General features: G+C 63.5%; 51 protein-coding genes and 1 tRNA gene (2 of these 52 only partly in view). 23 read left to right on the plus strand and 29 right to left on the minus strand.

Annotation, left to right across the window (positions count from 1 at the left end; translation table 11 throughout):
* From ACVIIW_RS00295 to ACVIIW_RS00315, 5 genes are all read left to right on the plus strand, one after another.
* Window positions 1-640 carry the 3' portion of a HesA/MoeB/ThiF family protein gene (locus tag ACVIIW_RS00295; protein ID WP_456698904.1) on the plus strand. Its footprint begins 218 nt before the window's first position, so the window shows 640 of its 858 coding nt (coding positions 219-858); its start codon lies beyond the left edge, outside the window; the stop codon is at window positions 638-640.
* Between the two features lie 117 nt (window positions 641-757).
* Complete coding sequence (locus ACVIIW_RS00300; protein WP_456698905.1) at window positions 758-1990, plus strand: AAA family ATPase; 1233 nt, start codon at window positions 758-760, stop codon at window positions 1988-1990.
* A complete protein-coding gene (locus tag ACVIIW_RS00305) occupies window positions 1987-4209 on the plus strand; it encodes a S8 family peptidase (protein WP_456698906.1) in 2223 nt (740 codons plus the stop codon). The genes ACVIIW_RS00300 and ACVIIW_RS00305 overlap by 4 nt, the downstream gene beginning before the upstream one ends.
* A gap of 41 nt (window positions 4210-4250) precedes the next feature.
* Complete coding sequence (locus ACVIIW_RS00310; RefSeq protein WP_456698907.1) at window positions 4251-5207, plus strand: nucleotidyl transferase AbiEii/AbiGii toxin family protein; 957 nt, start codon at window positions 4251-4253, stop codon at window positions 5205-5207.
* Between the two features lie 9 nt (window positions 5208-5216).
* Window positions 5217-5441: a hypothetical protein gene (locus tag ACVIIW_RS00315; RefSeq protein ID WP_456698908.1), complete on the plus strand. Its 225-nt coding sequence runs from the start codon at window positions 5217-5219 to the stop codon at window positions 5439-5441.
* Window positions 5442-5625: 184 nt separating this feature from the next.
* Here the strand turns inward: ACVIIW_RS00315 and ACVIIW_RS00320 are convergent.
* The 5 genes from ACVIIW_RS00320 to ACVIIW_RS00340 form a co-directional block, all read right to left on the minus strand.
* Window positions 5626-5701, minus strand: a tRNA-Lys gene (locus tag ACVIIW_RS00320).
* A 168-nt stretch (window positions 5702-5869) separates the two neighbouring features.
* Window positions 5870-6475, minus strand: a complete 606-nt coding sequence (locus ACVIIW_RS00325) for a Spy/CpxP family protein refolding chaperone (RefSeq protein ID WP_456698909.1) — start codon at window positions 6473-6475, stop codon at window positions 5870-5872.
* A 192-nt stretch (window positions 6476-6667) separates the two neighbouring features.
* The gene (locus ACVIIW_RS00330) at window positions 6668-7669 is read right to left on the minus strand and encodes a TRAP transporter substrate-binding protein (RefSeq protein ID WP_456698910.1); all 1002 of its coding nucleotides are present in this window, start codon (window positions 7667-7669) and stop codon (window positions 6668-6670) included.
* A 182-nt stretch (window positions 7670-7851) separates the two neighbouring features.
* Entirely contained in the window at window positions 7852-9414 is a 1563-nt protein-coding gene (locus tag ACVIIW_RS00335) for a 2-isopropylmalate synthase (protein ID WP_456698911.1), read from the minus strand.
* 1114 nt (window positions 9415-10528) lie between these two features.
* Complete coding sequence (locus ACVIIW_RS00340; RefSeq protein ID WP_456698912.1) at window positions 10529-10777, minus strand: hypothetical protein; 249 nt, start codon at window positions 10775-10777, stop codon at window positions 10529-10531.
* Between the two features lie 245 nt (window positions 10778-11022).
* Here ACVIIW_RS00340 and ACVIIW_RS00345 point away from each other — a divergent pair, with 245 nt between their 5' ends.
* The 7 genes from ACVIIW_RS00345 to ACVIIW_RS00375 all read left to right on the plus strand — a co-directional run bounded on the left by ACVIIW_RS00345 (window position 11023) and on the right by ACVIIW_RS00375 (window position 19356).
* On the plus strand, window positions 11023-12126 hold the full coding sequence (locus ACVIIW_RS00345; protein ID WP_456698913.1) for an NAD(P)/FAD-dependent oxidoreductase: 1104 nt from the start codon (window positions 11023-11025) through the stop codon (window positions 12124-12126).
* A gap of 226 nt (window positions 12127-12352) precedes the next feature.
* Complete coding sequence (locus tag ACVIIW_RS00350; protein WP_456698914.1) at window positions 12353-13597, plus strand: ABC transporter substrate-binding protein; 1245 nt, start codon at window positions 12353-12355, stop codon at window positions 13595-13597.
* Window positions 13598-13701: 104 nt separating this feature from the next.
* Window positions 13702-14577 carry a branched-chain amino acid ABC transporter permease gene (locus ACVIIW_RS00355; RefSeq protein ID WP_456698915.1) on the plus strand — a complete coding sequence of 292 codons (876 nt, stop codon included), beginning with the start codon at window positions 13702-13704 and terminating at the stop codon, window positions 14575-14577.
* Window position 14578: 1 nt separating this feature from the next.
* Entirely contained in the window at window positions 14579-15505 is a 927-nt protein-coding gene (locus ACVIIW_RS00360) for a branched-chain amino acid ABC transporter permease (RefSeq protein ID WP_456698916.1), read from the plus strand.
* The gene (locus ACVIIW_RS00365) at window positions 15505-16986 is read left to right on the plus strand and encodes an ATP-binding cassette domain-containing protein (protein ID WP_456698917.1); all 1482 of its coding nucleotides are present in this window, start codon (window positions 15505-15507) and stop codon (window positions 16984-16986) included. The genes ACVIIW_RS00360 and ACVIIW_RS00365 overlap by 1 nt, the downstream gene beginning before the upstream one ends.
* Window positions 16987-17056: 70 nt before the next feature.
* Window positions 17057-18295: an ABC transporter substrate-binding protein gene (locus ACVIIW_RS00370; RefSeq protein ID WP_456698918.1), complete on the plus strand. Its 1239-nt coding sequence runs from the start codon at window positions 17057-17059 to the stop codon at window positions 18293-18295.
* A gap of 161 nt (window positions 18296-18456) precedes the next feature.
* The gene (locus ACVIIW_RS00375; protein WP_456698919.1) at window positions 18457-19356 is read left to right on the plus strand and encodes an SMP-30/gluconolactonase/LRE family protein; all 900 of its coding nucleotides are present in this window, start codon (window positions 18457-18459) and stop codon (window positions 19354-19356) included.
* A gap of 21 nt (window positions 19357-19377) precedes the next feature.
* Here ACVIIW_RS00375 and ACVIIW_RS00380 read toward each other — a convergent pair whose 3' ends face one another.
* The 4 genes from ACVIIW_RS00380 to ACVIIW_RS00395 form a co-directional block, all read right to left on the minus strand.
* Complete coding sequence (locus tag ACVIIW_RS00380; RefSeq protein ID WP_456698920.1) at window positions 19378-20337, minus strand: ABC transporter permease; 960 nt, start codon at window positions 20335-20337, stop codon at window positions 19378-19380.
* Window positions 20334-21446, minus strand: coding sequence for an ABC transporter permease (locus ACVIIW_RS00385; RefSeq protein WP_456698921.1), 1113 nt, complete (start codon window positions 21444-21446; stop codon window positions 20334-20336). The genes ACVIIW_RS00380 and ACVIIW_RS00385 overlap by 4 nt, the downstream gene beginning before the upstream one ends.
* A complete protein-coding gene (locus ACVIIW_RS00390; RefSeq protein ID WP_456698922.1) occupies window positions 21439-22986 on the minus strand; it encodes a sugar ABC transporter ATP-binding protein in 1548 nt (515 codons plus the stop codon). The genes ACVIIW_RS00385 and ACVIIW_RS00390 overlap by 8 nt, the downstream gene beginning before the upstream one ends.
* Window positions 22987-23050: 64 nt before the next feature.
* Window positions 23051-24181: a sugar ABC transporter substrate-binding protein gene (locus ACVIIW_RS00395; protein ID WP_456698923.1), complete on the minus strand. Its 1131-nt coding sequence runs from the start codon at window positions 24179-24181 to the stop codon at window positions 23051-23053.
* A 443-nt stretch (window positions 24182-24624) separates the two neighbouring features.
* Here ACVIIW_RS00395 and ACVIIW_RS00400 point away from each other — a divergent pair, with 443 nt between their 5' ends.
* On the plus strand, window positions 24625-25935 hold the full coding sequence (locus ACVIIW_RS00400) for an ABC transporter substrate-binding protein (RefSeq protein WP_456698924.1): 1311 nt from the start codon (window positions 24625-24627) through the stop codon (window positions 25933-25935).
* A 907-nt stretch (window positions 25936-26842) separates the two neighbouring features.
* Here the strand turns inward: ACVIIW_RS00400 and ACVIIW_RS00405 are convergent.
* The 4 genes from ACVIIW_RS00405 to ACVIIW_RS00420 all read right to left on the minus strand — a co-directional run bounded on the left by ACVIIW_RS00405 (window position 26843) and on the right by ACVIIW_RS00420 (window position 29935).
* Complete coding sequence (locus ACVIIW_RS00405; protein ID WP_456698925.1) at window positions 26843-28012, minus strand: Gfo/Idh/MocA family protein; 1170 nt, start codon at window positions 28010-28012, stop codon at window positions 26843-26845.
* Window positions 28013-28055: 43 nt separating this feature from the next.
* Entirely contained in the window at window positions 28056-28370 is a 315-nt protein-coding gene (locus ACVIIW_RS00410; protein ID WP_456705049.1) for a septal ring lytic transglycosylase RlpA family protein, read from the minus strand.
* A gap of 103 nt (window positions 28371-28473) precedes the next feature.
* Window positions 28474-29319, minus strand: a complete 846-nt coding sequence (locus ACVIIW_RS00415) for a CmcJ/NvfI family oxidoreductase (protein WP_456698926.1) — start codon at window positions 29317-29319, stop codon at window positions 28474-28476.
* Between the two features lie 217 nt (window positions 29320-29536).
* Window positions 29537-29935: a hypothetical protein gene (locus tag ACVIIW_RS00420; RefSeq protein ID WP_456698927.1), complete on the minus strand. Its 399-nt coding sequence runs from the start codon at window positions 29933-29935 to the stop codon at window positions 29537-29539.
* Window positions 29936-30273: 338 nt separating this feature from the next.
* Here ACVIIW_RS00420 and glgC point away from each other — a divergent pair, with 338 nt between their 5' ends.
* A complete protein-coding gene (gene glgC / locus ACVIIW_RS00425) occupies window positions 30274-31536 on the plus strand; it encodes a glucose-1-phosphate adenylyltransferase (protein WP_456698928.1) in 1263 nt (420 codons plus the stop codon).
* Window positions 31533-32984, plus strand: coding sequence for a glycogen synthase GlgA (gene glgA / locus ACVIIW_RS00430; protein ID WP_456698929.1), 1452 nt, complete (start codon window positions 31533-31535; stop codon window positions 32982-32984). Before glgC ends, glgA begins: the two co-directional genes overlap by 4 nt.
* Window positions 32985-33079: 95 nt before the next feature.
* Here glgA and ACVIIW_RS00435 read toward each other — a convergent pair whose 3' ends face one another.
* Window positions 33080-33874 carry a DODA-type extradiol aromatic ring-opening family dioxygenase gene (locus tag ACVIIW_RS00435; RefSeq protein WP_456698930.1) on the minus strand — a complete coding sequence of 265 codons (795 nt, stop codon included), beginning with the start codon at window positions 33872-33874 and terminating at the stop codon, window positions 33080-33082.
* A 161-nt stretch (window positions 33875-34035) separates the two neighbouring features.
* Between ACVIIW_RS00435 and ACVIIW_RS00440 the strand changes: the two genes are divergently transcribed.
* Window positions 34036-34215, plus strand: coding sequence for a hypothetical protein (locus tag ACVIIW_RS00440; RefSeq protein WP_456698931.1), 180 nt, complete (start codon window positions 34036-34038; stop codon window positions 34213-34215).
* A gap of 7 nt (window positions 34216-34222) precedes the next feature.
* On the opposite strand, the gene ACVIIW_RS00445 is transcribed toward ACVIIW_RS00440, so the two are convergent.
* Together ACVIIW_RS00445 and ACVIIW_RS00450 are read right to left on the minus strand one after the other, a co-directional pair.
* Window positions 34223-35692 (minus strand): carboxylesterase/lipase family protein, encoded by a 1470-nt coding sequence (locus tag ACVIIW_RS00445; RefSeq protein ID WP_456698932.1) that lies wholly within the window; start codon window positions 35690-35692, stop codon window positions 34223-34225.
* A gap of 83 nt (window positions 35693-35775) precedes the next feature.
* A complete protein-coding gene (locus ACVIIW_RS00450; protein ID WP_456698933.1) occupies window positions 35776-35985 on the minus strand; it encodes a hypothetical protein in 210 nt (69 codons plus the stop codon).
* 229 nt (window positions 35986-36214) lie between these two features.
* Between ACVIIW_RS00450 and ACVIIW_RS00455 the strand changes: the two genes are divergently transcribed.
* The 3 genes from ACVIIW_RS00455 to ACVIIW_RS00465 all read left to right on the plus strand — a co-directional run bounded on the left by ACVIIW_RS00455 (window position 36215) and on the right by ACVIIW_RS00465 (window position 39748).
* On the plus strand, window positions 36215-38905 hold the full coding sequence (locus ACVIIW_RS00455) for a flavin-containing monooxygenase (protein WP_456698934.1): 2691 nt from the start codon (window positions 36215-36217) through the stop codon (window positions 38903-38905).
* Between the two features lie 92 nt (window positions 38906-38997).
* Window positions 38998-39306: a hypothetical protein gene (locus ACVIIW_RS00460; RefSeq protein ID WP_456698935.1), complete on the plus strand. Its 309-nt coding sequence runs from the start codon at window positions 38998-39000 to the stop codon at window positions 39304-39306.
* Between the two features lie 136 nt (window positions 39307-39442).
* Window positions 39443-39748: a hypothetical protein gene (locus ACVIIW_RS00465; RefSeq protein WP_456698936.1), complete on the plus strand. Its 306-nt coding sequence runs from the start codon at window positions 39443-39445 to the stop codon at window positions 39746-39748.
* A gap of 279 nt (window positions 39749-40027) precedes the next feature.
* Here ACVIIW_RS00465 and ACVIIW_RS00470 read toward each other — a convergent pair whose 3' ends face one another.
* The 4 genes from ACVIIW_RS00470 to ACVIIW_RS00485 form a co-directional block, all read right to left on the minus strand.
* Window positions 40028-40180, minus strand: a complete 153-nt coding sequence (locus ACVIIW_RS00470) for a hypothetical protein (RefSeq protein WP_456698937.1) — start codon at window positions 40178-40180, stop codon at window positions 40028-40030.
* A gap of 90 nt (window positions 40181-40270) precedes the next feature.
* On the minus strand, window positions 40271-40795 hold the full coding sequence (locus tag ACVIIW_RS00475) for a septal ring lytic transglycosylase RlpA family protein (RefSeq protein WP_456698938.1): 525 nt from the start codon (window positions 40793-40795) through the stop codon (window positions 40271-40273).
* Between the two features lie 308 nt (window positions 40796-41103).
* The gene (locus ACVIIW_RS00480; protein WP_456698939.1) at window positions 41104-42756 is read right to left on the minus strand and encodes an NAD-dependent malic enzyme; all 1653 of its coding nucleotides are present in this window, start codon (window positions 42754-42756) and stop codon (window positions 41104-41106) included.
* Window positions 42757-43013: 257 nt separating this feature from the next.
* Window positions 43014-45347 (minus strand): mechanosensitive ion channel domain-containing protein, encoded by a 2334-nt coding sequence (locus tag ACVIIW_RS00485; protein ID WP_456698940.1) that lies wholly within the window; start codon window positions 45345-45347, stop codon window positions 43014-43016.
* A gap of 543 nt (window positions 45348-45890) precedes the next feature.
* On the opposite strand from ACVIIW_RS00485, the gene ACVIIW_RS00490 reads away from it, so the two are divergent.
* Window positions 45891-46775, plus strand: a complete 885-nt coding sequence (locus tag ACVIIW_RS00490; protein ID WP_456698941.1) for an MBL fold metallo-hydrolase — start codon at window positions 45891-45893, stop codon at window positions 46773-46775.
* A 48-nt stretch (window positions 46776-46823) separates the two neighbouring features.
* Here the strand turns inward: ACVIIW_RS00490 and ACVIIW_RS00495 are convergent, their stop codons facing one another.
* The 7 genes from ACVIIW_RS00495 to ACVIIW_RS00525 form a co-directional block, all read right to left on the minus strand.
* On the minus strand, window positions 46824-47783 hold the full coding sequence (locus ACVIIW_RS00495) for a polyphosphate kinase 2 family protein (RefSeq protein WP_456698942.1): 960 nt from the start codon (window positions 47781-47783) through the stop codon (window positions 46824-46826).
* Window positions 47743-48756 carry a branched-chain amino acid ABC transporter permease gene (locus ACVIIW_RS00500; RefSeq protein WP_456698943.1) on the minus strand — a complete coding sequence of 338 codons (1014 nt, stop codon included), beginning with the start codon at window positions 48754-48756 and terminating at the stop codon, window positions 47743-47745. The genes ACVIIW_RS00495 and ACVIIW_RS00500 overlap by 41 nt, the downstream gene beginning before the upstream one ends.
* Window positions 48753-49634, minus strand: a complete 882-nt coding sequence (locus ACVIIW_RS00505; protein ID WP_456698944.1) for a branched-chain amino acid ABC transporter permease — start codon at window positions 49632-49634, stop codon at window positions 48753-48755. Before ACVIIW_RS00505 ends, ACVIIW_RS00500 begins: the two co-directional genes overlap by 4 nt.
* A gap of 7 nt (window positions 49635-49641) precedes the next feature.
* Complete coding sequence (locus tag ACVIIW_RS00510) at window positions 49642-50346, minus strand: ABC transporter ATP-binding protein (RefSeq protein WP_456698945.1); 705 nt, start codon at window positions 50344-50346, stop codon at window positions 49642-49644.
* Window positions 50346-51116, minus strand: coding sequence for an ABC transporter ATP-binding protein (locus ACVIIW_RS00515; protein ID WP_456698946.1), 771 nt, complete (start codon window positions 51114-51116; stop codon window positions 50346-50348). The genes ACVIIW_RS00510 and ACVIIW_RS00515 overlap by 1 nt, the downstream gene beginning before the upstream one ends.
* Window positions 51117-51207: 91 nt before the next feature.
* On the minus strand, window positions 51208-51912 hold the full coding sequence (locus ACVIIW_RS00520) for an NUDIX hydrolase (protein ID WP_456698947.1): 705 nt from the start codon (window positions 51910-51912) through the stop codon (window positions 51208-51210).
* 28 nt (window positions 51913-51940) lie between these two features.
* Window positions 51941-52966, minus strand: a complete 1026-nt coding sequence (locus ACVIIW_RS00525; RefSeq protein WP_456698948.1) for an ABC transporter substrate-binding protein — start codon at window positions 52964-52966, stop codon at window positions 51941-51943.
* A 137-nt stretch (window positions 52967-53103) separates the two neighbouring features.
* On the opposite strand from ACVIIW_RS00525, the gene ACVIIW_RS00530 reads away from it, so the two are divergent.
* Window positions 53104-53553 (plus strand): cupin domain-containing protein, encoded by a 450-nt coding sequence (locus tag ACVIIW_RS00530; RefSeq protein WP_456698949.1) that lies wholly within the window; start codon window positions 53104-53106, stop codon window positions 53551-53553.
* A gap of 46 nt (window positions 53554-53599) precedes the next feature.
* On the opposite strand, the gene ACVIIW_RS00535 is transcribed toward ACVIIW_RS00530, so the two are convergent.
* Together ACVIIW_RS00535 and ACVIIW_RS00540 are read right to left on the minus strand one after the other, a co-directional pair.
* Entirely contained in the window at window positions 53600-54385 is a 786-nt protein-coding gene (locus tag ACVIIW_RS00535; RefSeq protein WP_456698950.1) for an ABC transporter permease, read from the minus strand.
* Window positions 54385-55203 (minus strand): ABC transporter ATP-binding protein, encoded by an 819-nt coding sequence (locus ACVIIW_RS00540; protein ID WP_456698951.1) that lies wholly within the window; start codon window positions 55201-55203, stop codon window positions 54385-54387. The genes ACVIIW_RS00535 and ACVIIW_RS00540 overlap by 1 nt, the downstream gene beginning before the upstream one ends.
* A 131-nt stretch (window positions 55204-55334) precedes the next feature.
* On the opposite strand from ACVIIW_RS00540, the gene ACVIIW_RS00545 reads away from it, so the two are divergent.
* Together ACVIIW_RS00545 and ACVIIW_RS00550 are read left to right on the plus strand one after the other, a co-directional pair.
* Complete coding sequence (locus tag ACVIIW_RS00545; RefSeq protein ID WP_456698952.1) at window positions 55335-56117, plus strand: ATP-binding cassette domain-containing protein; 783 nt, start codon at window positions 55335-55337, stop codon at window positions 56115-56117.
* Window positions 56114-56778: the 5' end (the start) of an ABC transporter permease/substrate-binding protein gene (locus tag ACVIIW_RS00550; protein ID WP_456698953.1), read on the plus strand. 895 nt of this gene lie beyond the right edge of the window; 665 of the gene's 1560 nt are visible here — the first part of the coding sequence; the start codon lies at window positions 56114-56116; its stop codon lies off the right edge, out of view. Before ACVIIW_RS00545 ends, ACVIIW_RS00550 begins: the two co-directional genes overlap by 4 nt.

A 56778-nucleotide genomic window follows, 5' to 3' on the forward strand; every position in this document is an offset into this window, starting at 1 on the left:
GAACCGGTCCAAGGTCGAGATCGCCGCGCGCCTGATCCGCGGCCTGAACCCCAACGCCAGAATCGTCCCCGTGCAGGATGACTGGCTCTCGGCGGTGGATGATTTGAGGCTGTGCGATGTCATCATCGGCGCGGTTGACGGCATGCGCGAGCGCGAGCAGCTCGAACGCTTCGCGCGCCGTCACCTTATCCCCTACATCGATATTGGGATGGACGTTCACGATCTCGGCGAGCAGGGGTTTCTTGTCAGTGGCCAAGTGATCCTGTCGATGCCGGGATGTCCCTGCATGAGGTGCTGCGGCTTCATCACTGACGAGCGGTTGGCACAAGAGGCCGCGCGCTATGGCGCCGCCGGCTCGCGGCCCCAGGTCGTATGGTCAAACGGCGTGCTGGCGTCGACCGCGGTCGGCTTGCTCACCCAGCTTCTCACGCCCTGGTACCCTCACCCGCCGCGCTTCGTCTATCTCGACTATGACGGCAACAAGGGCACCGTTACCCCGAACAAGCGCATGGAATTGCTGAAGGACCATGTGTGCCCGCATCACCCCGCGAACGAGACCGGCGATCCGCTGTTCGATGTGCGCAAGCAGACGTTCGCGCCGAGAGCCGCGCCGGCTGTTCCGGCTTCCACCGCGCCGTGATTGCGCGGGGCCTAGAATCGATTGGTAGCAAGGGGTGGATCGGCCGCCTCAGCCTGCGCAGTTGGCGTCCAATTCGCGTCCACATACAAGTGATGGAATTTATTAGATAAAATAGTCATGCGGACGACTTTTGAAACAGTCTTTGAAAAATCGTCCGCCCGGCTCTACGTTGGTCCACCCGCCTTTATTGCAATGATCGTGGACATGACCGAGCCCAAGAAAAAGACTGAAATCGAGACTGACCTTCTCCAACTCGCACGCATCGCGCTCTCGGGCCGCACGCAGGACGTCCAGGTTATCCTGCGGCGGTTTGCAAAACGTTATTCCTCCTCGCTCCCGCAGATATCGGACAAATTGACGTCGCTGTTGCAAGAACTGCCGACCCAGGCTTCACCGCTTCGGCAGGCGGACATTCCTGTGCCAGTCGATCTGGATTCGCGTCTTCACCTCCTGCGTGTTGAATTCGAGCCGCAGCCCGATCACGAGCCCATCTTCGCGCCAAACGTCACCGAGGCGCTAGGGCAGATCATCGCGGAACGTCGCCATCCACAGAAGCTGATGCGGGCCGGGTTGGATCCGACGCGCGCCGCCCTCTTTCTCGGCCCGCCCGGTGTCGGAAAGACCATGGCGGCCCGCTGGCTGGCGCGCGAGCTCGGGCGCCCGCTGCTCATCCTTGACCTCGCCGCCGTCATGAGCAGCTTGCTCGGCCGCACCGGCGGCAATCTGCGGCAGGTTCTCGAATACGCCAAGACCATGGATTGCGTTCTGCTTCTGGACGAACTCGATGCCATTGCAAAGCGCCGTGACGATCACGGCGAGATCGGCGAGCTCAAGCGCCTCGTCACGGTTCTCATTCAGCAGATCGACGATTGGCCGGCCTCCGGCGTCTTGCTGGCGGCGACGAACCATCCCGGCTTGCTCGATCCGGCCATCTGGCGGCGCTTTGAATTGCATATTGAATTTCCGTTGCCTGATCGCGCGGCCATCAGCCGTTTCATCGACGGCATGCTCGCGCCTCACTTCCCGGCTGTCGGCGAATGGAGCCAACTGCTTGGCGTCGCCTTCGCCGGCCGCTCGTTCAGCGACATCGAACGCGACCTCTCGGTAACGCGCCGGACGGCGGTGCTGGAGGACATCCCGCTGGATGAGCAGTTCGGCCGACTGTTGGCGAATGGCTCGATCGCCAAAAGAAAGCGCATCCAGGTAGCCGCGGCAATGGTTGAGCAGGGCCTGACCTCGCAGCGTAAGGCAAGGGAGTTGACCGGCGTCTCGCGTGACGCGATCCGGCGCCAGACAAAGCCCAGTAAGAAAAAGTTGGCGCGGCGACCGAGCAGAAAGGACAGCTCATGACCAAGCGGAATTTCCTGATCGGCAAGGGCGAGCGCCTCGTCGGCGACGTTCTGGGTGTCCGCGGAGGCGGACCAAAGAGCCATCCCTACACCTTCACGCAAGCGCGAGAGCGTATTACGCCCATGCTCGCCCGCGCGGTGCGCGGTATCGATCATTTGCCGGACAACGCCTGCCCAGGCGACCGCGCCGTTGCAACGATCACCCTCAATCCCGAGTACATTGCGAAATCATATTTCCCCGAGAAGTTACTCGATACGCTGGGTCTTGAAGCTGTCGGCAGCCGCCCTCGGCGCATCACGCCCGAACGGCGCTCGAAGGGCCGCGACCCGGAAGAAGCGATCACCACCGAGTTGTTCGTCATGGGGCCGCGGTCGGCATTCCGCGCATGGCGTGCGTCGCTGCCGAAATGGGATGAAGAGCGCAGCGGCGCCGACGAACTCGCGACCATCGAGCAGGTCGCCGCGCCATCGGCTCACGACAAGATCAAGGGCCGCTTGCCCAAGGCGGGAAAGGTCGTGTTCGAAGCCGTGCTCCACGGTGATGCGGGAAGCATGTCGAACGGCGTGGTGCCGATGTTCCGCGCGTATTTGGAAGAAATCGGCATCGACCAGGACCTCGAACGCAAGTTCTCGGCCGGCGGGCTTTGCTTCGTCGAGCTGGAAGCCCCAGCCGAGCTTGCCGATGATATTGCAACCTTTTCGCCGCTTCGCGCTCTTCGCCAGATGCCGACCCTGCGGATGCTACGGCCGACGTTCAGATCGTCACGGGTATCCATGGACGACATCGTCTTGCCAACGAAGGCTCCAATTGATCCCAAAATCCGTGTCGCGATCTTCGACGGCGGGATTCCGAAAGGTCATCCGCTGACGCGCTGGGTGAAGATCATCGAGCCATCGGGCATTGGTAAGACGATGCCTGACTTTCAGAAGCATGGCGTCGGCGTGACCTCTGCGTTCCTGTTCGGCCACATTGATCCTGCCAAGGCGCTCGGCAAACCTTACGCCGGCGTCGATCACTATCGCGTTCTGGACACGGCGCCGGGTCAGAATCCGCATGAATTGTATGAGGTCCTTGGTCGGATCGACCAGGTGCTGGTCGAGAAGCATTATGACCTCGTGAATCTCAGTATTGGGCCTCGACTGCCGATCGAGGATGATGACGTGCACGCCTGGACGGCTGTGCTCGATGATCGCTTGTCCAAAGGCAAGACACTGGCGACGATCGCGGTTGGCAATGACGGCGACAGTTCTGCCAAGGACAAACTCAACCGCATTCAGGTGCCGGCCGACTGCGTCAACGCGCTCGCGGTAGGTGCATGCGATAACCCCGAAACGCCATGGCAGCGGTGCACTTATAGCTCAGTTGGGCCGGGCCGTAGCCCCGGTCTCGTAAAGCCGGACTTCTTGGAATTCGGCGGCTGCCTGAAGCGGCCTTTTATCGTGGTCAGTGACGTTGCGGCCGGCGGCCTCGAGGCGACCGAGGGCACATCCTTCGCCTCACCGTCAGCGTTGCGCCTCGCCGCCGGTGTCCGGGCTCACTTTGGCGACAGCTTGAGCATGCTCGCCATCCGCGCGCTCTTAATCCATACGGCGGAGGGCAGCGACTTCGCTTGCGAAGATGTCGGGCGTGGCCGGGTGGCGAGGTCCGTGCAGGACATCGTGATATGTGATGACGACACTATCCGCGTTGTTTACCAGGGTGACATCGCGCCCACGCGCTATATCCGCGCGCCCATTCCGGTGCCATCGGTCCCAATCCCCGGTAAAGTCACGATAACCGCAACCCTGTGTTACCCGACCGGCGTTGATCCGCATCATCCCGGCAACTACACGCGGGCCGGTCTTGAACCAACCTTTCGGCCACACGATCAGAAGCGGAAAAAGCCTGAGCAGGTGCATGCCGACAGCAAGACTTTCTTCGGTAAGACCCAAAGCGGCTTGATGGAAGATGAGCTGCGGCGCGATGCGTGGAAGTGGGAAAACTGTCTGCACACCAGCATCGGCATTATGGGCAAGAATATGCGGAATCCCGTACTCGACATTCACTACAACGCGCGTCTCGGCGGGAAGAATTTCGCACCGGAAGAAAAATTGCCGTATGCCTTGATCGTCAGCGTCCATGCGAAGCAGCTTGGCGACCTGTACGACCGCATCATCCGCAAATACGCCGGACAGCTTGAAGCACTCCGGCCGGTGATTGAGGTTCCGGTCAAAGTGTGAGCGTTTGTGACGCACGCCACTTCAGGACAAACGGCAGCGCCATGATTACCGATACGGAAATCGAGCAAAAAGCTGACGAACTCGACATCTCTCCGCAGAACGTTGAGCGGGATTACGTCCACGGATGGCTCTTGCGCGAGATCTTCGCGCATCGGCGTCTTTCGAATCTCTTGGTCCTGAAAGGCGGCAACGGCATACGCAAAGGATACCTTCCGGGCACACGATATTCCAAAGACCTGGATTTCTCCTGCGAGAATGCGCTCAATGAGAACCAGTTGTATGCCGATCTGAGCGAAATCCTCGAAGCCGCTAAGGCCGGAAGCGGCGTTCAGTTCGCGATGGACCGGACACGCGTCGCCGAGAAGAATCTGAAGATCCCCGGCGTCCAGGCCTTGGAAGTGCGTATCTATTTCAAAGGCTTCTATGCGGAAGAGAGCGTAACCCTGCGCTCGCATCTAGATATTAGCGAATTCGAAAAGCCTTACCTGCCGATCCAGACACGGCCGCTGTTACACCCCTATTCCGACCAAGCGGCGTGCTCGAGCCCGATCCGCTGCCAAAAACTCGAAGAGCTTCTGGCAGCGAAACTGACCACGCTTCTTTTTCGACGCAAAGCCCAGGACTTGTTCGATCTGTTTTACTCGATCGTATTCAGCGGAGACTTTCCGGTCAGCCGCGCCGAGGTCGTGCGCACCTTTCTCAAAAAGTCCATCTACGACGCCGAAGCGCAACAAGCGCGAATGCAATTGCTTGCCGTCCCGCTTCAGCTCTTCCGCGGCCTTTGGGATGATCTTGTGACGCCAAAAGCCAGCCGCATCACGTTTGACATGATACAAGGGCGCTTCGGTTCTCTTATCGAAGAACTCTTCGGGTTACTCGAGCCGGTAGTAGCTCCCCGCATTATCGGCGGCGGTGTCCGGCCCTCCTTGGTACGCGCCTTCGGCTACGGCGGGAGCTTTATTCCCGCCGCGAGGCAAGTCATCATTGAAGCAGGGTGATCACTTACAATGATCGAAGCCGATTATCACGGCGTCCGGAGGCTCATGGAACCCTATAAGCTCGAATACAAGGTGCGTAAAAAGGACAACCGGGGCTTCGAATATTTCTGGGCCTATGATCGTACCGGTGGCCGCACGAGTGGACCTGGCATCCAAAGCTTCTTCTCTGACGAACTCAGAAACATCACTGCGACCAACCGATCATTCTTACCGCGGGATCAGGTTATGTTTTGAGGTCACGCGGCGCGATGAGGCCATCAAGCGCTTCGGGAGGACAAATGAACGACAAGCGCAAGCCGCTTCCGCCGATCACATTGTCGGGAATAGACGTCCGGAAGGATCGAGAAAAGCACCGTTTGAAAAACCGTTTTAGTTCGGTCGTCTCAAACGGTTCGCGAGGGTAAGTCCTTGAAAGACTTGGTGGGCGCACCAGGGCTCGAACCTGGGACCCGCTGATTAAGAGTCAGCTGCTCTACCAACTGAGCTATGCGCCCGAAAGGCGGTCAATGCCTTGCGAGGCCGGTCGTTTAGCAAAGCGATCCGGATATGGCAAGCGATGCGACGCATGTTTTCCAAGCTTCTTCCACAGCCCCGGAAACGCGAAAAGCCGCTGGATTTCCAGCGGCTTCTCCAGGGTTAATTCCCGCGGAATCCCGTTACGCTCAAAGACGCCCCTCCCGATCCGGGCCGTTATCGCGGTCGAAATGATCGCCGCCACGGAAGTGGTCCATGCCACGTTCCATCATGCGGCCCATGCCGCGCTCCATGAAGTGGTGCCGCGGGCCGTCCTCACCGTCGCCGAAGGGGCCGCGGTGGCGGGTCAGCAGGGCAAGACGCCGCTTCTGGCCGTCGTCGAGGGTCTTGTAGAGCGGATCGGCGGCGTCGGCGATCTTCTTCAGGGCTGCGGAGGTCGCGCCCATGTCGTCGGCGCGCTGGCGCAAGCGGGCGACCGGGTCATCCGGCTTGTCGCCATCCCTGTCCGCGTCCCCTGGACCGGCGTTCATCCGCGCATTGGCGCGGTCGAGCCGCAGCTTGGCGAAGTCGCGCACGGCGGCCTCGACCGGCGGCCACAGCTTCTCCTGGTCGGCATTGAGCTTGAGCCCGGCATGGACGGCGGCGATCCGCGCGTCGACCATGGCAGCGCGGTCTTCCGGGTTCATGCGGATGTGGCGGAAGTGCTCCATCCACGGGCGATGAAACTGGGCATAGACCGCTCCCGAGCCGGCGATGCTGAGCACGGCGATGGCGGCGATGGTGAACTTCCTCATACGAACCTCCTTTGGAAGGGTGCCCTGAAGATGAGGTGCCCGGGGCCAAGGCGCAACTTACAACTTGGACAGAGAGGGCGTTCTAACGAAGATGTAACGGCCGTGAATTTTGGTTCAGCCAGAACCGGAAATCATTCGCAACAAGCGGCTTCCGTGCAAACCGCACGGAAGCCTCATCGTCGTAGGTCGAGACTAGTTCGTCGTGCTCTTGGCTTCCTTCTGGAATTCGTCGATCAACGGCTGGCCGACGCGGCTTGCCGCGTCCTTGTAGACGGGCTCCATCGCCTTTCGCATCGCCTCGTCCTGCTCCGGCGTGAGCTTGATGATCTCGCTCTTGCCGCTCTTCTTGATCTCGGCGAGCGCGTCGTCGTTCTCCTTCTGCGACTGCGCGTTGTTGAAGTCGGTCGCTTCCTTCATTGCTTTCGACAGCTGGTCGCGGACGTCGGCCGGAAGATCGTCCCAGAACTTCTTGTTCACGATCACGACGTAGCCGATGTAACCGTGGTTGGTCTCGGTGATGTACTTCTGCACCTCGTGCATCTTCTGGGTATAGATGTTCGACCAGGTGTTCTCCTGCCCGTCGACCACGCCGGTCTGCAGCGCCTGATAGACCTCCGAGAACGCCATCACCTGCGGCAGCGAGCCGAGCGCCTTGAACTGCGCCTGCAGCACGCGCGAGGACTGGATGCGGAATTTGACGCCCTGATAATCGCTCGGCGCCACCAGCTTCTTGTTGGCGCTCATCTCCTTGAAGCCGTTGTCCCAATAGGCAAGACCGGTGATGCCCTTCGGCTCGAGCAGCTTGAGCAGCTTTGCCCCTAACGGGCCTTCCGTCACCTTGCGCAGCGTCTTCAGGTCAGGGAGGATATAGGGCAGATCGAACACCTCGAACTCGCGGATGCCGAGCGGTCCGAACTTGGAATTGGACGGCGCCAGCATCTGCACGCTGCCGAGTTGCAGCGCCTCGAGCTCTTCCTTGTCCTTGTAGAGCGACGAGTTCGGATAGACCTCAATCTTCACCTTGCCGCCGGTGTATTTCTCGGCGAGTTCCTTGAATTTCTCGGCTGCCTTGCCCTTCGGCGTATCGGTCGCGACGACGTGGCTGAACTTGATGATGATCGGGTCGGCGCTGGCGGGGCCGGCAAGACTCAAAGTCAATGCCGCAATGGACGCCGCGATCGCGAAGGTGCGCATGATCTCTCCCTGTTATTCTCTTGTTGTTCTCTCGGGCCGCCCAACGCGGGCGTCTATCCCCAAGCCGGGAGCATCAATAGCGACTCGCGCATTGAGCCGCTATCGGTCGTTCGCAGGGCTGCCATTCATGATGAACGACAAAGCCGCCTCTCCCGCAAACGGAAGAGGCGAAGCAAGCCGCGTCAGCTCGCCGCAGCCGTCGTCACGGTGTCGCGCTGGCGCTTCATGACGATCTTGTTGAGCGCGCCGAGATAGGCTTTCGCCGAGGCCACCAGCGTATCCGGATCCGCGGCGCGCGCCGTCATCGAACGTCCGTCGTGCGACAGCCGCACCGAGACTTCCGCCTGCGCGTCGGTGCCTTCGGTGACCGCGTGGACCTGATACAGCTCGAGCTTGGCCTCGTGCGGAACGAGACGCTTGATGCAGTTGAACACCGCGTCGACAGGACCGTTGCCTTCGGCCTCCTCGATCTTGATCTGGCCCTCGACGTCGAGCTTCATGGTCGCACGCTGCGGGCCATGGGTCCCGGCGATCACGGTCAGCGAGGTCAGCTTGATGCGGTCGTGCGAGGCCGCCATCTCCTCGTCGACCAGCGCCTCGATGTCCTCGTCATAGATGTCCTTCTTGCGGTCGGCGAGCGCCTTCATCCGCGTGAACGCATCTTCCAGCTGGTTGGGGCCGAGCTTGTAGCCCATCTCTTCCAGCTTGTGCACGAAGGCATGGCGGCCGGAGTGCTTGCCGAGCACCAGCGAGGACTGCTTCAGGCCGACCATCTCGGGCCGCATGATCTCGTAGGTGGAGGCATCCTTCAGCACGCCGTCCTGGTGGATGCCACTCTCGTGCGCGAACGCGTTCCGGCCGACGATCGCCTTGTTGTACTGGACGGGAAACGAGGTCGCCGCCGACACCAGCTTCGAGGCGCGGGTGAGCTGCGTGGTGTCGATCTTGTTCCAGTACGGGAATTTGTCGTTGCGCACGTTGATCGCCATCACGATCTCTTCGAGCGCGGCGTTACCGGCGCGCTCGCCGATCCCGTTGACGGTGCACTCGACCTGACGCGCGCCGCCGACGACGCCGGCCAGCGAGTTCGCAACCGCCATGCCGAGATCGTTATGGCAGTGCACGGAGAACACGGCCTTGTCGGAGTTCGGCACGCGCTCGATCAGCGTCTTCATGAAGTGGGTGTATTCCTCCGGCACCGTGTAACCGACGGTATCGGGGATGTTCACCGTGGTCGCACCGGCCTTGATGACGGCCTCGACGATGCGGCACAGATAGTCCATTTCGCTGCGGGTGCCGTCCTCGGCCGACCATTCGACGTCGTCGATCTGGTTGCGGGCGCGCGCGACCATCGCAACCGAGGTCTCGATCACCTCCTCCGGGGTCTTGTTCAGCTTCACCCGCATGTGCAGCGGCGAGGTCGCGATCACGGTGTGGACGCGGCCGCGCTTGGCGAATTTCACCGCCTCGGCGCAGCGGTCGATGTCGGCCGGATGGGCGCGCGACAGTCCGGCGATGATCGAATTCTTGGAGCGGCGGGCGATCTCGCTGACCGCCTGGAAGTCGCCTTCGGAGGTGATGGGGAAGCCGGCTTCGATGACATCGACGCCCATGTCATCCAGCAGCTCGGCGACCTCGAGCTTCTCCTCGAAGGTCATGGTAGCGCCGGGGCACTGCTCGCCGTCGCGCAACGTGGTGTCGAAAATGATGACGCGGTCCTTATCGGACTTGTTCGCGGGGGCCATTGCAAAATTCCTTTTGAGCTTTCGCGCCAGTCTGCCGGGCGCCTGAGGTATCCGGTGATCTCGACCAACCCCTGAGCGCCCAGGCGCGTTGCGCCCAGCCGGCCCTCAGGGGCAAGTAAGAAGAAGCCCGCCAAGAAGGAGGGTGGGCAGCAGCACGGCCGGGATCGTGGCGGCGGCCAGTGCCGCCTCCCCCGAAATCCCATCAATTTGGCCGCGAATCAGCATTGCCAGACCCTTTGAGCCCCGATCCTCGATCAAAACCGTTGACGGCTGGTTGCCGGGAGGCCCAGTGAGGTCGTTCTAGACGAGAAATGGCAGCAACTGCAACGCCAAAAGATGGTCAGGGGAACTGACCTGGTTGCCTCGGTGTCCAGGACGCGCTGCAACGCGGAAGCGCTGCGTTGCGACCCGGGGCACGAGAATGCTCCCCCTGAGATGAACTCTGAAACATCAGACACACCTACGCCTTCCCGCGGCGCGTTGCGCCCGAGTTTTGCTCGTCTCGTCACGCCCTCGACAGAAGGGCGCAGGGAAGGCCGGGTGCCGACCTCGCACCCACGGTCTGCTGCGCGAAAGCGTAGCGCAAGGAGACCGCACAGCAGCATACAGGTGCGGCCGAACACACGGCCTTCCCTGCGCGGTGGTCGGACGGCTTATGCCGTGCTCTCCCGGGAGCCGAATTCCTTCTGGCCTCCCTCGCCTTACGGAAGTTACCGGCACCGCGCCGGTTGGCGCCGAAGCCGCATCCGCAAGACTTGACCGTAGCGACGACGGCCAGGACCACACGGTTTTGCCGTACGCAGGCAGATCCCGCTTCGCCCAAGGGCTTGGCCGGACAGGCGCCGTTCGTCCGACGCGGCTTGCGAGGTGCTCACGAGGCTCGGCTCAATCCACTGCCCCGCCCTGCCACTCACATCCGCGACGGCGCCGCCCACGTCCACCGCAGCCCGATCCGCGGCTCGTGACGACGTACGACCGCCCCTTTTCGCCGGATCAGGATCGGCGACACATACGACAAATCCGAATTTCGGTAAAGCGGAATATTTTGGTGCGAGGTGGTTGACCAAGGCTTGGCTGTTTGCCAGTCCGCCCGTGCAATTCCTGGTAGGTCGGGTTATCCCACGCGGCGGGTGCGGGCCCTGGTCTCCCAGCGATCCAGCATCTGGCCGAGTTCACCGAGGGCGGGGAGCGGAGTGTCGTTGGTGTTCGCGGGCACGGTCGGGCTCAGCCAGTCCGACTGCGTGTAGCCGCCCGAGCGGCGAGCCGCGGCACGCCGTTTGCGGGACTTGAAATCGCGCGTGACATAGCCGGCCGCATACGCGGTCCCGAGCAACACGATCAGTGTGATGACACCTTGCACCATTGGCTGCGACCTTTCGTCCAAAAACTTCTGCGCAGCAATAGGGGCGAGGTCAAGGCTTGACGGGGCCCAAACTGGGGCCCGGTCGAGCACGACACGAATGGGTCGCCTCCTGCACGAGCGGAACAGCCATGCGCGAATGGTGCGGCATCGTCCGTGACAACAGTCAGCGGCGCCGCCGGACCTCGCCGGCGCCGTATTGTCCGGATAGCATCGTCGTTGAGAGAGGAACCATCGATGTCGAATCCATGCGCGTTGTGATTTGCGGCGGCGGCGTGATCGGGGCTTGCACGGCCTACTTCCTGCGTCGTCGCGGGGTCGACGTCATCGTGGTTGAGCGAACCGACATCGCAGCCGCGGCATCTGGCAAGGCTGGCGGCTTCCTCGCGCGGGACTGGTGCGCCGGCACGCCGCTCGATGCGCTGGCACGTCGCAGCTTCGCGCTTCACGCGCAATTGCCGGAAGAGATTGCAGGCGATTGGGGCCATCGGCCGATGAGCACGTACAGCGGCTATGTTGCGCCCGATCGCGACCCGCGCCGGAATGCGCCGTCCGTGCTCGACTGGCTGAGCGAGGGCATCGTCATCGCACAGCGCATCGGAACGACCGAGACGACCGCGATCGTTCATCCCAGGAAATTCACCTTGGCGATGATGAATGCGGCGATCGCAGATGGCGCCGAGCTTCGCCATGACCGCGTCATCGGCATCGTCCGCGATGCGGATGGGAGGCGCGCGAAGGGTGTCGAGATCGACGGCGGCATCATCGAAGCCGATGCCGTTGTGATCGCGATGGGACCGTGGTCGCTGCTCGCGGCGCAATGGATGAGCCTGCCCGCTGTCTATGGACAGCGCAGCCCGAGCATCGTGTACGACCTCGGCCCCAACGCACCCGCCGATGCGTTGTTCCTGGAAACCGAGATCGATGGCGACGCGGCGTCGATCGAGGTGTTTCCACGCGCCGATGGAAGCGCGCATATCACCGCGCTCTCCGACATCGCGCCGCTGCCCCTCGATCCGGCGACCGTGACGCCTGACAGCAATGCGATCGTGCGCCTGCAAGCCATGTCCGAACGGCTGTCGCCGCTGTTTCGCCCGGAGATGATCATGGCGCAGCAGGCCTGCTTCCGCCCCGTGACCGAAGACGGCCTGCCGCTGATCGGCCGGATACCGGAAAGCGAAGGGCTCTATGTCGCCACCGGGCATAATGTGTGGGGCATCCTGAATGCGCCCGCCACCGGCGAAGCCTTGGCGCAGCTGATCATGGATGGCGTGACACGAGACGTGAGCCTCGCGCCATTCGACCCGGGCCGGCTTCAACCGCTCGACCCATCGTTGCTGCAAGCGCGCTGAGCCTGCGTGACGGCTGCCTTGCACACCCGCGATACACTCGCATGCCCGCCGACGAAATCTGCATGCCTGGGTGCGGAATACCGGGTCTGCCGTGCCCGATATTTGCGCAGCTAGACTTTAGTCCCCATCGTACAATCCTGAATACAGTTTTACTTGCCGAGGATGCTCTCGCCGTTATAGTCCGCCCCAATTGCTCAAAGAAGCTTGAGTGAAGGGAGATAACAACATGAATAAAGCACTCTCTGGTGCATTGCGAAGTGCGTTTGGTGCGGCCGCGGCGGGCGCATTGTTGGCGGCCTCAGGTGCGGCCTTTGCGGCCGATCCGATCAAGATCGGCGTGATCGCGGAAGCGCAGGCGATTGCCGGCGCATCGATCCCGCAGGCGGCGCAGCTCGCCGCCGAAGAGATCAACGCCGCGGGCGGCGTGGACGGCCGCAAGATCGAGATCATCGGCTACGACAATCACTCCTCCTCGGCAGATTCCGTTCGCGCGTTTCAGCGCGCGGTGAACGAGGACAAGGTCAATGCCGTCATCGCCAGCTATATCAGCGAAGTGGTGCTGGCGCTGGAACCGTGGGCGGCGCGGCTGAAGACGCCGTTCGTCACGCCGGGTGCGGCCTCCAACGAGATCAGCAAGAGCGTCCACGCCGATTACGAGAAGAACAAGTACACCTTCCACGGCTATCTGACCTCGGCGGCGCTGGCGCTCTCGGTCTGCGACGGCGCCAAGGATCTGCTCGTCGACAAGCTGCACATGAAGACCGCCGTCATCATGAGCGAGGACGCCGCCTGGACCAAGCCGCTCGATATCGGCTACGAGGAGTGCCTGCCCAAGATCGGGCTGAAGGTGCTCGACCACATCCGCTTCTCGCCTGACACCACCGACTTCACCCCGATCTTCAACAAGATCGAAGGCTCGAAGCCGGATGTGATCATCACCGGCATCTCCCATGTCGGCGTGCAGCCGACGGTGCAGTGGAAGAACCAGCAGGTGCCGATCCCGATGTTCGGCATCTCGTCGCAGGCGACCAACGAGACCTTCGCCAAGGACACCAACCAGGCGGCCGAAGGCGTGCTCTACCAGGGCGTCTCCGGGCCCGGCGTGGCCGTGACGCCGAAGTCGGTGCCGTTCGCGGAAAACTTCAAGAAGAAGTTCGGCAACTATCCCTCCTATGCCGGCTACACCGCCTACGACGAGGTCTATTACCTCGCCGATGCCGTGAAGCGCGCCGGCTCGACCGACGCCGACAAGCTGGTCGATGCGCTGGAGAAGACCGACTGGGAAGGCACGATCGGCCGCGTCCAATTCTACGGCAAGGACGATCCGTTCACTCACTCGATCAAATACGGCAAGGGCCTGATCACCGGGTTGATGCTGCAATGGCAGGACGGCAAGCAGATCGCGGTCTGGCCCAAGGACGTCGCCAAGACCGAGATCAAGTTCCCGAGCTTCATCAAGCTCAGCAACTGATCGGAGACGCTCCCGGGACGACCTCCCGGGAGCTTCCACTTGCGGCCCCTCCCGCAGCACCTTTCCTCAAAGCGGCAGCCAGGCTGCCACCCGGCCAATCATAGATGCGAGCTTTCCAGATCCTGATCGATGGCTTTGCCATCAGCGCTCTCTACGCTCTCGGTGCCACCGGCTTCACGCTGATCTTCGGCGTCTCAGGCGTGCTCAACCTCTCCCACGGCGCGATCATGGTGGCGGCAGCGGTGGCGGCCTGGGCCGCCGCCAGCATCCTCGGCGTCGGCACCTATGCCGGCGCGCTGATCGGGGTCGGTGTCGCGCTCCTCACGGCGTTCGCCACTTACTTCGCGGTGGTGAAGCCCATTCAGGACTCCCGGCGCATTCCGAATGAGGAAAAGGAGATCTTCGTCCTCACGGGCACCCTGCTCTGGGGCATCATGATCCAGGAGCTGATCGCCTATTTCTTCACCAACAACGCCAAGACGGTGCTGCCGATCGTCGAAGGCGTCGTCGACATCCTCGGCGTCCGCACGCCGACAAACGAGATCTTCACCGCGATCGTGTGCTGCCTCGTGATCGGACTGCTGTGGCTGCTGGTGAACCGCACCCGCACCGGCAAGGCCGTGCTGGCGGCCTCCATGAATCCCCGCGGCGTGACGCTGCTGGGCCTCGAGCTCACCAACATCTACATCGTGGTCTGGACGATCTACGGCATCCTCGCCGGCATTGCCGGCGTGCTGCTCGGCATGTTCTTGGGGGTCAGCTCCTACAGCGTGGGGCCATTGACCGCGAGCGCGTTCTCGATCGTCGTGCTCGGCGGCCTCGGCAGCGTCTCCGGCTCGCTGATCGCAGCCTTCGTTGTCGGCTATCTCGAAACGTTGACCGCTTATCTGGTCTCGCCCGCCTACCGCACCATTCCGGCGCTGCTGCTGCTCGTGTTCGTGATGTACATCCGGCCCCAGGGCCTTCTGGGGAGGCGCTGAGATGGCTGGCTTCTTTACCTCGCGCCTGTTCTTCGTCTCGCTGGCGCTCGTCATCGTCGCGGCGACGCTGCCGCTTTATGTCTCCGGCTATGTGCTCGGCCTCCTCACCGTCGCGTTCTATTTCGGCGTGTTCGCGATGGCCTGGGACCTGCTGTTCGGCTTCGCGGGCGAAGTCAATTTCGGCCCGACGTTCCTGATCGGCGTCGGCGCGTACACCGCCGGCATCCTGAATGCCCAGTTCGGCTGGTCGGTGTACGCCTGCATCGTGCTCGGCGCGCTCGCTTCCGTCATCGCCGGTCTCGTGCTGGCGCTGCCGGCCTTGCGCGTGCGCGGGCCGTATTTCGGCCTGACCACGCTGGTCGCGGTCCTGATGCTGCAGAACTTCGTCGTCGTGTTCGCCGATCTCACCGGCGGCGAGATCGGGCTCACCATCCCCGACGTCATCACCATCAATGCCGGCGCCAACTACTGGATCGCGCTCGGCTTCATGACGATCTCGGCGGCGATCCTGTACGGGCTGTCGCAATCGCCTGTCGGCCTCGTGCTGCAAGCCAGCGGCCAGGATCCGGTGCAAGCAGGCGCGCTCGGCTTCAACATCGTCAAGCACAAGCTCGCCGCCTTCGTCGTCAGCGCGTTCTTCTCTGGATTGTCGGGCGCGCTGCTGGTGTTCTATTTCGGCACCGCCTCGGTCGGCACCGTGGTTGACGTCGCGGTCGGCGTCAACGTGATCGTCTCCGCCGTGCTCGGCGGCCGACGCACCGTGCTGGGCGCTGCGCTCGGCGCGATCTTCCTGATCGTGGCCGGCGAATTTCTGCGGCCGACCGGCGAGCTCGCGACCTTCATCGTCTCGGCGGTCGCCTTGCTCGTCGTCCTGTTCTTCCCCGGCGGCTTTCTCGGAGCGGCCCTCTCGCGCGAGGCTCGCTCGTAATGGATCAGAGGCTTTCCAACCGGCCCGTGCTCGAAGTCCGCGGCCTGACCAAACGCTTCGGTGGATTGACCGCGGTGAAGAATCTCGGCTTCGACGTCAATGCGGGCGAGATCTTTGGCCTGATCGGGCCGAACGGCTCGGGCAAGTCCACCGCGATGAAGAGCGTGATGGGCATCGAGCGCCCGACATCAGGTGACGTGATCTTCGAAGGGGAGAATGTCGCCGGCCTGCCCGCGCACAAGATCGCGCGCAAAGGCTTCGGCATGGTGTTCCAGCACTCGCGGCCGCTGAACCGGCAGACGGTGCTGGAGAACATCATGGTGGCGCTGCTGCCGGACAGCCTGTTCATGCTGTTCCCGGACAAGGCGCTGGTCGAGCGCGCCAAATGGATCGCCGACCGGGTTGGCCTGGGAGCCGTGATGAATCGCCGCCCGCCGACGCTGCCCTTTGCCGATTTGCGAAGACTCGAGCTCGCGAAAGCCATCGCGCGCGATCCGAAGGTGGTATTGGTCGACGAGCCCTTCGCCGGCCTGACCCGTGCCGAGGTCGACGTGTTCTCCGACCTGATCCGCAGTTTTCGCGACGAGGGCCGTGCGGTGATGCTGGTCGATCACAACGTCAAGAGCGTCGCGGCACTCGTTGATCGCGTGCTGGCGATGTATCTCGGCGAGGAGATCGTCACCGGCAGGGCCGACGAGGTCATGAAGAACGAGACGGTGCGGCGGGTCTATCTCGGCGGCGCCATCGAGACCCATGCCCGGCCGGAGACCAGCTTCAAGGACAAGGTGCCGCTGCTGCAGGTCGAGAATGTCAGCGTCCATTACGGCAAGGCGCAGGCGCTGGAGAATGTCTCGATCCATATTCACGAGGGCGAGTTCGTCTCCATCGTCGGCCTCAACGGCGCCGGCAAGACCACGCTGTTCAACACCATCTCCGGGTTCCTGCCCTACACCGGTGAAATCGTGCGCGGCGGCGAGAAGCTGCGCGGCACGAGCCCCGCCAGGATCGCGCGCAGCGGCCTCGTGCAGTGCCCCGAATCGCGAGAGCTGTTCGGCGAGATGAGCGTGCGCGAAAATCTCGATCTCGGCGGCCAGCATCTCGATGACGACGCAAGGGCGAAGCAGCTCGCCTGGTTGTTCGAGCTGTTCCCGATCCTCAGAGAACGCCAGGGCCAGATGGCGCAGACACTGTCCGGCGGCGAGCAGCAGATGCTTGCAATCGGCCGCGCCTTGATGATGCAGCCCCAGATCCTGATCCTGGACGAGCCGACGCTGGGCCTCGCGCCCGTCATCCTCGAGCTGCTCTCCAAGGCGCTCACGAGGCTGCGGCAGACCACGTCGATCACCGTGCTGCTCGGCGAGCAAAACGTCACCTTCGCGCTGCCGCACGCCGACCGCGTCTATGTGCTGGAGCACGCACGGATCGTCTGGGAGGGCGATCCCGGCCGCTTCGCCGCGGAGGCCGGCGCCGATTTTCTCTAATCACGTATCAACAACCGAAAAACTATCAACAACGGAAAAACGCAGGAAAACAAAAGAAAGGGAAACGACCATGGGATCATCGACGGCTCTGGGTTCTGCCCTCCTCACCTCGGCGCTGGCGCTGTGCCTCGCCGCCCCCGCCTACGCGCAGGCGAACGATCCGATCAAGATCGGCGTCATCGCCGAGGTGCAGTCGATCGCGGGGGCTGCGACGCCGGGCGGCGCACAGATCGCCGCCGACGAGATCAACGCCAAGGGCGGCATCCTCGGCCGCAAGGTCGAGATCGTCACCTATGACAACAAGAGCTCCTCGGCCGACTCGGTCCGCGCGTTCCAGCGCGCGGTGAGCGAGGACAAGGTCTCGGCGGTGATCGCGAGCTACATTTCCGAAGTCGTGCTGGCCCTGGAGCCCTGGGCGGCGCGGCTGAAGATGCCGCTGATCACGCCGGGCGCCGCCTCGAACGAGATCACCAAGGCTGTTCACAGCGACTACGAGAAGAACAAGTACACCTTCCACGGCTATCTGACCTCGGCCGCGCAAGCGCAGCTCGTTTGCGACGCGGCGAAGGACCTGCTCGTCGACAAGATGCACATGAAGACGGTCGCGATCATGAGCGAGGACGCCGCCTGGACCAAGCCGCTCGATATCGGCTACGAGGCCTGCCTGCCCAAGGCGGGCTTGAAGGTTGTCGAGCACGTGCGCTTCTCGCCCGACACCACCGACTTCACGCCGATCTTCAACAACATGGAGGCCAAGAAGCCCGACGTGATCGTGACAGGCATCTCGCATGTCGGCGTGCAGCCGACGGTGCAGTGGAAGAACCAGCAGGTGCCGATCCCGATGTTCGGCATCAGCGCGCAGGCGCTGAGCCCGACCTTCTGGAAGGACACCAATGGCGCGGCCGACGGCGTGCCGTCGCTCGCAGTCGCGACGCCCGATGTTGCCGTCACCTCCAAGACAAAACCGTTCGCCGCCGCCTTCAAGGCCAAGTTCGGCACGCCGCCGGCCTATACCGGCTATACCGCCTATGACGACGTCTACATCATCACCGACGCCATCAAGCGCGCCGGCTCGACCGATCCGGACAAGATGGTCGCGGAGATGGAGAAGACCAATTTCGAGGGCACGATCGGCCAGATCCAGTTCTACGGCAAGGACGACGAGTTCACCCATGGCATCAAGTCCGGTCCGGGCGCGGTGACCGGCCTGGTCTTCCAATGGCAGGACGAGAAGCAGGTCGTGGTCTGGCCCGAGAAGATCGCGGATGGCAAGCTGAAGTTTCCGAACTTCGTGAAGCTGTCGCAGTAAGCGGAAGGGCGGCTCCGCAAGCGCGCGATGCCCGGGCCGAGCCCGGGCATTTCGTTTTTGCCCTTGCTGCCAGGCACTCTTGCAAATTCGGCAAGGTCGATCAAAGTAAGGACCGGCACGCAGGCAGCTTTCAAGAATCTGCGGCTCACCAAGGAGGACGCATGCTCCCCTATGTCGCCCACGATCCTCGCTTCGAGCGGCTGGTCATCGGCCATGTCAATCTCGAAAAGCTTTTCACCGGTTGCCGCTGGGCCGAGGGCCCCGCCTACTTTCCGGCCGGGCGCTACCTGATCTGGTCCGACATTCCGAACAACCGGATGATGCGCTTCGACGAAACCGACGGCTCCGTGTCGGTGTTCCGCGCGCCGAGCTTCAACTCCAACGGCAACACCACCGATCGACAAGGACGGCTGGTCAGTTGCGAGCACTTCATGCGGCGCGTCAGCCGGACCGAGCACGACGGCTCGATCACCGTGCTGGCCGACGCCTTCGAGGGCCGCCGGCTGAATTCGCCCAATGATGCCGTTGTCAAATCGGACAATTCGATCTGGTTCTCCGATCCGACCTACGGCATCGACAGCGACTATGAAGGGCAGCAAAGCCCGTCCGAGATCGGCGCCTCCAACGTCTACCGGATCGATGCCAGCTCCGGCGCCATCACGCGCGTCGTGCCCGACCGAGTGCAGCCGAATGGACTCGCTTTCTCGCCCGATGAAACCAGGCTCTACGTCGCCGACACCGGCGCCACGCATGTGCGCGGGCTGCCGCCGACGATCTGGTCTTATGAGGTGAAAGGACAGACCGTCGGGGAAGCCTCGCTGTTCGCCACCTGCCCGGACGGGCTCTATGACGGCTTTCGCGTCGACATCCACGGCAATATCTGGACCTCCGCGGGCCGCAGCGTGTTCTGCTATGCGCCCGACGGCACCCATCTCGGCACGGTCCCGATCGGCGAGATCGTCGCCAACGTCTGCTTCGGCGGCCCGCGCCGCAACCGCCTCTACATCTGCGGACAGACCTCGCTGTATTCGATCTATCTCAACACGCGCGCGGCGGTTTAAGGACGTGCTCGCGGCGTCGCGTCAACTCGTGACGCGTTCGCCGCGGCCGTAGACCAGCAGCATGAAGATGATCACGAGGCCGTAAATGACCTGGCGGCCGGCCTCGGGCATGTCCATGATCGACAGCACGCTGTTGAGCAGCACGATCAGCACGACGCCGATCAGCGTGCCCAGATAGCGGCCGCGGCCGCCGAGGATGTTCGTGCCGCCGATCACGACCGCCGCGATCGATGGCAGCAGATAGGCATCTCCCATGCCCTGATAGGCCTTGGTGGAGTAGCCGGCGAGTAGCACGCCGGCGAGCGCGGCGGCGAGGCCGCAAAGCACGAAGCAGATCACGGTGATGCGCCGGGTATCGACGCCAGCGAGATACGCGGCTGCCTCCTTGTTGCCGATGGCGTACACGTAACGTCCGAGCGCTGTGCGCTGCAGGATGACGGCAACGATGACAGACACTCCGGCCCAGACGAACAAGGCATTGGGGATGCCGAACGTGCGGTCGCCGGCGAGCATCCGCATCAGATCGGTGGCGGCGGTCTGCGGCGCATAACCGCCCGTATGGGCCACCATCAGGCCGCGCATCACCGCGTTGACGCCGAGGGTGAAGATCATCGAGGGCACGCGCAGATACGCAACACCGATGCCGTTGATGAGGCCGACCAAAAGCCCGATGCCGAGCCCGACCGGAATGGCGAGCGGTCCGCCGATCGACGTCGCCATCATGGCGGCGGCGGCGAGCGTCCAGGGCACCGACAGATCGATCTGGGCGATCAGGATCACCATCATCATCCCGGCGGCGACGATGCCGAGGAAGGCGCCGATCTGAAGCTGTTGCAGCAAATAGGTCGGCGACAGCAACGGTGCGCTGCCGAAGCGGGCAAAGGTATAGACCGTGCCGGCCACCAGGATGACGAGGATGAACAGGGCCGCGATCAGGATCGGGCGGTCGTCGCGCGAGAGACTGAGAGAGGCCGAACTCATCGAAACAGCTCCAGCGTATTCTTGACGCGCAGGACCCCCAGCGCGCCGATGCTGACCGCCGCCAGCAGGATCAGGCCCTCGAACAGCGGCTGCAGCAGCGGCGCGATGTCGAAGATCCGGAAGAAGAACGAAATGACGCGCAGCACCATGGCGCCGAAGATCGAGCCGATCGCGCTGCCGGTCCCGCCCAGCAGCGACGTGCCGCCGATCACGACGGAGGCGATCGAGTTGAGCGTGTAGGCGCCGGCCTGCGGGATGTCGGCATTGCCCGAGGAGGTCTGGATGGCGAGGAACAGGCCGCCGCAGCCGGCGAAGAAGCCGGCGAGCGTGAAGGCCGCGATCTTGGCGCGGTCGATCGGCAGGCCCGACATGTAGGCGGCGCCTTCGGCCGAGCCGACAGCATAGACGGCGCGGCCAAGCACGGAGCGGCGGAACGGCACCCAGACCAGCAGCGCGATCAGGATCAGCAGCACGAAGGGCACCGGAATCCAGGCGACCGGCGCAAACCAGCTTGCCGCGCCGTCATCGAAGATGTGAACCGTCGCCGCGAAATCTCCGAGCGAATTGGTCAGCGCCCAGTTGAGATCCTCGTCGATCTTGCCGCCCGGCGTCGGCCGCAGGAACAGCGCGATGCCGATATAAACAGCGCCGGTCGCGAGCGTCGCGATGATCGGCTGGATGCGTCCATAGACGACGATGCAGCCATTGATGAAACCGGCCAGCGCGCCGGTGGCAAGACACACAACGATGCCGAGCAGGATACCGCTGACGCCACCGGGAAACGTCCCAAGACCGAGATGCAGGCCGAAGATCTCGAGATGCAGCGGGGTGCCGTCCGCCACGCCCGTGAGCAGATAGCTCGCGAAACAGCCCACCATGGTCATGACGGCGCCCACGGAAAGGTCCAGCCCCGATGCCAGCACCGGCACGGTCTGCGCCATCGCCAGCATGGCAAGCGCAAAGATCTCGTCGCCGTTCTGCACCAGAACCGCCGAGGAGAAGCCCTTGGGGTGAGCGAAATTGTAGAGCAGATAGAGGACCGCGAACAACAGGACGGCGGTGACGATGCCGATGTTCTGGCGAATCCGGATGGCGACATCGTCAAGCATGGGCGGCTCCGGAACTCTCCGGCGTCGCGCCGTCGATGTTCAGCGCGCTCGCGATGATATTAGTCTCGGTGAGGTCGTCGCCTTCGAGCTCGCGCACGATGCGGCCGTCATACATGATCGCCACCCGGTTGCAGCAGCCAATGAGTTCATCGTAGTCGGTCGAGTAGAACAGGATGGCGGCGCCCTGGTCGGCGAGCTCGCGCATCAGCCGGTAAAGCTCCTGCTTGGTGCCGACGTCGATGCCGCGGGTGGGGTCGTTGAGCAGGATGATCTTGGGGTCGGTCATCAGCCATTTGGCGAGAACGACCTTCTGCTGGTTGCCGCCTGACAGCGTGGATACCGCATCGCCCGGCGCGCCGATCTTGATTTGCAGCCGTGCGATGGCGCGCTTGATCGCCTCGTTCTCGCGGGCGCGGTCGACCAGAGGTCCCTTCGAGATCGCGTCGAGCGAGGCGATCACCAGATTGTCGGCGATCGACATCGGCAGCATCAGGCCTTCGGTCTTGCGATCCTCCGGCACCAGCGCGATGCCGACCGATTTCGCCGCGGCCGGGGACGCTGGACGCACCTCGCGGCCTTCGACGGTGATCTGCCCGGAGACGCCGCGCAGCACGCCGAACAGCGCCAGCAGCAGCGATTTCTGTCCCTGGCCATCGAGCCCGCCGAGACCGACGATCTCGCCGGCGCCGACGCGAAGCGAGATATGGTCGAGGTGCCGGTCCCAGCTCAGATTCTCGACATCAAGCACCGGCTTCGGCGCTTCCCGCGCAGGCTTGGGCGGATATTGGGCCGCGATGTCGCGCCCGATCATGAGCTGAACGATATCGGCGGTCGAGCGCTTGCCCTTGTCGAAGGTCTCGATATGGCGTCCGTTGCGGAACACGGAGGCGCGGTCGGCAAGCGCCTCGACCTCGTGCATCCGGTGCGAGATGTAGAGGATGGCAACGCCCTCGGCCTTGAGCCGCGCCAGCATGGCGTACACCTTCTCGACATCCGCGCTGGTGAGGGCCGAGGTGGCTTCGTCGAGGATCAAAAGCTGCGGCTTCTTGCCGAGGGCCTTGGCGATCTCCACCACCTGGCGCCGCGACAGCGGCAGGTCGCGCACGCGCATCAGCGGGTTGACGTCCTCGCAACCGATCTCGGCCAGCAGCTGCTCGGCGCGTCGGCGCTGCGCCCGTGCGTCGATGAGACCGAAGCGGCGCGGCGGCGACGCGATCGAGATGTTGTCCGCGACCGAGAGGTCGGGCATCAGCGACAATTCCTGAAAAATGCAGACGACGCCGGCTGCATTGGCCGCCGACGGCGTCGCGAAGCTGACATCACGACCATCCAGCCGCATGGTGCCGCTATCGGGCTGGACCACGCCGGCGATGATCTTGATCAGCGTCGACTTGCCGGCGCCATTCTCGCCCAGCACCGCGTGGATCTTGCCGCGCTCGCAGGCGAAGTCGACGCCTTCGAGCGCGCGCACGCCGGCGTAACGCTTGGAAATTCCGGACAAGGTGAGGAAGGCAGATTGACTCAGGATGGCGTCTGGCATGACGGGGCTCACGCAGCGGCGGCCCGGCAAAGGCCGGGCCGCGACCGTGACATCAGAAGTCGGCTCACTGGGTGTTCTTTTCGCTCTGCGACATGATCTCCGGCGCCGTGAAGTTGACGCCACAGGGCGTGAACTGGTTCGGCGCGAAGAAGTTGGCGTTGAGGTCCGGCCAGTAATTGACCCCGGGCTTCAGGTCCTTGTAGGTCGCGACCGGGATCGGGATCGAGATCAGCTGCGGCATGACATTGCCTTGCAATGCGGAGATCGCCGCCTTGGTGGCGATGGCGACCAGCGCCGGGGACTGTCCGTAGGACATGCCCTTGAGCCCGTCCTTGGCGTGATCGGCGATCTGCTTGCGGTACTCGTTCTCGCCCTCACCCGACATCGGAACGAAGGGGTGCTTGGCCGCCATCATCGCCTGGACCGTGCCATCGGAGCCGCCTTGCGTGAACACGCCGTCGAAATGGCCATGAACCGCGAGCGCGTCCGCCGTCACTTTCTGGGACGTGCCGGTGTCCCAATTGCCGACCACTTCCGTGATCTTGAAGCTGTTGCCCGGCGCTTCCATGACTTCGCGGAAGCCGAGATGGCGATCACGGTCGACCGAGTTGCCCGGCAGGCCGCGGACCTCGAGGATGTCGCCGCTCTTCTTGCCGCTCTCATCCATCAGCCACTTCGCCGACATGCGGCCCATCTCCTTCTGGTCCTCGTTGACCATCATCACCTTGTCGGTGTCGAGGACGTTGTCGAAGGGCACCACGACGACATTGTTCTTGTCGGCGAGGCGGATGATGCGGTCGAAGCCGTCAGGCGCCACCGCGATGGTGACGATGGCGTCAAAGCCCTGATTGATGAAGTCCTCCATCGCGCCGAGTTGCGCTGCAACATCGGTGCCGGTCGAGACGACCTTGAACTCCTTGATGTTCTCCTTGATGCCCGGCTGCTCGGCAAAGGCCTTTGCAGTCTTCACCATCTGGATGCGCCAGGTGTTGCCGACGAAGCCGTTGACGAGCGCGATCTTGTAGGGACCGGGCTTCTTGTCCCACTGGAAGAACTTGGTTTGGGACGACCAGGGCTTGAAGCACGCGGGATCGGCACCCGGACCGGAAACGACCTTGGGCCCTGCGAGGGCGCTGACCGAGGACAGCAACAGGCCAACGCAAGCGAGCCCCGTCAAACGAAGCGTCCATACCATATCACTTCTCCTGAGCTTTTGTTTTCCACCCTTAACGTGGCACGATGGCCAAGCCGGGAATTGGGCTTCCCGTGCGATTTACCGCACTAGGATGGCACGCCACGTCGGATGCGCACAAGCCGGATGCCGGCCATGGGTCCTGTCCCGCCGCGAATGCGTGAAGCAGGATCATCACAATTGCGGGAGACGATATGTCGCCGCGGCGAGGCCGAAATATACGCGCGACAAGCAGATGCTCGCGTCCGGCTCGATGCAGCGCAATCGAATGATTGCGAACCAAAGGCTGGCGCAGTGCAAAAAGAATGATACTCAGGGAAAAATGCCGACGCGATCGTGGTCGGCCGCGCGTCCGAATTGCCTGGTGCGGCGCATGTTGACTTTCATGCACGCCCTTCAAATACTCACAAAAACAGTCGCAAACGACTGACCGAGGGAGGGATGGGATGCCGACTTCACGCAGGCAGCTGCTGAAGGGTACGGCGGCTGCCGCCGCCACACTCAGCATCGATTGGACCCGGGCCCAGGCGCAGGCCGAGAATTTGCGCATCGGACTGATCTACGACCTCACCGGACCATTCGCCGCGGGCGGCTCGGTCGCCTCCTCGGTCGGCGCGCAGATCGCCATCGATCTCGTCAACGAGAAGGGCGGCATTGGCGGCAAGACCAAGATCGTGCCCGTTCCCGCCGACTCCCAGAGCAAGGCCGACGTCGCCATCAACGAGGCCGAGCGCCTGATCAGCCAGGAGAAGATCGACATCATCAACGGCGTCTATTCCAGCGCGCATGCCGTGCCGATGGCGGCGAAGGTCGAGCAGCAGAAGAAGATCCTCTGGATCACCACCGCCGTGTCGACCGCCGTGTTCAAGGACAAGAACCTGCAATATGTCTTTCGCGCGCAGATCCACTCCGACCAGTACGGCCAGGCGTTTGCAGGCTTTCTTGCCGAGCACGCCAAGGGCAAGCTCGGCATGGAGCCGAAGGACGTCAAGGTCGCACTGATCCATGAGGACGGCCCCTATGGAGTCGGTGTCGCCGCCGCCGACGAGGCCTATGCCAAGGAGGCCGGCATCCAGGTTGTGCTGCGCGAGGGCTATTCGGCCTCAGCGCCCGATCTTTCGGTGCTCGTGACCAAGCTCAAGCGCGCCAAGGTCGACGTGATCTCGCACGCCGGCTACAACCCGGACATCACGCTTTTCCTGCGCCAGGCGCGCGAAAGCGGGCTTCGGTTCAAGATGCTGTTCGGCGCCGGCGCCGGCTACAGCCAGCTCGACAAGCTGCGCGCGACCTTTGGTCCCGACATCGATAATTTCTGCAATATCGATCCGGTACCGGCACAGCTGCTGGATCCCTCGAAGCTTGCGCCGGGCATGGGCGAGCTGATCAAGACCATGGTGACGCGCTACCAGGCCAAGACCGGCGCGACCGACGTCCCGCCGCACTGTTCGATGGGTTTCAACCAGACCTGGGTGCTGCTGAACAACGTGCTGCCTGTCGCCAAGGAGAAGTATGGCAGCTTCGAGCCGGAAGCCATTCGCAAGGCAGCGCTTGACGTCGACATCCCGCCCGGCGGAACCATCCAGGGCTACGGTGTGAAATTCTTTCCGCCGGGGACGCCGCTCTCTGGCCAGAACGAACGCTCGACGCCGGTGGTGATGCAGAATGCCGGCGAGCACATCTCCGTGGTGTGGCCGACCAACATCCGCACGCAAGACCCGGTGTTTCCGCTGCCGAAGGGATCGACCTACGGGGCGTAGAGCACGCGGCGCGGCACTTCCCGCTCTTTCCGCCGTGGCGAAGGATGGCTTCGCGAAGCGACGCCCGGTGCGGGGTCGCTCTCCGCGCGTGGATCTCTCGTGATTCGAATTCGCGGCAACGTACCGCTCATCCGGCGCTTCGCGCCACCTTCTCCCGCAAGGGGAACGGAAAGCAGCGCCTGTCTCGCCGGCAACGTGGCGCCCCCAAACTATCCGCCGCCCCTCCGCTATTCGCCATTGCACACCGCGACACTTGCATCCAGGGGTCATTCTTTTCGCGCTGGAGCGGGATCTTCGACCATCTGGCAACTCACGCTCGGTGCGACAAAAAGTCTTTTTCAAACAAATGCTTCCCAGAGTGTGAACTGGATAACTAGCACCCGCTTCGTTTCGTACGTACAAGCCTATCAGCCAATCGCGCCTGGTTTTGGCACAAACGGCACACCGGCTCCGCATTTCGAAGCCGTCCAGCGCGGATCAGACATCTTCAGAAACGCGAATTCCACAGCTGGGGGTGACGATGCCCGCCATATTCGAATTACTCTACAAGGAATTTTGCCGCGCCCCGCCTTTCCGAAATGCGCAAGCAGCTTTTGCTCACGGGCAAACATCCCAAACTTTTTCTGCCGGACGACGAGGCCGCCGACTCGGATGGGGTCGATCCGCAACACGAAGCCGAATTGAAGCGCACGCGGGAATAGTCACGTCGAGGCACTCCATTTTTAGGAGGCAACGTTGAATACGCCAGAGGTCTATGCTGCGTCGATTGCCTGTCTGTCTTGCTTGACCATAGCGGTGATGATGGCTGTCGGAGTCTGGTAGTGCTCGCACTTTCCTCGCCCCCTTGACGGAGAGGGTGGCTCACGCCGCAAGGGTTCGCGGCGAGCTCGAAGCAATTTGGCTTCTTCTACAACACAACGCGCCGCCCCTCTTCTGCGGCCCAATAGCCGGCATAGTTGACCTTGATGGTGTCATAGGCAAGCGCGAGATCCGACAGCGGCTGGCGGCCGGTCGCGGCGCATTCCATGAAATCCTGGATCTCCTGGAGATAGCCGCGCGTCCATTCCTCCTCGAGGCAGACATATTGCCATCCGGTCTTGCGGTCGACTTTTTCGGTGATGTAGACGGAGGCGAGCTTCTCCTCCGACGTCTGGTAGCTCATCAGATGATTGTTCGGGGTGATGTTGGCGAACAACGAGCCGCCGGACGTATAGGTCTCGATCAGGTTGCGTACCCCGCCCATGATCATATCGCCGGAGAACACGGTGGCCTTGGTGCCGTCGGAGAATGTCGCCGTCAACGTGCCCCAATCCTCGACATCAACAGGATTGGCCTTGATGTAGGTGCGCTCCTCCGGCTTGAGGATGGCCGTGACGTTGCCGACATCGCCGGTGACGCTGGCGACATGAATTTTCTCCCCTCGCGCGCGCGCCTCGACCTGCTTGAGATAGAGCACGGCAGAGAGCGGATGGCAGCCCATGCGGATCAGCGAGCCGCCGCCGGTCATCGCCCATTGCGCGGCATGCGCGGCGTGCGAGCCGGAATGGCTCTCCTCACCCTTCATGAACAGGACTTTGTCCTTCGTCGCCTTGATGATTTCAGCTGTCTTGGTGACCGCCGGCGCATAGATCCAGTCCTCGGCATACATGAACAGTTTTCCGGTACGCTCGATCGCGGCGCGCGTTGCGTTCATCTCCTCCATCAGGCGTTCATACATCAGCGCCTTCGGCACGTGCTTGCCGATCGGCTGCTTGTCGCCGTCCCGGCCGAAATAGCCGGCGAAAGGCTTTTCACAGATGACATGCTTGCCGGCCTGCATGGCCGCGACGATCATCTCGGCATGCAGATTTGGCGGCGTGCAGATGTCAACGACATCGAGTGCGCGGTCCGCAATCAGTTCCGCAAAGCTGCGGTAGACGCGCGCGATGCCGTGACGGGCGGCAAATGCAATGACGTGGTCGCCGCGCGCGGCGACCGCAGCGACCTCGACGTCCACGCCATAGACGCGCCGCAACGCATACATGTGCAGCTCCGACACGAAGCCGCAGCCGACGAGTCCGACCCTGATCCTGGCCATGGTGCCCCCTTGCTTTGGGCGGCACTATAGCGCCAAGGCAGAGCTATTGCACCGAGACGCGCACCACGCCTGCGCTCATCATGCCGAGCGCGCGGGCGGCGGGCACCGAGAGATCGACGATGCGGCCGCGGATGAAGGGACCGCGATCATTGACGCGGCATTGAATCGTCCGCCCGCTGTAGGAAACCCTGAGAATGCTGCCGAATGGGCGCGTCCTATGCGCACAGGTCAGCTCGCCGTTTTTCGCGGCTTTGCCGTATCCATAATATGAGGCAAGTCCGCTTTCAGCGTGGGCGACGGAAAATGCAGAAAGCGAGAAACTGGTCAGACAAAACAATAAGCTCGGATGCGCTCGCACGGCACCGCTCCCGGTTGGCCTTGCCCGGCGCAGCAACGTCCTCCGGTTCCAGATGGTTCCGGGAACCCCGCCGGGCATTGCCCGGCGGGTCCATCACACATTGTTACTGCTTGTGAAAAACCAGCGTCCGCACCTCGATGCTCTCGCGCGGCGCAGCATCCCGGGGCGTGGTCGGATCGACGAAGGCCGTGTGCGGCCCAAAGCGCGTGCGGCCGTCCGTTGCGGAATCATAGCATTTCAGCAGCAGCGCTTCGTCGGCCGTCATCTCGGGGAAATAGAACCAGCGGTGGTTGGGATTGTATTTCACCGAATAAGTCTCGCCGCGGCGATTGGGATAGATCAAGTCGGAGGCGACGAGATCCTCGGGCGCAACAGTCGTGCCGTCGGCTATCGCGAGCGGTGAGTCCCGCAATGGGCCGCGGATCGGCCGCCACAAATTGATCACCTGGACGCGGCCCTTGAGCAACTCATCGGCCTCCTCAGGCAGATGCTCGCGCACGCGATTGGCGCCGGACACGATGGTCTGATCGACATGGACCCGGGTTGCCGGCTGACGCGGGCCGCCATCGCGAATATCAGGAGCGCCCTCGACGCGCTTGCGCACGGTATGATCGAAGATGACAACGCGATCGGCCTTCAGGGTCGCGCGCAGGAATGCCTCGACGGCGGGATAGTAGACCGCGCGGATTTCCTCGTCGTTGTAAAAGTCCTTGACGTGGGTCGGATGGCGCACCAGCGCAAAACCTTCGCGATCGAGCGAGAAGCTCCCGGCGATCAAGCGCGCATCGAAGATCGGCACCAGATGCGGCTCCGGAAGAGATGTGCTCTTGGGCTCGCCGGGCGGCGGATCGAAAGCGTAGGTGCGCGGCTTTCCCGAGACTGGCGCGAGGTAGTTGAGTTCAGCGGTGACGAAGGGAAGCGATTCGATTTTTGTTTCTTGCAGGCCCATGGCCGGTCTCCCGATGTGGTCGTCTGAAGGATTTTTGACGGGATGGAGCAGGCCGCAAGGGAGGCGGTGCAAATAGCAATGCGGGTGTCGTGGCGAGCCGGAAATGCAGAAGGAACGTTTCGCGGGAGGCAGGTGCGCGTTGATCACCTTCTCCCCTTGCGGGAAAAGGCGGGGAAACGCGCACTCAGCCCTGATCGTGTGGCTGTCGCTCTAGCGCTCACCAATAATGGCGGTAGTACGGTCGGTAATAGGGCCGGTAGTAGCCATAGCGATAACCGTAATACGGACGGTAAGGCCGATAATATCCGGGATAGGCCGGCCCGTAACCGTAATAGGCCGGCGCATAACCATAGCCATAGCCGGGGTAGCCGTAACCGCCATAGTAGCCGTAAGGCGCGCCGGCGATGGCGCTGCCGATGAGCGCGCCGGCCGCGAAGCCGCCAAAGCCCCATCCGAAGCCACGACCACGCCAATAGACCTGCGTGACGTCATCGCCGACCGTGGCCTTCATGGTCGCGACATTGGTCGGCAGCGGCGCCGCCGCCGCCTGCCCGATTTGGCCTGCCAAGACCGCGGCGGTCAGCGAGCAGGCAATTGCCGTCTTCCATTTACTCATCGTCTCACTCCCTGTCTGACGTTTCGTTCGGAAGGGATCGCAAGCCATGATCTGGCATCTTTGCGCCAGATCAAAGCGCGAAATCAAAGTCTCGAATTCGCGTGCAGCGCACAAGGCGCTGGCGTGCCCTGGAAATGAGCGGCGGACGACGGGGCCGGAAGGGGTACGCACCCCGGCAAAGCGTTAAGCTTCCCATGCGTTCGCAACCAACAAGCACCTTCCCGATTACCTATTCGTACCGTTACTATCGGTTCCGATGGCGCGCGGCCGGAAGGCACTTCGCGAAGGCCTTGGTTTGCGCCAGAATTTGGCTTGCGCCTGACGAGTGGGAGGATGACATGAGTGCCGCCGGAAATGAGCCGCTTGCCCGCCAGGCCTTGGCGTTTGTCCTTGCGGGCGGACGTGGCAGTCGGCTGCTGGAATTGACCGACCGGCGCGCCAAGCCCGCGGTCTATTTCGGCGGCAAGTCCCGCATCATCGATTTCGCGCTGTCGAACGCCGTGAACTCGGGCATCCGCCGCATCGCGGTCGCCACCCAGTACAAGGCGCACAGCCTGATCCGGCATCTCCAGATGGGCTGGAACTTCTTCCGCCCCGAGCGCAACGAGAGCTTCGACATCCTGCCGGCAAGCCAGCGCGTCTCGGAGAGCATGTGGTATGTCGGCACGGCGGATGCGATCTACCAGAACATCGACATCATCGAATCGCACAATGCCCGCTTCATCGTCGTGCTCGCCGGCGACCACATCTACAAGATGGACTACGAGGTGATGTTGCGGCAGCACGTCGACAGTGGCGCCGACGTCACGGTGGGCTGTCTCGAAATGCCGCGTGAGGAATCCTCCGGCTTCGGCATCATGCATATCGATGAGAACGGCTGGATCCAGCAATTCCTCGAGAAGCCCAAGGATCCGCCGCCGATGCCGGGCAAGCCGGACGTCTCGCTCGCCAGCATGGGCATCTACGTCTTCAACACCAAATTCCTGTTCGACGAGCTCAAGCGCGACGCCGAGGACCCGAACTCGAACCACGATTTCGGCAAGGACATCATCCCGTACATCGTCAAGAACGGCCGCGCCATCGCGCATCAGTTCTCGACCTCGTGCGTGCGTTCGGGCAGCGATCCCCGCACCTACTGGCGCGATGCCGGCACGGTGGATGCCTATTGGGCCGCCAATATCGACCTCACCGACGTGGTGCCGGAGCTCGATCTGTTCGACCGGGCCTGGCCGATCTGGTCCTATGCGGAGATCACGCCGCCGGCCAAGTTCGTCCACGACGAGGAGAGCCGGCGCGGCCAGGCCGTGAGCTCGCTGGTCTCGGGCGGCTGCATCATTTCCGGCGCGTCGCTGCGCCGTTCGCTGCTGTTTACCGGGGTGCGCATCAATTCCTATGCCAATGTCGAGAACGCCGTGATCATGCCCTACGTCAATGTCGGCCGCGGCGCGCGGCTGAAGAACGTCGTGATCGACCGCGGCGTGGAGATTCCGGAGGGGCTCGTCATCGGCGAGGACCCGGAATTCGACGCCAAACGTTTCCGCACCACCGAACAGGGCATCTCGCTCGTCACCCAGCCGATGATCGACAGGCTCAATACATGATGCCTGTTCGCGTCCTCTCGGTCGCTTCTGAAGTCTATCCCATCATCAAGACCGGCGGCCTCGCTGACGTCGCCGGCGCGCTGCCGATTGCGCTGAAGGCGCACGGCGTCGAGATGCGGACCTTGATGCCGGGCTATCCTGACGTGATGCGGCTGCTGTCGGGCGCGGATGAGATCCGCAGCTGGCCGGATTATTTCGGCGGCCCGGGCCGGCTGCTCGCAGGCTCGCGTGACGGGCTCGATCTGTTCGTGCTCGACGTGCCGCATCTCTATGCACGGCCCGGCAATCCCTACGTCACTTCCGAGGGCGTGGACTGGCCTGACAACGGCGTGCGTTTCGCGGCGCTGTCGCGCGTCGCGGCCGATATCGGCCACGGGCTCGTCGCCAGCTTCCTCCCTGATGTCGTTCACGCCCATGACTGGCAGGCCGGACTTGCGCCGGCCTATCTGCACTACGACGGTGGGCGGCGGCCCGGCACGGTGATGACCATCCACAACATGGCCTATCAGGGCAAGTTCGACCGCGCTCTGGCCAATGCGGTCGGCCTGCCCTGGAACGCCTCGTTCGACGTCCACGGCCTCGAATATTTCGGCGGCATCAGTTTTTTGAAGGCCGGCTTGCAACTCGCCGATCGCATCACCACGGTGTCGCCGACCTACGCGCGTGAAATCCAGAGCGATGAAGGCGGCATGGGGCTCGGCGGCCTGCTGCGTGAACGCGCAAGCGTGCTCAGCGGCATCCTCAACGGCATCGACATCGAGGTCTGGAATCCGCAGACCGATCCACATATCGCCTATCGCTTCGGCGCGCAGGACCTCACGTTCCGCGCCGCGAACAAGGCGGTGCTTCAGCAACAATTCAATCTCGATTCCTCCGACGAAGCGCCGCTGCTCGGGGTCATCAGCCGGCTATCCTGGCAAAAAGGGCTCGACCTCATGCTCGAGGCGATCCCGACAATCCTCGAGCAGGGCATGCAACTTGCGCTGCTCGGCAGCGGCGACCGCGATCTTCAGGACCGCTTTCAGGCCGCAGCACGCGCCAATCCCGGGCGCATCGGGGTCCTGATCGGCTATGACGAGATTCTCGCCCATCTGATCCAGGCCGGCTCCGACGCGCTGCTCGTGCCCTCGCGGTTCGAGCCATGTGGGCTCACCCAGCTCTGCGCGCTGCGCTACGCTGCCGTGCCCATCGTCTCGCACGTGGGAGGCCTCGCGGATACGATCGTCGATATCGGCGAAGCGGGGCGTGGCGCCACCGGTTTCAAATTCGGCCCCGTCACGGCCGATGCCCTCGCCGGCACGCTGCGCAAGGCAAAGGCTGCCTTCCACGACAAGGCGACCTGGCGACGGCTGCAATTGAACGGCCTTGCGACCGACGTCTCCTGGCGCAATCGCGCCGGCGAGTACGCCGCGCTCTATCGCAGCCTTGCGGCGTCCCGCGGCGCGTGAGGCCTTCTTCGCCTCCCCCTCATGCGGCAGAGGCAATCGCGTGTGGTTTCTTTGTCTGCGGGTTTGCTCTCCCTCTCCCGCAAGCGGGAGAGATCTCATCCAAACTTGTACGACGCCATCGCGACGTTCGCGACCTCGTCGACGAAGACGCGCTTGCCGACGTCGTCGCCGGCGGCACCTGCCGCAACCATCAGCGGCAACAGGTGATCCTCGCGCGGATGGGCAAGACGCGCACTCGGCGCCTTCTCCCAGTCGACCAGCATGGCATTGCGACGCGCCGCATCCGGATTGCCGATCGCCTCGTTCAGATAGGCCTCGAAATCGTAGGAAACCGGCTTTGACTCGGCGCGGCCAAAACCGCGCATGTTGTGATAGGTGAGCCCGCTACCGACGATCAGGATGCCCTCGTCCCGGAGCGAGGCGATCGCCTGCCCGACCTTGATGTGCTCGGCCGCGTCATAGCTCGACTTCAGCGACAGCAGCACGATCGGCATGTCGGCGTTCGGGTACATCAGGCCGAGCGGCACGAAGGTGCCGTGATCAAAGCCCTGATCGGGATCTTCCCGGCAATCGAGGCCCGCATGCTTGAGCAGCGCCCTCACCTCTGCAGCGAGTTCGGGCTGGCCCGGCGCGGGATATTTGATGTGGTAGGTATGCTCGGGGAAACCGTAATAGTCGTACACCATCGGCGGATGCGGCGAAGTCGACACCGTAAAGGCCTCGGCCTCCCAATGACCGGTGATGACGAGCACCGCCTTCGGCCTTGCGGGCAGAAGCTGCGGCAGCCGGCCGAACTCCGCGGCGGTCTTGGCATATTGCACCCGCCTGTCCTCCATGAACGGCCAGGGGCCACCGCCGTGGGACAGGAAGAGGGTCGGAAATCGCGTCATTTGTGGCGGCTCGTCTCAACGACATCATGCGCGTGTATCTGCCCGCGCGCTCGGCGGCGAGCATAGGCAAACCGGTATGGTTAGCAAGTCGTTAACGATTTGCCGCCCACAATCCAGCTGTGGCCGAAGGAACGGGCCAGAAGACAAGCGAGACGGTTGAGATGAGGAAGTTTGCCCTGGGGGATGTCGTCAACAGTGACAAGGGCCGCCGCGGCGTCGTTCGCGCCGCCTACCGATCAAAGGAAGGCCAGCAGTTCTACGCCGTCGAGAAGGACGGCGCGATGGACTATCTGGAAGAAGACCGGCTAACGCCGGCGCCGCGCGTCGAGCTCGCGGCCTAAGCCCAACTCATTTCTCGCTCTCACGCGCAAGCCGGTCCAGACGCTCCGCAGACGGGTCGTCGCCGCTGGCGATACGGTCATTCGCAATCAGCAGCAGATGGTCACCGTCCGCAGCGGCATCCCAGTGCGGCAGCTCCGCGCCGTTGGGATCGCCGCTCCGGGCGAAATTGATCCAGTAGGCCCGGATGCGGCTTGCGACCTCGCGATCACGCCGCGAGAAAATGCCGGCGCCCGGGACCCCCTCCGCGCCGAAGATGAATTGCAGCTCGCGCCCGTGGCCTTCGTCTGGATTGCTGCGCCGGGCTTCCGGCACATAGGCAAAGCGATAGCGGAAGGTCGGCGCGCCCGTCGCGGCATGCAGCCGGGCGAGCCGTCGCGCCGGTTCGGCAAAAACCTTGTCGGTGTAGAAGCTCGCCGCCACCTCTGACGGTTTCGCAGCGTTCGGATAGAGCTCGCGCAGCGCGTCCGGGCTCTCGCCCGACGATGACAACGCCTCCTTGACCTCGAGCTCGCTGTCGAAGCGGGTCTCGTCGTCATTCGAGCCGACGATCAGGGGAATGCGGCTCTCATGTCCTGACGCAAATCCGGCGGCGATGTCTTCCGTCACCAGGTTTCCATCCATTGCCGGCGCAAAACTGCGCGGCGCTTTCTCCAGCAGGCGCTGTTCGGCAGCAAGCAGGCGCGCCGGCGCGGCTGCACGCAAATCCGCGGCCGGCCCGAGCGCGGCGACAAGCTGCCGGCCCACGGCCTCGGCCTGCTGCGACGACGGCAGGAGCGCGCGGCCGGGCACCGATTGCAGAATGGCTTTCTGGAACAGATCGCGTGATTGCGTGCACAGCATCAGCAGCGCGATCGATGTCGCGCCGGCGCCGTTGCCGAACAGCGTGACGTTGTTCGCATCGCCGCCGAACGCCGCGATGTTGTCGTGCACCCAACGCAACGCCGCGATCTGGTCCATCAGGCCAAAATTGCCGGAGCCGCCGTCCGACAGCGCGGGATGGGTGAGCCAGCCGAACGCGCCCAGACGATAGTTCACGGTCACCACGATGAGGCCGGCCTGTGCAATCCTCGAGCCGTCGAACAACGGATCGTTGGCGGTGCCCGTAACGAAGCCGCCGCCGTGGATGAACACCATCACCGGCAGCGGCCCGTCGATGCCGAAGGGGCGAAACACGTTCAGCGTGAGGCAATCCTCACGCGCCGCGGGCATCGACGGCTGCAGACATGGCGCGCCATAATCGTAGGCCGTGCTCATCTCCGAACTCTCCGGCAAACTCTGCGGCGGACGCCAGCGCAGGTGACCGACCGGCGGGGCTGCATAGGCGAGGCCCTTGAAGGAGGCCACCTCGCCGGCGACGGCCCCGAGCATCTGGCCTTCGCGCGTCAACGCAAATGGAAATTGTCCAACCGGTTGGGCCCTGGCCGCGCCGGTGCAGAGCAATGCAAGGACCGCAATGAGCGCAAGCAGGAATCGCATCTTCCGGGAATCTCGATGCGCGAAAATGTTCCCCTGCAGGTTACGTCCGCGGCCCGGAGCGAGGCAAGCGCTGCGACCCGCCTCTAGTGGCCCTTGGCAATGATCTCCGCGAGCGCACGTCGCGCGATGATGCCGAGCTCGCCCAGCGTTGAATGGCCGGACCGAGCCGCCTCGATCAGGCGTTCGGCGATGAACCTGCGGCTGTCGTGATCGCCGCCATGCGGCAATTGACGGCACGTCTCCTCCAGGACGACGTCCATGTTGGCTTTGGTTCGTTCACTCAACTCTGTCATGACGATCTGGGGTATGCGTGGCTTGTAGCCGCAAGCATACACAGACGGATCGTCCATGATTAGCCCGGGCAATCACGGCCATTGTGCGTCGCGATGCGTGCATCGAACCAACCGTTCGCGCCGCCACGATGAGGCCGCAAACGGCTACCGGGGATTGCATCTGTTCTGATGACAAGCCGAACCTGCAGGGCTAGCCTGCCGGCAAAACAAGATAGACGGGAGGAACACCATGCCTGACGCAATGGTCGCCGCGCGTGACTCCAACACGGCTGACGGAACCGTCCAACAGGTCGACGTTGCGGTGGTCGGAGCCGGATTTGCCGGGCTCTATCTTCTCCATCGCCTTCGCAAGGCGGGCTTTTCGGCCGTCGGTCTCGACGAAGCCGGCGATGTGGGGGGCACGTGGTACTGGAACCGCTATCCCGGCGCGCGCTGCGACATCCAGACCATCGATTACGGCTACACGTTCGATCCGGAACTCGACAGTGTCTGGACCTGGTCGGAGAAATACGCGACGCAGCCGGAAATCCTGCGCTATCTCGGCTTCGTTACCGACCGCTACGATCTGCGCCGCGACATCCGCTTCAAGACCAAGGTCACCGAAGCCAGATGGGACGAGCAAGCCGAGCGCTGGCAGCTGACCACCAACAACGGCGCGCCGGTCTCCTGCCGCCATTACATCATGGCCACCGGCTGCCTCTCCGCGCCAAAGCCGCCGGAAATCGACGGCGTCAAGGATTTCAAGGGCGAAATCTATTTCACCGGACGCTGGCCGCATGACGGCGTCGATCTCGCGGGAAAGCGCGTCGCCGTGATCGGCACGGGCTCATCAGGCATCCAGTCGATTCCGCTGATTGCCGAGCAGGCCGCGCATCTCACCGTGTTCCAGCGCACGCCGAATTTCGCGCTACCCGCGCATAACGGCCCCTCGCCGGCCGATCGCAGGGATCTGTTCCAGAGCGACCGCGCGGCCTATCGCGAGCAGGCGCGGCAGTCGATGGCCGGTGTGCCCTATCCGCAGCAAACCGTCGTGAGCTGGCAGCTCAGCGATGCCGAGCGTCGCGAGCGCTTCGAACGCGCCTGGGCGGCCGGCGACCTCGTCCACATCCTGAGCCAGCTCTGGGCCGATCAGGCCGTCGATGTCGACGGCAACAAGATCGTCCAGGACCTGATCCGCGAAAAGATCTCGGCGGCCGTGAACGACCCGGAGACGGCGGCGGCGCTGATGCCGCACGATCATCCGTTCGGCGCCAAGCGGCCCTGCCTCGAGACCAATTATTACGCGACCTTCAACCGGCCTGATGTCACGCTGGTCAATCTGCGCCAGGAGCCGATCAAGGCGATCACGGCAAGCGGCATCTCGACGAGCGGCCGCAGCTTCGATGTCGACGTCATCGTGTTCGCGACCGGATTCGACGCCATGACCGGCGCGATCCGGGCCGTGCATCCGATCACGGGGCGCGGCGGCAAGTCGCTGACGGATGTCTGGGCACAGGGGCCGCAGAGCTATCTCGGGCTCACCGTCGAAGGCTTTCCGAACTTCTTCATGATCACCGGGCCCGGCAGCCCGTCGGTGCTGTCGAACATGGCAGTCTCGATCGAGCAGCATGTCGACTGGGTCGTCGATCGCCTCGCCGCGCTTCGCGATGCGGGTTTCACCACGATCGAGCCGACCGAGACGGCGCAGGCCGGCTGGAACAGGCACATGGCGGACTGCGCGATGCTGACGCTGCACCGGCTCGCCAACACCTGGTACACGGGCGCCAACGTGCCCGGCAAGGTGCAGGGCCTGATGCCCTATACCGGCGGCGTCGGGCCCTATCGCAGCATCTGCGACGAAGTCACGAGGCGCGGCATGCTCGGCTTCAGGCTGTCGGGCCCCAACGTCGCCGCGCAATGCAATGACGGCGAGGTGGTGCGGCTTCAGCCTGACGTCCGCCTGGTGCTGAACCTGCTGACCTCGCTGAACCTGCCGCCGATCGAGTCGATGGGCGCGATCGGCGCCCGCGCCTTCGTCAATGAGTTCAACAAGGGCCGGCCGGCGGGACGGCCGATCGGCGACATCGTCGACGGCACTTTACCCGGCGCCGACGGCCCGCTGCCTTATCGCCTCTACAAGCCGGCGACGCCGGGCCCGCATCAAATCGTGGTCTATTTCCACGGCGGCGGCTGGGTGCTCGGCGACGAGCAGTCGGACGAGCCGTTCTGCCGCGACATGGTGCGGCGGACGGGCATGGCCTTCGTCAGCGTCGGCTATCGCCATGCACCGGAGCATCGCTTCCCCGCAGCGGCCGAGGACGGCTATGCGGCGACGCGCTGGATATCGGAGCATCTGGCCGAGCTCGGCGGCATCTCGGGCCCGGTACTGGTTGCGGGATGGAGCGCCGGCGGCAACATCGCCGCCGTCACCTGCCAGCTCGCGCGCGACCGCGGCGGCCCCAACATAGCAGGCCAGCTGCTGGTATGCCCGGTCACCGACTGCAGCTTCGACCGGCCCTCCTATAACGAGAATGCGACCGGCTACTTCCTGACGCGGTCGCTGATGTACTGGTTCTGGGACCTCTACTGCTCGCCTGCCGACCGCACCGATCCGCGCGTCTCGCCGCTGCGCGGCAACGTCGCCGGCCTGCCGCCGGCTTTCGTCGTCACCTGCGAATTCGATCCGTTGCGCGACGAGGGCATCGCCTATGCCGAGGCGATGGCGGCCGCCGGCGTACCGGTCGAGCAGCTCAAAGCGCACGGCCATTTCCACTCGTCCTTTCCAATGGTCGACGTGGTGATCACTGGCGTCCAGGGCCGGGTGCAGATGGCTGGAGCCTTGCGGCGCTTCGCCGGGCTTCCGCCGGAGGCCAAAAGCGGCGACGAGACCAGCCAAAGCCAAGTGGACCCGGCACGCAGGATCGCAGCGGCTGCGAGTTAGGCGGCCGATGGGAACCTTTGCCCTGACGTCGCGTTGTTGCGGCGTGGCATTGAGATGCAGCAATGGTGTGGGCCCCGGCATGCAGGCATTGCATGCTGGGGTTGTTTTTGCGTGAGGCGGGGACGATGGGGGATGCATCTGATACGAATTCAAAGGTCGATTTCGGCGCGCGGGCAGTGCTGCAGAAATGGCCCTCACTCGGCAATCAGCGCCGGCCGGACCGCACGCCCTATCAGGTGAGCGAAGGCACGCTCGACGCCTGCATCTCGGCTTTCATGCAGAAGCCTGCGCCATCCAGGCATCTCTATGAGATCCGCACGGCGGCGCAGCCACCGCTGGTCACGGACATTCTCTCGCCCGAGCACGTCATCGAGCTGTCGCGGCTGCGGGACTATCTCTGACCGTAGGCGAACACCGCCGCACACCACCGACAAGGGTCTCATGCGCCTGCCGTCATCCGGCCAGGAACCTTCTTCCGGTTTTTCCCGTTAACCGGATCGGAAGCCAAGAAACCAGGCCAAGACGTGAGTATCTCCGATGCTTGAAGCTGGCGTGCCATCCGCGGTCGTGCCCTACGGCGCAGACCAGACCATGTTCGTGGTGATCGATCGCCTCGACAAGACCACTGAAATCGGCGTCGAACGAAACGATCTCGATGCAGCGATCAAGGAGCTCGTCGCCGGCTGCTTCAACGATCCCGTCAAGGTGATCTCGTTCAACACGCTCGAGCACTGGATGAAGGACATCTCGACCGACGTCGCCGACGAGATCCAGGCGCGGTGCGATATCGATGGCGTGACGCTGCCGGATTATCTCAGCGATTTCGTCGAGAGCCACAGCTGAGCTCTTCGCGATACCCGCCTCAAATCGCAGTCAACAAAAAAGCGCCGCTTCCGCGGCGCTTTTCGTGTGTCGACATCACAATCCTAGTGGTGCCAGAATATTGCCAGCAGCAGGATGATCGGCAGCGGTACGCCAAGCAACCAGAGCAAAGCACCTCTTCCAAAGCCCATGATTTCCTCCTCCATGGTCATGCAGACATGACGTCGGAGACGGGAGGAAGTTCCGCGGCCCGCGGTGAGGACGAATGCGTGCAGAGCATGGATCGCGGGAGTTATAGCGTCAGCCGCGCCGCCGGCCGGCGATGACCTCGATCTCGCGGCGGCGGTCGCCGGCGAAGGTCAGGAGCTTTTCGATCGTCAGCGCATCCGTGATCCGTTTGGCAAGTCGCTCGGCGCGCGCAGCCTGATCTTCGAGATACTGGATCGTGTTCAAGCGCCGTCTCCCCCCAAAGCCCCGAATTGCCGGACATCCATCGTGCGGGAGAGCGACTAACAGCCGGTTAAGCAAGGTCCGGATCATGCTCTATTGCACCACGTCGAGCCGGACATTGGCGAGGCCCTTGTCGACCATGCCGAGCGCCTCGGCCGCGGACGGCGAGATGTCGACCACGCGTCCACGGACAAACGGCCCGCGATCGTTGACCCTGACGGTGACGAAGCGGCCCGAGGAGACATCGGTGACGCGCAGCCTGGTGCCGAACGGCAGCGTCGGATGAGCCGCGGTCATCTCGTTCTTGTCGAACCTCTCGCCGCTTGCGGTCTCGGTATCCGAATAGAAACTGGCGAGACCGTGCGAAGCGGTGGACTTGGCGTCCGCGGTCTCATCGTGGACACGCAGCCGGCTGACCGGGTGCGGATGCAGCGCTGCGAGACGGTGCGGATGCTCGATCGCCGCCTGTCTGCTGGTCGTGGCAAGGTCGGCCTTCTGTCGACCAACCGGTGATTGCGCGCATGCGGCGAGCGATGCGGCACCCACGATGCCGAGCAGCAAGCGGGGCGACATTGCCAGCGAAGTCAGGGTCGTTTCGGCACGTGCAAAGCGAGACATATTGCGCCCTCCGAACACGCCCAAGTTTCGGCGGGCAATGAGGGCAGAACCTTGTCTGAAGAAAAGCAGGCCTGAGGCCAGGGGCCGTTTCGCGCCAGCTGTGACGAATTCACCACAGTCACATGTCCCGTTTAGACACAGAAGCGCGCAAGATCAGCCCGCATTGCATCTCCGATGCATTCCGACCTCTTCCCGCTGAAGCTTGGGGAGTGGTTACGAGGCACTCTCGCTCGCTCCCTCTCCCCGTTCTCACGGGGAGAGGGAGGGATGAGGGGCCACCTCCGCAGGCTCGACTTGAATTGTGAGCCTCAGTATTTCGGCTCGTACATCTGCGACTGGACCAGGCCCTTCACGTCGTTGGGCGGGGGTCCGTCGGCAAGCCCGCGCTGAAAGGCGACGTCCGCGACGGCAACCGCAATGCGGGCCGAGACCTCGCGGATGCGCGGCAGCGCCGGATAGAGGCTGCCTTGATCCAGATCCTCCTTGCCGACGCAATTCGCAAGCGTATGGGCGGCCGCCATGAACATCTCGTCGGTCACGAGCCGCGAGCGGCTGGCGATAACGCCGAGGCCGACGCCGGGGAAGATGTAGGAGTTGTTGCCCTGGCGCGGCACGAAGGTGCGGCCATTGAGCTTGACCGGATCATAGGGACTGCCGCAGGCAAACAGCGCACGCCCCTCCGTGTAGCGGTAGGCATCCTCCGCCGAGCACTCCGCTTTCGAGGTCGGATTCGACAGTGCGAACACGATCGGCTGCGCGTTGAGCTCGGCCATCGCCTTCAGCACATCAGGGGTGAACGCGCCGCCGACCGCGGCGACGCCGATGATCGCCGTCGGCTTGAGCGTCTTGATCGCGGTGAGGAAGTCGGCGATCGGCGCCTGGTCGGTATGGGCATAGCGGAGCTTGTGGCCGGAGAGGCCGGCGCGGCCGCTGACGACGAGGCCGCGGGAATCCACCAGCCAGTTGCGCCGCAGCGCCTCCGCTTCGGTTGCGCCCTCCGCCATCATGGCGGAGACGACCAGATCGGCAATGCCGGTCGCCGCCTCACCCGCCCCGAGGAACAGGATACGCTGATCCCCGAGCTTGCCGCCGCTCACCTTCAGCGCCGAGAACAGGCCGGCGAGCGCGACTGCCGCGGTGCCCTGGATGTCGTCATTGAAGACGCAGGCTTCGTCCCGGTATTTGTGCAGCAGCTTGAACGCGGAATGATTGGCGAAATCCTCGAACTGGATCAGCACGCCCGGAAAGGTTTTTTGCGCGGCTGTCATGAACTCGTCGACGAAGCTGTCATAGGCTTCGCCGGTGAGCCGCCGCTCGCGCAGGCCGAGGTAATAGGGATCGTTGAGAAGCTCTTCGTTGTTGGTGCCGACGTCGAGCACGACAGGCAGGCATTGCTCGGGATGCACGCCTGCGCAGGCCGAATAGAGCGACAGCTTTCCGACCGGAATGCCCATGCCGTTGGCGCCGAGATCGCCGAGGCCGAGGATGCGCTCGCCGTCGGTGACGACGATCAGCTTGGCTGGATAGGGCCAGTTCTTCAGAATCTCGGCAATCTGGCCGCGATCGCGCGAGGAGATGAACATCCCGCGCGGCCGCTGGAAGATCAGGCCGTATTTCTGGCAGGCAAGCCCGACCGTCGGCGTGTAGATGATCGGCTGGATCTCGTCGATGTTGTCGACGACCACGCGGAAGAACAGCGATTCGTTGCGGTCATGCAGCGCATTCAGCGCGACGTATTTTTCCAGATCGGTCGGCAGCGTGCGCAGATTGGTCAGCACCCGCTCCGCCTGCGTCTCCATCGTCAGCACGCACGGCGGCAGCAGGCCGCGCAGACCGAGCGCGGTGCGCTCCGCCTCGGTGAAGGCCGTGCCCTTGTTGAGCAAGGGATCGCGCAGCAGCGCCATGCCTTGCATGGCTTCGGATGATGTCGGTTGGGCGCTGACCCGATCAGGTCTATTCACGAAATCCCCCAGGGAGTTTCTTATTGAAGGGGGATCATTGTCGGCCAGTGCTCAAGCGAGATCAAGGACCGTCCGAGCCTTGCATCGATTGTGATCTCGCACCGCAGCGAGATTTTCGCTGATAATCCCGGTTGCGCACGACGCAAAGGTTACCGCGAGCGAGTTCGAAGCCTGGTCGAACGTGATGTCGATCTGGTCTGCCACGAGATCGATCATGGCGGGGCCGCCGCCGCGAAAGCGCGAAGGCAAGCCGGAAACTATCCCGCGGCCCGCCGCGGCGTCAGGTTCGTGGCCATTTCGGCCGGCGACCCGACGTGCATCAGAATGGTCTGGGTGGCCGAAGCCACCTCGATGCCGTTCTGCTGGAAACGCTGCTTCATGCGGCGGTTGAACTCGCGCTGGACGGGCCAGCGCCCGGCCTCGGTGCAGCGGATCTGTCCGACGATCGACACCATCGCGCCGTCGACCTTGTCGATGCCCCAGAGCTCGAGATCGCCGCGGATCAGCGGGCGGAAGTCCGGCTCGCGGCGCATCTCCTCGACGATGTCCTTGAGGATCTGGCCGGCGCGATCGGTGTCCTCCTTGTAGGCGACATTGACGCTGACCGAGGCATTGCCGGCGCCACGGCTGGCGTTGGTGATGGTCGTCACCGCGCTGAACGGCACGATGTGCACGGCGCCATCGCCGGCGCGCAAGCGAATGGTACGGATCGAAACGTTCTCGACCACCCCCGATAGCCCCGACACGCTGACGGTGTCGCCGACCTGGACCGTGTTCTCCAGCAGCAGGAACAGCCCGGTGATGAGATCCTGCACCAGCTTCTGCGAGCCGAAACCGATGGCAATGCCGACGATGCCGGCGCCTGCGAGCAGCGGCGCGACATTGACGCCGATTTCGCTCAGCGCCGTCAGGCCGACGACGGTGGCGATCAGGCACAACAGCGCCGTGCGCAACATCGGCTGGAAGGTGCGCAGACGCGCCGCACGAGCATAGTGTCCATCGCGCGACAGCGTATTGATCTGCCGGTCCAGCAGCGCATTGCTGGCCTCCCAGATCGCCGCCGCGATGGCGACGGCGATGCCGATCGTCGCCACCGCCGAAATCAGCCGGCTACCGATCTGGCCGCCATAGAACCAGACGATGGCATCGACGCCCCAGACTTCGAGCACGGCAACCAAGCCGATGAGGGCGATCACGCCGGAGACGATCTTGCGCAACAGCGGCAGATAGCGGTTGGCGCGGATCTCCAGCCCCGGAAACCGCTGGAGTATCTCAGGCTGGATGCGAAAGCCGCGGTCGATCAGGCTCAGCGTCACCACGGTGGCGACTCGCGTGATCAGCACCACCGCGACGGTGCCGACGAAATATTGCAGCAGCAGCGAATAGCCATTGCGGATGTTCAGCGCCCAGACCGCCCACAGCGCCAGGTCGAGCGCAATGGCGAGATAATGCCAGCCGCCGGCGATGCGATTGCGCAGCCGCGCCGCGATCCCCTGCCGGTCCGCCGGCGCACGGATGGCGTCGGCGACCTGGCGGCGGCATTGCAGGATGATGACCACGATGAACAGATGAACGACCAGCATCACCATGCGGATGAGCGCGGCGTAGCCGGCGCGATGCAGGCCGAGCAGCAGCGCCACATTGGCAAAGGCGATGCCCGATACCGCGACGCCGACGATGCGGCGCGCCCAGATCTCGATATAGGCCGCGGTTTCGGCGCGCGCCGGAAACAGACCGAACGGCCCAGCCAGCGCGCGGACGAGACAGATGAGCCCGCGCGAAAACGCGTAGGCGTTGACGACGGCGAGGATCACAAGGCGCACGGTGGCGGGCTCGCCGATCTCCGTTCCGAGCAGCGTGGTCGCAAGGCTCACGAAAACGACCACCGGGAGCAATTCGAGCACCAATCGTCCCACCACGAAGGGCAGCCGCAGCAACACCTGCCAGACACGCGCGAGACTGTGCCGGCGCCTGTGCAGATCGGGCGCCGGAGTGACATCTGCGACCGAAGACGGCGGATCGGCAATCGGCAGCGCCTGCGCCGGCAGGCGCGCGGTCTGCGGCACGCGCGCTTCGAGGAAGGCGACCGGACGCCGGATCAGGCGGACACCGACCCATTCGGCCGCAAGCGCGCCACTGAACACCAGCGCCAGCTTCCAGGCGATTTCGATCAGGAGATTATAGGCATCAGGATCATTGGCAGTCCGCACAATCCAGTAATAGAAAGCCCAGAAATGCGTGAGCGTCCGCGCCATATCGGCGACATCGCGCGAGATCTCGCCGATCTCTTCGGACACCGTGAGCAGAAGCTGCGCGCCGAGACCGTCGGCCGACAGCGGGATCGGTGATTTCGACTCCGGCGCCGCTGCCTGCTGCTGGCCCGATGCATTGGCGATCGCGCGCAGCGTATCGATCATTTGCGCGCGCTTCTTGTCGTCCTGGAGCGTGTCCAGCGCCCGCCTGGCCTCGTCGGGCGACAGCGCAGGCGCGCCGCTGGCGACCGGAGCAGGCGGCTCTGCGCGGCTTGGAGACAGCGATGTGATGGAGAGAAAGAAGGCGACGAAAAGCGCCGAGGCAAGCTTCTGCGACACGCGGATTCCCCAAAGTAAATGAAACGCGCCGGCGGAATCGTGACCGCGCGAAGCACTGCGTCATGTCGGAACGGCGCTATTCGCCTCCGTCGTGTGTCGGAAGTAGGTCAAGGAGACGACAATGTCTTGGCATTTGCTGCATTGCAGGGAGCTTGAAACGCACAGCGCCGGGTAGGTAGGGGCTTTGCCTTACTGATGCAGCCCACTAAACCTGTACCCGGCGTGCCGTTCGCGGTTTACGCCGCTATGCGATAGTCCGAACGAGCTCCATCGCACTTAACGCGGCTGGATTTGCGGAGGTGGCGTCATAGACCTCCCCTTGCTCATGGTGTGGACTTTACGCGTCGCTTGCTTGCGACCGCCGACATGCTCCTCCCGTGACATAAAACTGTCAAGCGGGATTGGGGGCGGTCAGGATCACATTTGCGGGCCTGTTCCGCGATCGGAGCGATCGAGCGAAGGGAGCGGAATAAATCCCTCTTCGCAGCGTTTGTGTGAGAGACATATCCGCCGCATTGCCCATCCCTTTTCGGAAAGCCGCAGATGAAATCATTATCTTGCATCGCCGTGCTCGCAGCCCTCGTCAGCGGCTACGCGTTCGCGCAGACCGCGCCGCAGACTTCCACAACGAAAGTCGAGGGCACCGACAACGTCTACATCTTCCGCTACGGCGGTCATCAGTCGATGTTCGTGGTGACACCAAAGGGCGTGATCGCAACCGATCCGATCTCCTATTTGCGTCCGGCAAAGCCCTATATCGATGCGATCAAGGCCGTCACCGACAAGCCGATCAAATACGTCATCTACAGCCACCACCATTACGATCACATTGCCGGCGGCCAGCCCTTCAAGGACCTTGGCGCAACCTTCATCGCGCATCGCCGCACCAGAGAGCGGCTGCTCGAGCTCAAGAAGCAGAACGCGCTGCTGGCAGACATCGTGATGCCTGACCAGGTGGTCGACGATAAGAAGACCCTCACGCTCGGCGGCACCACGCTGGAGCTCGACTATGTCGGCCGCAACCATTCCGACAATTCGCTGGTGATGCGGCTGCCGAAGGAGAAACTCGTCTTCGTGGTCGACTTCGCGCCGATCGAATCCGTCCAGTTCCGCAACATTCCCGACAATGCCTCGCCGCTGGAATACATCGCCTCGCTGAAGAAATTGGCGTCGCTCGACTGGGAGCGCATGATCCCCGGCCATCCCAATGCCGGCGGCCGGCTCGGCACCAAGAAGGATGTCGAGGACGACATCGCCTACATGGAGGATCTCTCAGCCGAGGTGAAGAAAGCGGCCGATGCCGGCAAATGCATCGACACCGCGATGAAGGAGGTGAAGCTGCCGAAATACGAGAAGTGGGCGAACTACGAGGCGAGCCTGCCCGCCAATGTCGAGCGCTTCTGCTATTGGTGGGGCCGGGGGTATTGATCGCGTCGAACTCGCGGCGTGGGCAAAGGCGCGCGTTAGCGCCGTGCCCTACTGTGCATGAGGTTGTTTTCGCAGTTTTCGTTTCGTCCGCTTCTTAGCCCCCTTCTCCTCCTGCTCCAGCGCCCTGCGCACGTTGTCGAACTCCGCCCGCGAAGCCTTGTCGGCGCGGGGAAAGCGCAGGTCGAGCTTTTCCAGCTCCGCCACGATGACCGAGCCGATCACGACGCGGGCGAACCATTTGTGGTCGGCGGGGACGACATACCAGGGCGCATGGGGCGTCGCCGTGTGGCGCACGATATCCTGATAGACGGCCTGGTAGCGCGGCCATAGGGCGCGCTCCTTGATGTCGTCCATCGAGAATTTCCATTGCTTGGCCGGCTCCTCCAGCCGGTCGAGGAAGCGCTCGCGCTGTTCGTCCTTGGAGAGATTGAGGAAGAATTTCAGCACCAGGGTGCCATTGCGCGTCAGGTAACGCTCCCAGGCGGAGATGTCCTCGAACCGCTCCTTCCAGATGTTCTTGGTCACGAGCTTCGAGGGCAGCTTCTCATTGGCGAGGATCTCCGGGTGAACGCGCGTTACCAGGCATTCCTCGTAGTGCGAGCGGTTGAAGATGCCGATATGACCGCGCTCGGGCAGCGCCACGACGTGACGCCAGAGGAAATCGTGGTCGAGCTCATTCTTGCTCGGCTGCTTGAAAGCGGTAACCTCGCAACCCTGTGGATTGATGCCCTCGAAGATCGCCTTGATGGCGGAATCCTTGCCGCCTGCGTCCATGGCCTGGAGCACGATCAGCACCGACCAGCGGTCCTGGGCATAGAGCTTCTCCTGAAACGCGATCAGCCGCTTCTTGTTGGCATCCAGAATCTCCTGTCCCTGCTCCTTGTCCAGATCGCCCTTCTCGTCGGTCTTGTAGTCCTTGAGGTGGAACTTGCCAGACCCGTCATGCCGGAATGGCGTGATGTAGCGATCAAGTTCCTGGGCGAGCGATTTGGACGGCTTTTTGCTCATGAGCGCGGGGCACCTTGCGTTGCGGCTTCAATCGGTCAAGCACGCTACCAAGGATGCCCTTCGGAAGGAATATGATGAAAAGCACCAGCACCACGCCATAGACGAGGTTGTCCCAGCCCACCGCCTTGGTGCCGAAGCCGATGCGCAAGGTTTCCGCGAGCAGGATGGTGATGACCGCTCCGACCGTCGGACCGAGCGAGACGAACAAGCCGCCGACGATCGCCGCGAACACCATCTGGAGCGACACCGCGATGCCGGAGACGGTGTCGGGCGTGATGAACATCTGGTACTGGCAATAGACGGCCCCCGCCAGCGCCGTCATGACAGCGCTGATCAGCGTGATCTTGAGTTTCTCCGCGCTGACATTGACACCGGCGGCCGCCGCGGCATCCTCGTCCTCCGAGATCGCCTCGAGCGCATAGCGGCTCATGCTGCGGTCGATCACATGCCAGACGATGATGCCGCTGAACCACACCGCAAGCGCGACCAGATACCAGCTGGTCTTGTCATCGAATTGCAGCGCCAGGAGCTTGTTGCCGGAGGCGCGGTTCGGCGTGTAGCCGAGCGAGCCGCCGGTATAGTCGCGCGTCGCCGTGATGACCTGGAGCACGATGCCTGACAGCGCGAGCGTCACCAGCACGAAATAGTGCCCCGTGATGCGGAAGCGGAAACAGGGATAGCCGATGATGAGCGCCAGCACGCCGGCCGCGATCATGCTGAGGGGAATTCCGATCCAGGGCGACCAGCCCAGATGATTCCACGACAGCGCGGTGACATAGGCGCCGATTCCCATGAAGCCGCCATGGCCAAGCGAGACCAGACCGAACCGTCCCATCATCGACCACGACGTATAGGCGAACGACCAGATCAGGATCAGCACCAGAATGTGCAGGTGGTAGGGATCGCGGTAGACGAAAGGCAGCGCGACCAGAGCGATCAGTCCTGTCCCCCACGCGACAAGCCGGCCCGTCATCGTCGCCTCGCGAGCAGGCCCGCGGGCCGGATGAACATCATCACGATGAAGAAGGCGAAGGCGAGCACGTAGCCCCATTCCAGATCCGAGAACAGGCCGCCGAGCGAGATGATCTCGGCGAATACGAAGGCGGCGATGAAGCCGCCGATGAAATTGCCCAAGCCTCCGAGCACGCAGATCAGGAACGTGATCGGCCCAAATGACAGGCCGACGAAGGGGTGCACGTCATATTGCAGCACCAGCAGACAGGCCGCGAGCCCGGCCAGCCCGCCGCCGATCGCGGAGGTGATGAGATAGATGCGCCTGGTGTCGACGCCCATCAGCGCCATGATCTGCCGGTCCTGCGAAATGGCGCGGATCGCGGTGCCGGTGAAGGTGCGCGTCATGAACAGATAGACCGCGACCATGCCGACCAGCGCCGCCAGGAACGACAGAAGGCGTGCGTAGCTGAAATTCATGTCGCCGAAAGCAAGCACCGGCAGGCGGATGCCGAGATTGCGGAAGTCGATACCGAAGGCAATGGTGGCAAAGCTTTGCAGCACGAACAGCACACCGCCGGTTGCGAGCAGCTGGTTGATCGGCGGCGCGGTGAGCAGCGGCGCGATCACGAGGTAGTGCAGCAATGCGCCGAGGATCGCGACCAGCAGGATGGTCAGCGGCGCGGCGATGAAATAGCTGATGCCGTAGTACTGGACCAGGAAATACATTGCGTACATGCCGATCATCACGAGTTCGGCGTAGCAGATCCAGGTCACGTCGATGACGCCGAAAATCAGGTTCAGCCCGAGTGCGAGCAGCGCCAGTACGCCCCCGAGCAGGATGCCGTTGATGACCGCCTCGAGCAGGTAGATGTCGAAAATGTCCAGGAACGCCTGCATAACTCCCTCATACCCCGAGATACGCTTCCTTGACCGTGCTGCTCGCCAGCATCTCGGCCGAGGTGCCAGAGGCGCGGATCGTGCCGGCCTCGATCAGATAGGCCCGGTCGACCACGCGCAGCACCTGCTGCACGTTCTGCTCGACGATCAGCACCGTCAGCCCGCTGGCGCGGATTCGCTTCACGAGCTCGAACACCTGCTGCACCACGACCGGTGCCAGCCCCGCCGAGGGCTCGTCGAGCAGCAGGAGCCTTGGGTTCGACATCAGCGCACGGCCGATCGCGCACATCTGCTGCTCGCCGCCAGACATGGTGCCGGCCATCTGGTGGCGGCGCTCCTTCAGGCGTGGAAACAGGTCGAACACGACCTCGAGCCGCTCGGCATAATGGGCGCGAGCCTGCTTCATGAAGGCGCCCATCTTCAGATTGTCATCGACCGAGAGCTGCGGAAACAGGCGCCGGTTCTCGGGCACATGCGCGATGCCGAGACTGACGATCTTGTGCGGCGGCGTCGCCAGAACATCGACATCCTCCATGGCGATCAATCCGCGCGAGGGCCGGATCAAGCCGGAGACAACGCGCATCAAGGTGGTCTTGCCGGCGCCGTTCGGGCCGATGACGCCCACGGCCTCGCCGGCCTTCACGTCGAGATCGACGTCGAACAACGCCTGGAAGCTGCCATAGCCGGCGCTGACGCCGCGAAGCTCCAGCATCATTGGCCTCCCGCGCGACGGCGCGCTTCGGCGGCTGCGGCCTGCGTCGTCTCGGCATCGGCGCCGAGATAGACCTCGATGACGCGCGGATCGCCCGCGACCGCGCTCGGCAGGCCTTCCGAGATCTTCTCGCCGTGGTCGAGCACCATGACGCGGTCGACGACCCGCATCAGCACGCCCATGATGTGCTCGACCCAGATGATGGTGATGCCGAGCTCGTCGCGGATGTTACGCAGCATGTCGGCCGCTTGCCCCATCTCGGCCTCGTCGAGACCGCCGAGGCTCTCGTCCGCAAGCAACAGTTTCGGGCCGGTCGCGAGCGCTTTCGCAAGTTCGAGCTTCTTCAATCCGGCTGCGCCCAGGCCGTCCACGCTGGCATGACGATCGGTCGGCAATCCCACCAGCGCGAGCGCGCGCTCGGCCCCTTCCTCGGCCTTGACGCGGCTATGCCGGCCCTGGCCGTAAAATCCGGCGAGCGCGACGTTCTCGAACATGGAGAGGCGGCGAAACGGCCGCGGAATCTGGAAGGTGCGGCCGATGCCGCGGTTGATGATCCGGTGCGGTGCCAGCCCCGCGATCTCCGACCCGTCGAACCGGATCGAGCCTGAGCTTGGCGCCAGCGTGCCCGAAAGCATGTTGAAGATCGTGCTCTTGCCCGAGCCGTTGGGGCCGATCAGGCCCAGGATCTCACCCCGATCGACCTTGAACGACACGTTGTTGACGGCGATGAAGCCGCCAAACCGCTTCACCAGCCCGCTGACCTCCAGCACCGCCGCGCTCCGCTAGCTCGCTCCCTGCAGTTTTTTGTTTTGCTTTTCGCCCATCACATGGGCTGGACCGCGCGATGTCAAGCCTCGCGCTTCAGCGCGGGGCGAACTGCTGCGCGATGAAAGCCGTGACAAATCGGGGCATGGTCGGCATCAGGTCATCCATCCCGCGCACGAGATGGATGGCCGAGAGCTCCGGCTCGTCCTGCCGGGCCAGATTGGCCTCGATCCGCGCGCGAACCGCCTCAGCCGGCATATCCAGGTTGAGGATCCGTATCATTGCAAGTGCTCTGCCGGTGACGACGCAGTGCCAGTCCGGCTCCGCCGAATAATCGGCGGGGCCGAGGCCGGTCTCCTCCTCGATCTCGCGGACGACGCTGCCGGGAATGTCGAGCCTGCCGTCCCTGACGTCGTCGAGATCGGGCGTCCCCGACGCAAAGTAAATGCGCCCGGGATTGGCGGTATGGCGAGCCATCTCGCCCATCACGAAGGCGCCGTCGGACGTGCGCAGCGCCCCCATGCCGAACCCGTTGAAGACAGCCGTATCGGGGAAGCCCCAATCGCGCCAGGCAAGGAAGCTCGCGAAGTCAGTCTCGAAATAGGTCGCGGCGAGATGACCGTCGGCGAAGACGGGATCGCGGCCGAGCAGGACTCGGCCATTCCAGAGTTTCGGCCGCTCGCGCCGCTGCTCGGCGAAATGCGCTTCGATCTCGGCGCGCCGCTGCTCGGCAAACGGCCAGACGACAGGACGTACGGCAAGATCAAGCGTCGTGACACGATGAATGGTCGATGAGGTCATGACGCTGCTTACCGCGAGATCGCGTCAGCTATTTGGCACTGCCAGTGGTCTTCTTGGCCTGGTCGACGAACTTGTTGGTAAAGGTCTTGCTCACGTCGATCTTGGCATTGGCCACCTCGGGCGAACCAACGCTGAACACCGCGAGCACGGCGTCGGCGCCCTTCGGATCCATCTTGCCGGTCTCGGAGAACATCGGGATCGTGTTCTTCAGCGCCGCGAGATAGAGGTCCTTGTTCTTGCCGACCATCTCCTCCGGCATCTTGGCCATGATCTCTTCGGCCGAATGTGCGTGGATCCAGGCAATCGTGGCCAGCATCGCATTGGTCAGCGCCTGCGTTTCCTTGTCATGCCCCGCAATCCACGCCGCGGTCGAGTACAGCGCACCGCCGGGATATTCGCCGCCGAACGTCTCGAGCGTGTCCTTTTGCGTACGGGTATCGCTGAGAATGCGCAGATCCTTGTGGCTGCCCTGGAGCACCGTGACGGAGGGATCGAGCATCACCGCAGCGTCGATCTGCCCCTGCTCCATCGCAGCCACCGCGGTGGCGCCGAGGCCAACGCCGATCACGGCAGTGCCCGCGGGATCAAGCCCGTTCTTCTTCAGGAGATATTTCAGGAAGAAGTCGGTGGAGGAGCCGGGTGCGCTGACGCCGACTTTCTTGCCGGCGAGGTCCTTGACCGACTTGATGTCGCCCGTGTGCGAGGGCGCGACCACCAGCACGAGCCCGGGATAGCGGTCATAGACCACGAAGGCCTGCAACTCCTGCTTCTTCGCGGCGAGGTTCACGCAATGGTCGAAATAGCCGGAAACCACATCGGCGCTGCCGCCGAGCACGGCCTTGAGCGCGTCCGAGCCGCCCTTGAGATCGACCAGATCGACATTGAGACCGGCCTTCTCGTATTCGCCGAGTTGCTTGGCCAGCACCGTCGGCAGATAGCAGAGGCAGGCGCCGCCACCGACCGCGATGGTCACCTTGCTTTGCGCTGCGGCAAAAGAGGTGGTGAGCGTCAGCGCGAGCAGCGCGCCGGCGAGCCTGGCAATCGTGTTCTTCATTGGTTTCCTCCGTTCGGCTGGCGGCACCATAGAGCAGCGGGACTGGCTTGAGAAGGACCGCTAAGTGCACTGGCCATCAGCCTTTTGGCGCAATAGCATGCGCCCGCAACAACAATCTCTGACGGGGAGAATAGTCCATGAATCGCTTGACTGCCGGGCTGTCGATCACTGCCGCCTTCGTCGCCGGATGCGGCGCAACGCATTTGCTGCGGCCGGCGCTCGCCGCGGAAAGCATCACCGCGCAGATCATCCATACCGGCGAGATGGAAGGCGATGCGCTCGGTCCCGCCAACCAGGTCGGCTATCGCTCCAAGACCTTCATGACCGCCGACGGCGCCACCGTCTCGATCCAGGTCGGCAACGTGCCGAAGCACCTGCATCCCAACACCAACGAGATTCAGTACATCCTCGACGGCACCGGGACGATCTGGCTCGGCGACAAGGAAGTGACGGTGAAGCCGGGCGACCTCGTCATCATTCCGAAGGGCACTGCGCATGGCGGCACCAAGCCGATCAGCGGCCAGGTCAAGGCGATAGCGATCAAGACGCCGCCCCAGGCGCCCGACGACGTCAAGCTGCTGGATTGAGGGGTCGCGACGTGGCTCGCGCCAATGCGCGGGCCTTTTTTTGCGGCTAGCCCCGCCCATCCACGGTCGGCCGCCACACCAGCAGCCTCCGCTCCACCAACGTCACTCCAATATCGATCAGGATGACGAAAGCCGACAGCACGAACATGCCGGCGAATACGCCGGCAACGTCGAACACGCCCTCGGCCTGCTGGATGAGATAGCCGAGGCCTGCGGCTGATCCCAGATACTCGCCGACGACGGCGCCGACCACGGCGAAGCCGACCGAGGTATGCAGCGAGGAGAACATCCATGACAGCGCCGACGGCCAATAGACATGCCGCATCAGCTGCCCCTCGCTCATGCCGAGCATGCGGCCATTGTCGAGCACCGTGCGGCTGACCTCCTTGACGCCCTGATAGACGTTGAAGAATACGATGAAGAACACCAGCGTCACGCCGAGCGCGACCTTGGACCAGATGCCGAGCCCGAGCCACAGCGCAAAGATCGGTGCCAGCACGACGCGCGGAAGCGCGTTGGCCATCTTCACGTAGGGATCGAACACGGCGGCAACGAGCGGCTGTCGCGCAAACCAGAAGCCGATCAGCACGCCGCCAACCGAGCCGATCACGAAGGCGAGGATGGATTCCCACAGCGTGATTGCCAGATGCTTCCAGATCACTCCGGTCGCGAACCACTTCGCGATCTGGCTGAACACATCGACCGGATTGGAGAAGAAGAACGGCGGCAGCAGGACCTTTCCAAAGACCGGGACGCTCGAAAAGAACTGCCACAGCGCGATGCAGACGACCGCGACCAGGACTTGCAGTGCAAGCAGCGTGACGCGCGACATCAGATCGCCTCCGTCGCTTGGGCAGTTTGCGCGTAGCCCTTCATTACCTCGTCCTTGAGCACGCTCCAGATCTCGCGATGCAGCGCATGGAATTCCTTGTCCATCCGCACCTCGAAGATGTCGCGCGGGCGCGGCAGCATGACGCGCCAGTTGCCGATGATGCGCGAGGACGGGCCGGCCGACATGATCACGACCCGATCGGCGAGCGCGATAGCCTCTTCGAGATCATGGGTCACGAACAGCACCGCCTTGCGGTCGGCATTCCAGAGGTCGAGCAGCAGATTGCCCATCACCTGGCGCGTCTGCGCATCGAGCGGCCCGAACGGCTCGTCCATCAGCAGGATCTTGGGGTCGCGGATCAGGACCTGTGCCAGGGCCACGCGCTTGCGTTGACCGCCGGAGAGCATATGCGGATAGCGGCCCGCAAAGGCGCCCAGGCCCACGGACGTCAGCCATTTCTGTGCCTGGGGCAGCGCCTCTGCGCGCGGCATTCCCCTGATCTCGAGCCCGATCGCGACATTGTCGAGCGCGGTCTTCCAGGGGAACAGCGCGTCGGCCTGGAACAGATAGCCGGCGTCCCGGTTCAGCCCTGCGAGCGGCCGGTCGAAGATCGTGGCACGGCCCGCAGCCGGCTTGAGCAGGCCGGCTGCGACGTTGAGCAGCGTGGATTTTCCGCAGCCGGTCGGACCGACGATGGCGACGAACTCGCCCTGCGCGACCGTCAGATGGGCCTTCTCCACCGCGGTGTAGACCCGCCCGTCCCCCAGCCGGAACGCGACCTTGGCATCTTCCAGCGCCACCGCCATGGGCGTTGTCATGTGTTTCCTCCAAACTTGGCTCGATGCCTTAGCCGCTCGCGCGGCCAAGTTCAATCAAGGCGCCAAGCGTGCTACGCATGGGTCTCGACCACCACCCTCCCCGGAGGGCAAGCGAGCTGAGTGCACGTCGGATGCCGTCCAGACCGATGATTGGCTACACGCGCGTCACCAAGAGCTTCGGGCCCCTCAGGGCCGTCGACGCTTTGTCGCTCGACATCGCCGAGGGCGAGTTTCTGGCCATCGTCGGGCGGTCGGGCTCGGGCAAGACGACGCTGCTGCGTCTCGCCAACCGGCTGATCGAGGCCGATGGCGGCTCCATCACCGTCGAGGGCGAGGACGTCCGGAACATCGATCCGGTCGCGCTGCGGCGCCGGATCGGCTACGTCTTTCAGAGCGGCGGGCTGTTTCCGCATTTGAGCGTCGCGGACAATATCGGGATCACCCCAAAGCTGCTCGGCGCGCCCGCAGCCGAGATCGCGGCCCGGGTCGACGAACTGATCGAGCTCGTGCAACTCGAGCGCGCCGCCCATCGTGACCGGCTTCCGGAAGCGCTTTCCGGCGGGCAGCGCCAGCGCGTCGGCGTGGCGCGGGCGCTGGCAGCCAGGCCGCGCATCGTGCTGATGGACGAACCGTTCGGCGCGCTCGATCCCCTGACGCGCGATGCACTTGGCGAGGACTTTCGTGAACTGCATCGCAAGCTCGGCCTGACCACAGTGATGATCACGCACGACATGACGGAAGCGATCCTGCTCGCGGATCGCATTGCGGTGATGCGCGGCGGCAAGCTGCTGGCGCAGGGCACGCCCGCTGAACTGTCCGACAGCAGCGATGCCTATGTGCTGGAGCTGCTGCGCACGCCGCGGCGCCAGGTGGAACGGCTGAATGCACTGCTGCCGCAAGGCGGTGCGGCATGAGCCTTTTCACCGATCCGCGCTGGGGCGAGGCGCTGTCGCATTTGCCCGACTATCTCGGCAATCATGTGCGGGTGAGTCTCGCCGCACTTGCGCTCGGCCTGATCGTCAGCCTGCCGCTCGCAATCGTCACACGCAACCGCCCGGCGCCGCGCGCCATTCTGCTGGCGCTCGCCAGCATCGTGCAGACCGTGCCGGGACTGGCGCTGCTCGCGCTGTTCTATCCGCTGCTGCTGGCGGCCGCCTCGGTGACGCTTGCCTGGCTTGGTGTCTCGTTCTCCGCGTTCGGCTTCCTGCCGGCGATGCTGGCTCTGGCGCTCTATTCGATGCTGCCGGTGCTGCGCAACGGCATCACCGGGCTCAACGGCATCGACCCCGCGCTGATCGAGGCCGCCAAGGGTGTCGGCATGACGGCGCGGCAGTCGCTCCTGATGGTCGAGCTGCCGCTGGCGCTGCCGGTCATGATGGCCGGAATCCGCACCGCTGCCGTGTGGGTGATCGGCACCGCGACGTTGTCGACGCCGATCGGACAGACCAGCCTCGGCAATTACATTTTTGCAGGGCTTCAGACTCAGAACTGGGTATTCGTGCTGTTCGGCTGTTTGGCCTCGGCTCTGCTCGCGCTCGCCGTCGATCAGCTGCTCGGCCTGATCGAGAGTGGTCT

The organism is Bradyrhizobium sp. USDA 4449 (genome assembly GCF_054056275.1).

Excerpts from the sequence above, each read along its gene's own strand:
- ACVIIW_RS00300 (WP_456698905.1), top strand. The coding sequence starts at position 758 with ATGCGGACGACTTTTGAAACAGTCTTTGAAAAATCGTCCGCCCGGCTC.
- ACVIIW_RS00305 (WP_456698906.1), top strand. The coding sequence starts at position 1,987 with ATGACCAAGCGGAATTTCCTGATCGGCAAGGGCGAGCGCCTCGTCGGC.
- ACVIIW_RS00310 (WP_456698907.1), top strand. The coding sequence starts at position 4,251 with ATGATTACCGATACGGAAATCGAGCAAAAAGCTGACGAACTCGACATC.
- ACVIIW_RS00315 (WP_456698908.1), top strand. The coding sequence starts at position 5,217 with ATGATCGAAGCCGATTATCACGGCGTCCGGAGGCTCATGGAACCCTAT.
- ACVIIW_RS00325 (WP_456698909.1), bottom strand. The coding sequence starts at position 6,475 with ATGAGGAAGTTCACCATCGCCGCCATCGCCGTGCTCAGCATCGCCGGC.
- ACVIIW_RS00330 (WP_456698910.1), bottom strand. The coding sequence starts at position 7,669 with ATGCGCACCTTCGCGATCGCGGCGTCCATTGCGGCATTGACTTTGAGT.
- ACVIIW_RS00335 (WP_456698911.1), bottom strand. The coding sequence starts at position 9,414 with ATGGCCCCCGCGAACAAGTCCGATAAGGACCGCGTCATCATTTTCGAC.
- ACVIIW_RS00340 (WP_456698912.1), bottom strand. The coding sequence starts at position 10,777 with ATGGTGCAAGGTGTCATCACACTGATCGTGTTGCTCGGGACCGCGTAT.
- ACVIIW_RS00345 (WP_456698913.1), top strand. The coding sequence starts at position 11,023 with ATGCGCGTTGTGATTTGCGGCGGCGGCGTGATCGGGGCTTGCACGGCC.
- ACVIIW_RS00350 (WP_456698914.1), top strand. The coding sequence starts at position 12,353 with ATGAATAAAGCACTCTCTGGTGCATTGCGAAGTGCGTTTGGTGCGGCC.
- ACVIIW_RS00355 (WP_456698915.1), top strand. The coding sequence starts at position 13,702 with ATGCGAGCTTTCCAGATCCTGATCGATGGCTTTGCCATCAGCGCTCTC.
- ACVIIW_RS00360 (WP_456698916.1), top strand. The coding sequence starts at position 14,579 with ATGGCTGGCTTCTTTACCTCGCGCCTGTTCTTCGTCTCGCTGGCGCTC.
- ACVIIW_RS00365 (WP_456698917.1), top strand. The coding sequence starts at position 15,505 with ATGGATCAGAGGCTTTCCAACCGGCCCGTGCTCGAAGTCCGCGGCCTG.
- ACVIIW_RS00370 (WP_456698918.1), top strand. The coding sequence starts at position 17,057 with ATGGGATCATCGACGGCTCTGGGTTCTGCCCTCCTCACCTCGGCGCTG.
- ACVIIW_RS00375 (WP_456698919.1), top strand. The coding sequence starts at position 18,457 with ATGCTCCCCTATGTCGCCCACGATCCTCGCTTCGAGCGGCTGGTCATC.
- ACVIIW_RS00380 (WP_456698920.1), bottom strand. The coding sequence starts at position 20,337 with ATGAGTTCGGCCTCTCTCAGTCTCTCGCGCGACGACCGCCCGATCCTG.
- ACVIIW_RS00385 (WP_456698921.1), bottom strand. The coding sequence starts at position 21,446 with ATGCTTGACGATGTCGCCATCCGGATTCGCCAGAACATCGGCATCGTC.
- ACVIIW_RS00390 (WP_456698922.1), bottom strand. The coding sequence starts at position 22,986 with ATGCCAGACGCCATCCTGAGTCAATCTGCCTTCCTCACCTTGTCCGGA.
- ACVIIW_RS00395 (WP_456698923.1), bottom strand. The coding sequence starts at position 24,181 with ATGGTATGGACGCTTCGTTTGACGGGGCTCGCTTGCGTTGGCCTGTTG.
- ACVIIW_RS00400 (WP_456698924.1), top strand. The coding sequence starts at position 24,625 with ATGCCGACTTCACGCAGGCAGCTGCTGAAGGGTACGGCGGCTGCCGCC.
- ACVIIW_RS00405 (WP_456698925.1), bottom strand. The coding sequence starts at position 28,012 with ATGGCCAGGATCAGGGTCGGACTCGTCGGCTGCGGCTTCGTGTCGGAG.
- ACVIIW_RS00415 (WP_456698926.1), bottom strand. The coding sequence starts at position 29,319 with ATGGGCCTGCAAGAAACAAAAATCGAATCGCTTCCCTTCGTCACCGCT.
- ACVIIW_RS00420 (WP_456698927.1), bottom strand. The coding sequence starts at position 29,935 with ATGAGTAAATGGAAGACGGCAATTGCCTGCTCGCTGACCGCCGCGGTC.
- glgC (WP_456698928.1), top strand. The coding sequence starts at position 30,274 with ATGAGTGCCGCCGGAAATGAGCCGCTTGCCCGCCAGGCCTTGGCGTTT.
- glgA (WP_456698929.1), top strand. The coding sequence starts at position 31,533 with ATGATGCCTGTTCGCGTCCTCTCGGTCGCTTCTGAAGTCTATCCCATC.
- ACVIIW_RS00435 (WP_456698930.1), bottom strand. The coding sequence starts at position 33,874 with ATGACGCGATTTCCGACCCTCTTCCTGTCCCACGGCGGTGGCCCCTGG.
- ACVIIW_RS00440 (WP_456698931.1), top strand. The coding sequence starts at position 34,036 with ATGAGGAAGTTTGCCCTGGGGGATGTCGTCAACAGTGACAAGGGCCGC.
- ACVIIW_RS00445 (WP_456698932.1), bottom strand. The coding sequence starts at position 35,692 with ATGCGATTCCTGCTTGCGCTCATTGCGGTCCTTGCATTGCTCTGCACC.
- ACVIIW_RS00450 (WP_456698933.1), bottom strand. The coding sequence starts at position 35,985 with ATGACAGAGTTGAGTGAACGAACCAAAGCCAACATGGACGTCGTCCTG.
- ACVIIW_RS00455 (WP_456698934.1), top strand. The coding sequence starts at position 36,215 with ATGCCTGACGCAATGGTCGCCGCGCGTGACTCCAACACGGCTGACGGA.
- ACVIIW_RS00460 (WP_456698935.1), top strand. The coding sequence starts at position 38,998 with ATGCTGGGGTTGTTTTTGCGTGAGGCGGGGACGATGGGGGATGCATCT.
- ACVIIW_RS00465 (WP_456698936.1), top strand. The coding sequence starts at position 39,443 with ATGCTTGAAGCTGGCGTGCCATCCGCGGTCGTGCCCTACGGCGCAGAC.
- ACVIIW_RS00475 (WP_456698938.1), bottom strand. The coding sequence starts at position 40,795 with ATGTCTCGCTTTGCACGTGCCGAAACGACCCTGACTTCGCTGGCAATG.
- ACVIIW_RS00490 (WP_456698941.1), top strand. The coding sequence starts at position 45,891 with ATGAAATCATTATCTTGCATCGCCGTGCTCGCAGCCCTCGTCAGCGGC.
- ACVIIW_RS00495 (WP_456698942.1), bottom strand. The coding sequence starts at position 47,783 with ATGAGCAAAAAGCCGTCCAAATCGCTCGCCCAGGAACTTGATCGCTAC.
- ACVIIW_RS00500 (WP_456698943.1), bottom strand. The coding sequence starts at position 48,756 with ATGACGGGCCGGCTTGTCGCGTGGGGGACAGGACTGATCGCTCTGGTC.
- ACVIIW_RS00505 (WP_456698944.1), bottom strand. The coding sequence starts at position 49,634 with ATGCAGGCGTTCCTGGACATTTTCGACATCTACCTGCTCGAGGCGGTC.
- ACVIIW_RS00510 (WP_456698945.1), bottom strand. The coding sequence starts at position 50,346 with ATGCTGGAGCTTCGCGGCGTCAGCGCCGGCTATGGCAGCTTCCAGGCG.
- ACVIIW_RS00520 (WP_456698947.1), bottom strand. The coding sequence starts at position 51,912 with ATGACCTCATCGACCATTCATCGTGTCACGACGCTTGATCTTGCCGTA.
- ACVIIW_RS00525 (WP_456698948.1), bottom strand. The coding sequence starts at position 52,966 with ATGAAGAACACGATTGCCAGGCTCGCCGGCGCGCTGCTCGCGCTGACG.
- ACVIIW_RS00530 (WP_456698949.1), top strand. The coding sequence starts at position 53,104 with ATGAATCGCTTGACTGCCGGGCTGTCGATCACTGCCGCCTTCGTCGCC.
- ACVIIW_RS00535 (WP_456698950.1), bottom strand. The coding sequence starts at position 54,385 with ATGTCGCGCGTCACGCTGCTTGCACTGCAAGTCCTGGTCGCGGTCGTC.
- ACVIIW_RS00540 (WP_456698951.1), bottom strand. The coding sequence starts at position 55,203 with ATGACAACGCCCATGGCGGTGGCGCTGGAAGATGCCAAGGTCGCGTTC.
- ACVIIW_RS00545 (WP_456698952.1), top strand. The coding sequence starts at position 55,335 with ATGCCGTCCAGACCGATGATTGGCTACACGCGCGTCACCAAGAGCTTC.